Here is a 54,145-nt window from a genome sequence, read left to right as displayed (position 1 = left end):
CTGCGGGCCGCCGCGTGTCGAGCGAGGCCATCAGGACCTTCTTGTTCTGCCGCTCGGTCAGGCGCTTGGCGATCTTGGCCGAGGTGGTCGTCTTGCCGGAGCCCTGCAGGCCGACCATCATGACGACGACGGGCGCCGGCGCGTTGAGGTCGACGGCCACGCCCTCGGCACCGAGCATCTCGACCAGCTCGTCATGGACGATCTTGACGACCATCTGTCCGGGCTTGATCGACTTCAGCACCGCGGCGCCGACCGCCTTCTCGCGCACCTTGTCGGTGAAGGAGCGAACCACTTCCAGCGCGACGTCGGCCTCGAGCAGCGCCCGGCGCACCTCGCGCAAAGCCGCCGAGACATCCGCCTCGGACAGCGCGCCGCGGCCAGTCAGGCCGTTCAGGATGGAGCCAAGACGCTCCTGGAGGGATTCAAACATCTGCGGTCCTTGATCTCGGTGGGTTTCGACCGAGAGGTAGTGCGTTCGCGCCGGGTCGCCAAGCAAAAGCGCAAAGCCAAAAAGCACCCGGGGGCGCATCGCGCTGCCGGGTGTTGGCCTCCAGGATCTCTTTACAGCACCCGCCTCAAAGCGGCTTCGGCGTCCTGGTCGGCTTTCGCGAAAGAAAACTCGTCGCGGAATTCAGCGGCTCTAGACAGGAAATTGGCCGCGGAGTCAAGGCTGATGCATGTCGCGCAAAAGTGCGCAGCGGTTTCGCGGCAACGGCATGCATCAAAAGACAATGCCGAAATCCCAGCCAAAACGCCGCGATTCGGGACGGCTCAGCCCAGGCTTTGCTTGCTCGTCCCGACCCTGAGCGGCGAGCGCCGGTGCAAAAGCAAGAGCATCGTCAAAAGCGTGCTGACGATGCCGATCGCGGCGATGAGAACGGCGTCGAGATTGGTCCAGCCGGGGCCTTCGAGGGGCTTGGCATTAAGCAGCGCGAAGCCATTGTAGCCCTCCTGGTGCGAGATCAGCAGGAAGCCGGTCAGATTGTTGCCGAGATGGGCGCCGAAACCGGCGCCGAGATTGCCGGTGACATAGACCAGGAGCGTGAGCAGCAGGGCAAAGGTGCCGATCGAGACCAGCACGCAGGCATTGATGGCAAGTGTCGAGGCCGAATTCCAGTGCAGCGACGCGAACAGCAGCCCGGGCAGCAGCGCCCAGACCAGCGGGCTGCTGAAGCGATAGGCGAGGCCGCGCAGCAGATAGCCGCGAAACAGCATCTCCTCCGACGAGGTCTGCAGGAAGGCGAGCAGCACGATCGGCACCAGGAAGAGCAGCCAGGACGAAAAGGCGATCGGCCCGCGCGCGATCTCCGGCTGCAGCCAATAGAGCAGGACCTCCGAAAAGAGCGAGGTGATCAGCACCGCGGCCAGGCCCTTGAGGAAATCGCCGCCCGCGACGCGGCGGCTGACGCCAAAAAGGGCCGACAGCGGCTCGCCATGCACGAAGCGCATCGCCACCCACAGGCCGATCCAGATGCCGGCAAAGGAGGTCAGCGCGCTCAGGATGCCGGTGGGCGATGCCAGGAAGTCCTGCATGTAGCGCCCGGTCGAGGGGCCGGGGAGACGCCAGACAATGTAGACATAGGTGCCGGCAAACAGCACAAGAGCCGTCATCGCCATCCAGAAGGCGATGACGATCGCAGTCCCGAAAAACAGGCGCAGCAAATTGGTCTTTTCGTTCGGCGAGCGGCGATAGCGCTCGAAGGCGGCATTTTCGATCGTCACGCGGCTCCCCTGCCGAAGGCTTTAGCCACATGGGTCTAGGAGATCGGCAGTTACCGCGCAATTACCGTCCACACGGAGTTGCCGCGCGCAAGATCAAAAAACGGCCGCCAGCGATGGCGGCCGTTATCTGACAGCGATCAAGCCCGATCAGCGCATCACATAGACGATGCGCCGCGTGCCAGGATCGACTAGCGCCGGCTGGTTGTTCACATAGACGTAGCGATACCGGTAATCGGGGATCTCGCGCAGCTCGACCGTGTCGGGCAGCGTGGCGCCGGTCACCACCTCGCCGTCGAGATAGACCGGATCGACCCGGTGCGTGGCGACATAGGTGCCGACCTCGGCCGGCGGCCTGCCGATCGACTCGATGGCGTCGTCGTTGGAAACGATGGCGCCGGTGTAGGTATCGGTCGTGTAGATGTTGTCGGTCGGCGGGGCGACGACGGCGATCTCGGCATTGGCCGGGCGACGGGTCACGACGACGCGGCTGCCGCCGAAATCGCCCGTCACATAGTCGGAATAGACCCAGCCCTTGCCGTCGGCTTCGGCGATCGTGCACCATTTGCTGCCTTCGATGCAGCCGTTAAGCGTGGCCGACTGCCCTGCCGCCAGCACGCCGATAACCGGATATTGCGGCCCGGGGCCAGCGCGAACGTTCAAGTCGGTCACCGCCTGTACGGGAGTGTCGGCGAAAGCTGCGCCCGAGATTGTGAGCAGCGCACCGGCCAGAGCCGGAAACAACACGCGTGTCATGGTTCTTCTCTCCGTTTTCAACGCTCCCTCGGGATCGGAAACGAAACAAAGGCTTATGCGTTCCGGCTAAAGTGCTTTGCGCCCGCTCACGAATTGTTCCAGGCCTTTTTCGACGCGCCTGTCAAAAGCTCGTGCACGAATGCGAGTTTGCCCGCCGCCACCTCGGAAATCACGAAGGGGTAAAGATCCGGCAGACCCATGCAGCGGTTGATCGAGTTGGAGGCCTCCGACAGCACCAGCCAGCGGGCGAGAATTCTTTCGAATGGTTCCGGCGTTCGATCGGGATCGGCAGGCGCAGGCTGCAAGTGGCCGCCGGTGTCGCCACGCGGGATGGCGTCGGCGTCCACGGTCTCCAGCCGGCCAAGCGGAAAATTCAGCGCGTGAACCATCTCCAGCGTGTCGGCGATGTGGAGATGATGCGCCCAGGTCTCGGCCCAGTCTTCCCAGGGATGGGATGCGGCATAGGCCGAGATGTGGCGCTGCTGCCAGTCCGGCGGAGCGCCATTGGCGTAGTAAGCTTTCAGGGCCTGTTCGTAATCGGCCCGCTCGTCGCCGAAGAGCGAGCGAAAGGCCGAAAGTCGCGCGGGATCGTCACGGATCAGCCGGTCCCAATAATAGTGGCCGATCTCGTGGCGGAAATGGCCGAGCAGGGTGCGGTAATTCTCGCCCATTTCGACGCGTCGTCGTTCGCGCTCGGCGGAATCGGCCTCGGCAACGTTGAGCGTGATCAGGCCGTTGTCATGGCCGGTCAGGATGCGCTCGCCGCCCGGACCGGCGCCGATCGGGTCGGCGAGAAAGTCGAAGGCAAGGCCGATCTCATCCTTCGCGTCGGCCTTGGGAACGACCGGCAGGCCGAAGGCCAGCAACGAATAGATGGCGCGTTTCTTCGCTGCCTCGACCCGGATCCAGCGCCGACGGTTGCCGTCGATGGAAAGGTCGGGAATGGCCTGATTGAGGGCGCAGGCGCGGCAGAAAGTCCGCCCAGCCTCGGCACGCCAGTTGCAGGCGCACTCGTCGGCATTGCCGCATGCGGCAACGCCGCTCGCACCCGCCAGCAGGAAACGTGCTTCGTACGGGTCGTAGAGCACCAGGCTGGAACAGTTCAGACACCGGGCGTTCTCGAAATAAAGGCGGTGGCCGCAGTTTGGACAGTCGAACAGCTTCATCTTGTTTTCAACGTGCGGAAGAGGTGGAAGCCTCTCGAAACGTCCGCCGGGCCTCCGGCGTTCCGAAGCTATCTCGTAGCGAGTTGGGCAATGACCTGCCGAGCACGCTTTCGCCCCGGCAAGTCCCTGCGGAACCGGCGCCGATGATCACGACATCAACGTCTTTCATGAGGCAAGCCCGCCACACCTGATGGCTGATCGTAGGCAAATTGCCCTTCTTTCGCCAGTGTCGCGTGTCACGTCCCCCGCGAGGGCGGTGACAACCAGACGTTTCGCTGGCAAATTCGCAACCGGGACGTGATTCAAGGCAACCAGGAGAAGGACATGGCATTTTTTGCCAAAAGACGGATTTTCGTGGCCGCCGCGGCGGTAGTGGCGATGCTTGGGCTGGCGACAGGCGCTGAAGCCGCGGCCAGCTGCGGCAAGAATGGCGCCGGCTTCGACGCCTGGAAGCAGGACTTTGCCGCCGAGGCCAAGGCCAACGGCGTCGGCCAAAGGGGCCTTTCGGCGCTGGCCGGGGCGACCTACGCGACAAGGACGATTTCGGCCGATCGCGCCATCCACAAGGCGTTCAGCGGCTCGGTTGAGGCGTTCATGCAGCGACGCGGGGCTTCCGCCATCATCTCGAGAGGCCGCGCGCTGAAGAAGGCCAACGCGGCGATGTTCGCCGACATCGAGCGGACCTATGGCGTGCCGCCGGGCGTGCTGCTGGCCATCTGGGGCATGGAAACCGGCTTCGGCGCCTCGATGGGCAACCAGAACACGGTGTCGGCCATCCTGACGCTCGCCTATGACTGCCGCCGTCCGGACTACTTCACCCCGCATGCCATCGCGGCGCTGAAGCTGGTCGATCGCGGCGCGCTGAGCGCGTCGTCGGTCGGCGCCATGCATGGCGAGATCGGCCACACCCAGTTCCTGCCCGGCAACGTGCTGAAATACGGCGTCGGCAGCGGCAACCTGCGCGACCGCAACACGGCGCTCGCCTCGACCGCCAATTTCCTCAAGGGGCATGGCTGGCATGCCGGCGCGAGCTACGAAGCCAATATGGGCGCAATCGCCGGCTGGAATTCGGCCAGCGTCTACCAGCAGGCCATCGCCCGCATCGCCGAGGCGATCGACGCGGATTGATCTTTGAATCTCTGTTGAGCAGAACAGCCCGGCCATGCGCCGGGCTTTTTTGTTGGGCTTGGAGATTGGCGAAAGCCGGGAAGTAGGAATCTCCCTCTCTCGGGTGCCTCGGCGGAGATGTCGCCAGAAGCGACGGAGGGGGTCCTTGCGCGTGAAACGGCGACGTATCCTTCGTCATTCTAGGGCGGAGCAAGGAGCGAAGCGACGCGCGCAGACCCTAGAATCCATGCCGTGACATTAGCCGTAGAATGCTGCCGTCCAGAATAGCCGTTGGCGATGGCGCTAGGTAAGATCGAAGCATGACAGGCTACGTCTACATGACCGCAAGCCAGAAAGGCGGCACGATCTATATCGGTGTGACCAATGATCTTGCTCGCCGTATGCCCGAGCACAAGACCGGCCAGGGCTCCAGTTTCACCAGCCGCTACGGTGTGCAGCGTCTCGTCTGGTACGAGGAATATTTCGACATCGCCGATGCCATCCAGCGTGAGACGTCATTGAAACGTTGGCCGCGCCAATGGAAGGTGGAATTGATCGAGAAGAGCAACCCGGAATGGTTCGAGCTGTTTCGCGGAATTGGCTGGTGAGCGTTCTGGACCGTGGCGGCGCTCAACCGTCACGGCATGGATTCTAGGGTCTGCGCGCGTCGCTTCGCTCCTGCTCCGCCCTAGAATGACGAAGGACGGGTTGGCAGGACAGCGCTCCCCTTGCGGGGAAGATCAGCAAGCTTCAGCGGCGGCTCCTTGCCGCCAGCGTCCGCAGCCGCAGGCCATTAAGCCGAATGAATCCCTCGGCGTCCTTCTGGTCGTAGGCGCCGCGGTCGTCCTCGAAGGTGACCAGCGCATCGGAATAAAGCGTCTTCTTCGACTTGCGGCCGGTGACGATGACATTGCCCTTGTAGAGCTTCAGCCGCACCGTGCCTTCGACGTCTTCCTGGCTCTTGTCGATCATCGCCTGCAGCATCAGGCGCTCGGGCGAAAACCAGAAGCCGTTGTAGATAAGCTCGGCGTAGCGTGGCATGAACTCGTCCTTGAGGTGCGCCGCACCGCGGTCGAGCGTGATCGATTCGATGGCGCGGTGGGCGGCGATCAGGATGGTGCCGCCGGGCGTCTCGTAGACGCCGCGCGACTTCATGCCGACGAAGCGGTTCTCGACCAGATCGAGGCGACCGATGCCGTTGTCGCGGCCGAGGTCGTTGAGCGCCGCCAGCATGGTGGCTGGCGACAGTTTCTTGCCGTTGAGCGCGATCGGGTCGCCCTTGAGGAATTCGATCTCGATCTCGGTGACGGCATCGGGCGCGTCCATCGGCGAAACGGTGCGCTGATGCACGAATTCCGGCGGCTCGCTCCACGGATCCTCCAGCACTTTGCCTTCGGAAGAGGAGTGCAGAAGGTTGGCGTCGACCGAGAAGGGCGCTTCGCCGCGCTTGTCCTTGGCGACCGGGATCTGGTGCTGCTCGGCGAAGTTGATCAGATCGGTGCGCGACTTGAACGTCCAGTCGCGCCAGGGCGCGATGACCTTGACGTCGGGGTTGAGTGCATAGGCCGACAGCTCGAAGCGGACCTGGTCGTTGCCCTTGCCGGTGGCGCCATGGGCGATCGCGTCGGCGCCGGTCTCTTTCGCGATCTCGACCAAGTGCTTGGAGATCAGCGGCCGGGCGATCGAGGTGCCGAGCAGGTAGGTGCCTTCATAGACGGTGTTGGCGCGGAACATCGGGAAGACGAAGTCGGCGACGAATTCCTCGCGCACATCGACGATGCGGATGTCCTTGATGCCCATCATCTCGGCCTTCTTACGGGCCGGCTCCAGCTCGCCGCCCTGGCCGAGATCGGCGGTGAAGGTGACGACTTCGGCGCCGAGCTCGGTCTGCAGCCATTTCAGGATGATGGAGGTGTCGAGGCCGCCGGAATAGGCGAGCACGACTTTCTTGACGTTCTTGATCTTGGACATTTTTGGCGGTTCCGCAGGAAAAGAGCTTCGCGGGGCGAGGTATCACGGCCTTTCCGGGCGGCGCAAGAGACGAACAGAGGCCTGGCTCCAGCACAGGCTGGGCCAGAAGTTTGCCCGGGCAGACGCTGGCGGAGCAAAAATGGTCGCGTTATAGGCTGCGCGATCTCTCCCAAGGCCGCGCGCATGTCCTTCATTCCCGACACTTCGACGCTCATCCAGTTCGCCATCGCCACCGTCATCTTGGCGATCACGCCGGGGCCGGACATGACGCTGTTCGTCTCGCGCACGCTGAGCCAGGGCCGCGCCACCGGCTTTGCCTCGATGGCGGGTGCGCTCACCGGCACGCTGATCCACACCACGCTGGTGGTGGTCGGCATCTCGGCGCTGATCGTCGCCTCGCCGATGGCCTTCTTCGTCCTGAAGATTTTTGGCGCCGGCTATCTGGTGTTCCTGGCCTGGCAGGTGGTGACGAAGGGTTCGGCCTTCTCGCCGGAGAAGAGGGCCGGACCGCAAGTCTCCCTGTTCCGCAGCTGGGTGGCCGGGCTCGGCGTCAACCTGCTCAACCCCAAGATCATCCTGTTCTTCATGACCTTCCTGCCGCAATTCGTCTCCGCGCACGATCCGAACGCGTCCGGAAAGCTGTTCTTCCTCGGCATGATGTTCATCGTGCTGTCGATCCCGGTGACGGTGCCGATGGTGCTGGCGGCGGAAAAGTTCTCGGCGGCGATGAAGGCAAGCCCGCGCGTCACACGCGTGGTCGATTATCTGTTCGCCGGCGTGTTCTCCGCCTTCGCGCTCAAGATACTGACCGCGCAGGCGAAGTAGGGTTCACGGCTCCGCGTCGAGCAAGGGCGCGCGACGCCAACTTCCGGCCCAGCGACCGGCGGAGAGCCAGTAGAAGATGCCGCCGACCATGCCGGCGCCGATCACGGCCAGCCTGGCATTGGTTTCGGTGATGTCGAAATTCGCATCGCCGACATTGTGCACGAAGCCGAGAAAGACGATGGCGATGACGGCACCGCCGAGCGCGTAGAACAGCCAGTCGCGGCGGCCGAGCACCTCGGCGATCAAAATGACGACCGCCGCCGGCATGAAGGCGAAATAACCGACGAACAGCGCCACGAACGGCACGGAGAAATAGAGCGATGCGGTGGCCGTCGGCTCCGGATCGGCCGGGGTGTAGCCCAGATGCGCCAGGACCAGGACGTTGAGGAAGGCGCTGGCCGCCAGCGAGGCGACGAGATAGCCGACCAGGATGGCGGCGAAGCGGATTAGGTAGGCGATGATTCGCCTCACGCCTCGCCGTGTCCCGCGATCATCATGGCTTCGAGCGCCAGACGGTCGACCTTGCGCATGCGCTCGGACTCCGACTTGAGCTGGCCGCAGGCGGCGAGGATGTCGCGGCCACGCGGGGTGCGGATCGGCGAGGCATAGCCGGCATTGTTGATGTAGTCGGCGAACTTCTCGATCGTCTCCCAGTCCGAGCACTGGTAGTTGGTGCCGGGCCAGGGGTTGAACGGGATCAGGTTGATCTTGGCCGGGATGCCCCTGAGCAGCTTGACCAGCGCCTTGGCGTCCTCGAGGGAATCGTTGACGTCCTTCAGCATCACATATTCGAAGGTGATGCGCTTGGCGTTGGAGAGGCCCGGATAGGCCTTGCAGGCGGCGATCAGCTCCTTCAGCGGGAACTTCTTGTTGATCGGCACGAGCAGATCGCGCAGGTCGTCATTGGTGGCGTGCAGCGAGATCGCCAGCATGACGCCGATCTCCTCGCCGGTGCGGAAGATTTCCGGCACCACGCCGGAGGTCGACAGGGTGATGCGTCTTTTTGACAAGGAAAGCCCGTCGCCGTCGGAGGCGATCAGCAGCGCCTTCTTCACCGCCTCGAAATTATAGAGCGGCTCGCCCATGCCCATCATGACGACGTTGGAAACCTTGCGCCCCTCGGCTGGCACGATGGCGCCGTCCGGCGTGTCGCGGTCGGGGAAGTCGCCGAGGCGGTCGCGCGCGGTGAGCAGCTGCGCCAGGATCTCCTCGGCGGTGAGGTTGCGCACCAGCTTCTGCGTGCCGGTGTGGCAGAAGGAGCAGGTGAGCGTGCAGCCGACCTGCGAGGAAATGCAGAGCGTGCCGCGGCCTTCCTCGGGAATGTAGACGGTCTCGATCTCGACGGGACGGCCGGCGCCGCGCGGCGGAAAGCGGAACAGCCATTTGCGCGTGCCGTCGGAAGAGATCTGCTCCTCGACGATTTCCGGCCGCGCGACGGTGAAATGCTTGTCGAGCTCGGCGCGCAGGTCCTTGGAGATGTTGAACATATGCGCGAAGTCGGAAACGCCGCGCACATACATCCAGTGCCAGAGCTGCTGGGCGCGCATCTTGGCCTGACGCTCCGGCACGATGCCGGCATTGATGAGAGCTTCACCGAGCTCGGCGCGGGTCAGGCCGATCAGCGACGGCTTCTCGGTCGGTGTTGCGCGGCGCAAGGCGTCACGAGCGCCTTCGGCGGTAAGATCAAGCGAAACGGTCATGGTGGCGCCAATATAAGCGATTTGCGGCCGATTTCAGCATCGGTCGCAGATGAAGCGCGGCGCATAGCACAGCTCGGCGTCGGAGTCATGCGCCCCGCAGGTTCAGGCGTCGGCTTCTGCCTTGCGGCGATGGCCGCTGACCTGCTGGCCGTCTTCCGGATGCAGGAAGAAGAACCCCGGAATGGAAAGCAGCGGGATCACCGCCGTCAGCAGGAACGCCCAATGGAACTGGTCCGCCGTCGGCGCATGCGCCTGGCCGGAGACGAGGCCGAGCACCATGGCGGCGATCGAGACGCCGAGCGAAACGCTGAGCTGCTGCAGGACGCCGCCCAGGCTGGTGGCGCGGCTGAGCTTCTCGCCTGGCAGGTCGGCATAGGACAGCGTGTTGGACGACATGAACTGCGCCGAACGCACGATGCCGAAGAAAAAGACATAGAGGCCGATCAGCCAATGCGGGGTGTCGGCGTCGAGCAGGGCAAAGCCCGCCACGGCAACGGAGCCGACGATCGCGCTGCCGCTGAGCACGGCCTTGAAGCCGAAGCGCCGCAGAAAGAACGACAGCAGCGGCCGCATCAGCAAGGCGCCGAAACTGCCGACGAAGGTCAGCGAGCCGGACGTGACCGGGCTCATGCCGAAGCCGACCTGCAGCATCAGCGGCAAAAGGAACGGCGCGCCGTTGAGGCCGATGCGGCACAGCCCCCCGGCCAGCGTGCCGACCCAGAAGGAGCGGAAGCGAAACAGCGTGAGATCGACCGCGGGCGCCGCGACGCGGCGCGCATAGCGGCCGAAGGCGAGCAGGAGCAGGACCGACGCGGCCAGCACCAGCATGGTCGCCAGCGAGGAAATGACCGGCCTGCCGATATTCTCCAGGCCGAACTGCAGCAACGCGGCGCCGGCCCCCACCATGAGGAAGCCGGCGAAGTCGAAAGGCTGCGCCTCCTCACCGTGGAAATCGTCGACGAAGCGCAAGGCGGCGAAAATGCCGATGAGGCCGAACGGCACGTTGACGTAGAAGATCCAGCGCCAGGACGCATAGGTGGTCAAGAGGCCGCCGAGCAGCGGCCCGATGACGGGACCGACGATCGCTGGCAAGGTCATGTAGGTCATGGCCGTGATCAGCCCGCTGCGCGGAAAGGAGCGCAACAGGATCAGCCGCCCGACCGGCGTCATCATGGCGCCGCCCAGTCCTTGCAGCGCGCGCATGGCCAGGAGCATGCCGACGCTGTCGGCCACGCCGCACAGGACCGAGCCGAGGGTGAAGGTTAAGAGCGCCAGGGCGAAGATTTTCCGGGCGCCGAACCGGTCAGCGAACCAGCCGCTGACCGGAATGAACACGGCCAGCGTCAGGATGTAGGTGGTGATCGCCAGGTTGAGCCGGACCGGGGTGGTGTCGAGGCTTTGCGCGATGGCCGGGATAGCGGTGGTGAGAATGGTGGAATCGAGCTGCTCCATCAGGAAGGCGATGGCGACGATTGCCGGGATGATCAGCTTGAGACGCGGGTCGCGCTCGGTCGCAAAGAGATGCTGTTCCAATTGTCCGCCAGTTCCGTCGTGCAGGAAGCGGTGGCCCGCCTGTGGGCCATCCACGATCAAGCCGGCGTCGATGTCGTGCGGCACAGCCGGCCTGGCCTTCCCGCCGCACCCGACTGCTTTATGTCCCGATCGATGCGAAGCGATAGCGATTTCGGCTGGCACAGAGGTCAACAAATTTTGAGCCCTGCCGCCTGTGCCAGGGCGGAACGGGGCCGGCTCCCGCCATGGCCGGCTGAAAATCGATCACATATTCGTGTTGGCGTAACCAATCGAAGCGCATCCGCGAACCTGAAAGGGGCGACCATGCCCCTCAACAATGGGAGTTGTTCAGATGCACTCGATCAAGTTCGCACTCGTTGCCGGCCTCGCCGGTCTTTGCGCCTCGCAGGCCTTTGCCGAGGACACGATGGGCGCCATGACCATGATGAAGGGCGGGCAGGTCACCGCGATCATGCCGGACGGTCACATGGGCACCATGATGCCGGACGCCAAGATGAGCGCCGATATGATGAAGATGGCCAAGCCCATCAAGCATTGCATGATGATGATCACCGACGCCAAGGGCAAAGCCTACATGATCGATACGTCGACCAAGAAGGCCCAGGCCGAATGTGAAAAAATGGCGATGTGACCTCGCCGATCCTGCGTGCCGACCTCCCCGCCGGCCGGTACGCCGGCGGGTTATCCGCCATTTGGCAACGTCTCCTTGAGCACCGCTCCTCGACCCGGCTGACATAGCATCGGGTCCGCCCTCGCGGGTTGATCGGCCCGGTGAGTGTGCTAGGGCGGATGACCATCAAGAGGACAGGCATGGCCGGCATATCCCGAAAATACCGCATGCTGCGGCGTTCGCATGCCATGTGGATGTCACGGCGCGTCTGGCAGCCGCGCCTCGTCTTCTGGGCCGGCGCCATTTCGATCGGCCTGATCAGCGTCCTGTTCGCCCTGCTCGCCGACCGGGCGCAGGCCCTGTTCCATCTCATGACGGGCAATGACGGTGGCTGGCGCTTCTATCTGCCGCTCGTCGTGACGCCGCTCGGTTTCGTCCTTTGCGCCTGGCTTGCGCATTCCTTCTTCCCGGGATCGCAAGGCAGCGGCATTCCGCAGGCGATCGCTGCGCGGCATCTGCGCGACGAGGACGACCGCAGCCATATCCTGTCGTTGCGTTTGGCGGCGGGCAAGATCGCGCTCACCATCGTCGGGCTCGCCTGCGGCGCCTCGATCGGCCGCGAAGGCCCGACGGTACAAGTCGGCGCTTCGCTGATGCTGCAGGCGGCGCGCTGGGGCGGCATGGCGCAGGCGCGCGGCCTGATCCTTGCCGGTTCGGCCGCCGGCATCGCGGCGGCCTTCAACACGCCGCTCGCCGGCATCGTCTTCGCCATCGAGGAGATGGGCCGCGCCTATGAATCGCGCACCAACGGCCTTGTGCTGACGGCGGTTATCCTGGCCGGCCTCGCCTCGCTCGGGCTCATCGGCAACTACACCTATTTCGGCGTCGCCAAGGACACGGTCGCCTTCGCCGCCGACTGGCCGCTGGTGCTGGCCTGCGGCATCATCGGCGGCGGTGTCGGCGCGCTGTTCTCGCTCTCGGCGCTGAAGGTCATGCGCCGCATCCGGCGCTGGAACGCGCTGCAGCCGCTGCCGCGCACGCTGGTCGTGGCGGCTGTCTGCGGGCTTGCCGTGGCCGCGATCGGCATCGCCTCCGGAGGATTGACCTTCGGCACCGGCTACACGCAGGCGCGCGGCGCGATCGAAGGTACGCCGCTGCCGGCCTTCTTCTTCGTCGAGAAATTCGCGGCCGGCCTGTTGTCGATGGTGTCGGGTATACCGGGCGGCATCTTCGCGCCGTCGCTGGCGGTGGGCGCCGGGCTGGGCAGCACGCTCGGCCTGGTCTTCGGCGCGGCCACGGGAACCGCGGCGCTGCTCGGCATGGCCGGCTATTTCGCCGGCGTCGTGCAGGCGCCGATGACGGCCTTCGTCATCATCCTCGAAATGACCGGCAACCACGACAATGTGATCGCGCTGATGTCCGCGGCGGTGCTGGGCTACGGTACGGCCAGGCTCGTCTCCAACGAGCCGCTCTATCACGCGCTGTCGCGCGTCTTCATCGCCGAGGCGATCCGGCGGCGCCGCGCGGAGGCGGAGCCGGCGCGAGGCTGATCTATCGTTCTTCCGCTTTTACTTGCGGGAGGCGGACCTCGCTGTTGCGCCAGAGGGTCATATCTCCCTGGCTTTCAATGTCGCCGCGCGCATCGACAGCTTCCGGTCGCGCGGCGATGTCGTCCCAGGAAACCTGCACGCCCGCCTTGCGAAACGCGTCTTCGGTTTCGCGAGGACCATGGCCGTCTACTGCCAGCGGTCCATCGCCATTTGCATGATGTTGCGGTCCGCCGCCAAGGGGGCCTCGGCTTATTTGCACTTGGCGATCGAGGACAGCGCGGCCGAGATGCCCTTGAGCGAGAAGACGTAGGAGGTGGGGTTGCCGCGGCCGGACTTGGCCTGCACCTTCATGTCGGAGCCGGTCTTCATGGCGGCGATCAGCACCGGCTCTTCGGCGGCGTTCTCGACCCAGGCCGACTTGCCGCGGGTGAACATCGAGAACGACTTCTTGTCGATGGTGACGGTGGCTTTGGAGCCTTCCTGGAAATTATAGCCGGCGATGAACTGCGGCTCGTAGGAGACCTGTTGTCCGGGCCGCTGGCTGACGAAGAAGAACATGTCGCCGTGGTCGAGCGACGGGGGCTGCTTGTCGGTAGGCACAGTCAGCACATAGCACACCTTGCCGGCGGCCGACTGATAGCTGTAGGTGCCCCAGGCATTGTGCTGGCCGATCTTGGTCGCCTGCTGCGCCAATACCGGCACCGCCGAGCCCACCAGGACCAGGCTGGAAACTATAGCAATCAATCCGCGCATCGTTCTTCCCGTATTCCAAATTGTGCGGAGGCGGGCCGCGTGGCGTCCTGCCGTCGCTTCATTTTGATTTAATCAGGGTTACCAAACGGTGAATCGTCCTCGAAGAAAAGGAACTCACCCCAGGAAACCGCCACCATTCGCGCCGCCACTGTGGATTGAGGCCGGCGCGACGTCCCGGCGCGGAGTTGGATGCCACGAAAACGGCAAGAGTTTGTCTTTTCGCACGCGCTGATTTGCGGGCGTGAGCGAGCCGCCGTCAGCCCTTGTCGGCCAGCGCGTCCCTGGCGGCCTGCCTGTGGGCAGCCGTGATATGGCCGCTGACGGCGGTGATCGCGGCGGTCAGCACGGCAAGGTCGTCGGTGAAGCCGAGGCCGACGACGAAATCGGGAATGAAGTCGAACGGCAGGACGAAATAGCCCAGCGCGCCGAGCAGGATTGCCTTGGCGCGCAGCGGCGTGTCCTTGTCCATGGCGCAATAATAGGCGGCGACAACCTCGTCCATGAACGGAATCTGCCGCGCGGCCTTCTTGGCGGTGCGCCAGAATTTCTCGCGGACCTCACCCTCGCCGGCAAGCTTGTCGCCGAAGCCGAAGAAATCGAAACCGGTACCTTGCGTCATCAGTCGCTCCTTGGCGGCCGCCCGCATCGTTGCGCCGGCCCGCCGCGGGAAAATGTGGTGAAAGCGGGGGGCTGCTACAAGAGTTTGGGCGGTTGCTTGGCCGGAAAATCGGAAAAGGGATGCTGGTCAGCGGCGACCTGGGTGGCAATCGCCTAGTTTCCGCGATTGGCCGAGGCGTCCATCCGCCCTGGAATGACGAAGAAAGGCGAGTCTTTTCGCCTCAGCCGAAATAGCGATTCATCCGCTTTGCCAACTCGATATCCAGCGCCGTCACGCCGCCGGCGTCATGCGTGTTCAGCGTCACGTCGACGGTCTTGTAGACATTCGACCAATCCGGATGATGGTCCATCTTTTCGGCCGCCAGCGCCGCGCGCGTCATGAAGGCGAAGGCCTCGGAGAAATTCTTGAAGACGAAGCTGCGTTTGATGGAAGCGCCGTCGGCGGCGAGCGACCAGCCCTCGAGCTCGGCCAGAGCCGTGGCGATCGCGTCCTTGGTCAGTTTTTCCCTGTTCATGTGTGGTCCCTGTGCTATTCGGAAATGGCCTGCACCATAATGCATGTCGCCCAAAAGTGCGCGGCGGTTTTGGGTTGACGACATGCATGAAAACAAAGATTTAAACCTGCCGGATCGATGCGCGAAAAGCCGATAAAATCCATTCTGTTCGTCTGCCTCGGCAATATCTGCCGGTCACCGCTTGCCGAGGGCGTTTTCCATAGCGTGCTGGCCGAGCGCGGGCTGGCCAGCCGCATCGTGCTCGATTCGGCCGCGACCAGCGGCTGGGAGGTCGGCTCCGCGCCCGATCCACGCTCGATCGCGGTGGCCGCAAAGCATGGCGTCGACATTTCAGGGCAGAGGGCGCGCAAGGTGCTGCCGGAGGATTTTTCGCGTTTCGACCTGATCCTCGGCATGGACCACGCGAATGCGCGCGACCTCAAGGCGCTGGCGCCAGCGACCGCGCGCGACCGGGTCCATCTCTATCTGGATTTCGCGACGGGAAAGACCGCGGACGTGCCGGATCCCTATTACGACGGCGCCGAGGCCTTCGCTTCGGTCTATCGCATGATCCGCGAGGCATCCGAGGCGCTGGCGAAGCGGCTCGAGGCCAGCGCTTCACCGACCAGCGGCCAAGCTTCCTCGACGATGTAGGGGCCGCCGCCGACCGAATCGCGCGACGACATCAGGACGAAGCGGCCGACGCGGAAGGGCAGCGCGGCGAAATTGCCGCGCGCCGAAAGATATTGCGCGACATCGAGCGGGCTCCCGTTGCGCAGGCGCGCCAGCGTCACATGCGGCGAGAATTTGCGCGGGTCGGCCGGCAGGCCGAGCCGCTGGCAGATGCGGTCGATCTCGCCCTGCAGCGCCGTCAGGTCGGGCGAGGCCGACACGCCGGCCCATACCGCATGCGGCTTCTTGCCGCCGAAGGCGCCGACGCCGGAGAGCGTCATCTGGAAAGAGGGGCGGTCGACCCGGTCCAGCGCGTTGGCGATCTCGTCGGCGACATGGCCTTCGACATCGCCGATGAAGCGCAGCGTCAGATGGTAGTTTTCGACGTCGATCCAGCGCGCTCCGGGCAACCCGCCCCGGAGCAAGGACAAGGAGAGAGCAGCATCACGCGGAATTTCGAGGGCGGTGAAAAGACGTGGCATGTGAAGCCTCCTGTCCTCGAATCGAAACTCTCGTCCCTAGCGAATCATCGATATAAGCGCGGGGCAAGAGCTTTGTTGTCCACAAAGTTTCCCCAGCGGAAACCGTGGCGTTTTGGACTCACGACGGGCCGCCATTGTCGGCGATCGCCTTCTCGACGGTGGGCAGGATGCGCTCGACGATCACGTCGACGCCCTTCGGATTGGGGTGCAGGCCGTCCTCCAGCTGCAGGTCGGGGTGGCCGGCGACGCCGTCGAGAAAGAACGGATAGAGCGGGACGGCATATTTAGCGGCAAGCTTCGGGTAGATGGCGTCGAAGGCCTGCTGGTAGTCGGCGCCGAGATTGGGCGCGGCGCGCATGCCGGCGAGCAGCACCGGGATGTCGCGCTGCTTCAACTTTGCCAGCATGGCGTCGAGGTTCTTCTCGGCGATGCCGGGAGCGACGCCGCGCAGCATGTCGTTGGCGCCGAGTTCGAGGATGACGAGCCTCGTGCCGTCCGGCACCGACCAGTCGAGCCGCGCCAGCCCGCCGCTCGATGTGTCGCCGGAGACGCCGGCATTGGCGACGGTGATGTCGAGGCCCTTAGCCTTCAGCGCCGCCTGCAGTCTGTCGGTGAAGCCCTGGCCTGGGCCAAGGCCGAAGCCTGCCATCAGGCTGTCGCCGAAGCCGACGATGGTGAAGGTGGCGGCGCGCGCCGGCGTAATGGCGCCGCAAACGGCGAGGAAAAGGATGAGGGCTGCGGCAAAACGGTGTTTGAATGCCATGCGGCGAGCCCCATATGACCGAAACAACCCAAGGAAAGAGACACGGGCCGTCTCCTTTTTCCACATATAGGGCACTTTCATTGTGACAGAAGCCGTCATCGCGCTGAGGGACGTATCGCTGACGCTCGGCGAGGGGGCTTCCTCCGTCCACGTGCTGAAAGGCGTCAGCCTCGATGTCGCGGCCGGCGAAGCCACCGGCATCGTTGGACCGTCGGGCTCGGGCAAATCAACCCTGCTGATGGTTCTTGCCGGCCTGGAACGGGTCGATTCGGGTACGGTCCGGATCGCCGGTGAGCTGCTCAACGGCAAAAGCGAGGACCAGATCGCATCGTTTCGTGGGCGAAACATTGGCATCGTCTTTCAGTCCTTCCATCTCATTCCCAACATGACGGCGCTCGAAAACGTCGCGGTGCCGCTCGAGCTTGCCGGCCATGCCGACCCGTTCGGCGTCGCCGCGCGCGAGCTCGCCGCCGTCGGCCTGAGCGACCGTGTGACGCACTATCCGGGCGAGCTCTCCGGCGGCGAGCAGCAGCGCGTGGCGATCGCCCGGGCGCTGGCGCCGTCGCCGCGCATCCTCATCGCCGACGAGCCGACCGGCAATCTCGACCAGGCGACGGGAAAGCAGATCGCCGATCTTCTGTTCGCCAAGGCGGCGGAACGCGGCATGACGCTGGTGCTGGTGACGCACGACCCGACGCTTGCCGCGCGTTGCGCGCGGCAGGTCTCGATGCGCTCAGGGCGGATCGAGGACGCGCCGAAAGCCGTGAAGGTTCCCGCCTGATGCGGACATTGAAGCTCGCCATCCGCTTCTCGCTGCGCGAGATGCGCGGCGGCCTGTCCGGCTTCATGATCTTCCTTGCCTGCATCGCGCTGGGCGTCGCGGCGATCGGCGGCGTCAATTCGGTGGCGCAGGCGATTTCCGCCGGCGTCGCCAATCAAGGCCAGACGCTGCTTGGCGGCGATCTGCGCTTCCAGGTCAACCAGCGCAGCGCTTCGGACGCCGAGCTCGGCTTCATCAAAAGCCTCGGCACGGTCTCACTGACTTCCGGCATGCGCTCGATGGCGCGGCTGGAAGACGGCTCCGACCAGGCGCTGGTCGAGGCAAAGGCCGTCGACGACGCCTATCCGCTCTACGGCACGCTGGAGACGGATCCGGCGCTGCCGAAGGATCAATTGTTCGGCGAAAGGTCCGGCGTGTTCGGTGCCGTCGCGCCCGACCTGTTGTTCGACCGGCTCAATGTTCGCATCGGCGACAGGCTGAAGCTAGGCAGCGCCATTTTCGAGTTGCGAACCAGGCTGGTCAGCGAGCCGGATGCGGTGTCGGACGGTTTCGGCTTCGCGCCGCGGCTGATGATTTCGCGCGAGGGCCTTGCCGCATCCGGCCTGGTGCAGCCCGGCAGCCTGGTCGAGAACGCCTATAAGGTGAGGCTGCCCGACGGCGCGTCCGAGGCGCGGATCAAGGACATCCAGGCCGAGGCCGCGAAGGATTTCCCGCAGGCCGGCTGGTCGATCCGAACGCGCAGCAACGCGGCACCCGCGCTCTCCGCCAATATCGAGCGCTTCTCGCAGTTCCTGACCCTGGTCGGGCTGACGGCGCTGGTGGTCGGCGGCGTCGGCGTCGCCAACGCGGTGCGCGCCTATCTCGACGGCAAGCGCGGCGTCATCGCCACCTTCAAGAGCTTCGGCGCCTCGGGCGGCTTCGTCTTCACCGTCTATCTGGTGCAGATCCTGTTGATCGCGGGCCTCGGCATCGTGCTCGGGCTGATCCTGGGCGCCGCGATGCCGTTCGTGGCGAGCGCGCTCCTGCAGTCGGTCATCCCGGTGCCCGCGCAAGGCGGCTTCTATCCTGGCGCGCTCGCCATGGCCGCACTCTTCGGCTTGCTGGTGACGCTGGCCTTCGCGCTGCTGCCGCTCGGCCGCGCCCGCGACGTGCCGGCAACCGCGCTGTTCCGCGAAATGGGATTCGAGAGCCGCGGCCTGCCGCGCCTGCCCTATACGGGCGCTGCTCTGGCGATCGTGCTGGCGCTGGCGGCGCTGGCGATCCTCTCGGCCAATGATTACCGCATCGCCTCGATCTTCGTCGGCGCCACGGTCTTCGCCTTCCTGGTGCTGCGGCTGGTGGCGTTGCTGGTGCAGTGGGCGGCAAAAAAGAGCCCGCGCGTGCGTTTCGTTTCGCTGCGGCTGGCGCTCGGCAACATCCATCGTCCGGGCGCGCTGACGCCCTCGGTGGTGCTGTCGCTTGGCCTCGGGCTGACGCTGTTGGTGACGCTGGCGCTGATCGACGGGAATCTCAGGCGGCAGATCTCCGGCAGCCTGCCGGAGCGGGCGCCGAACTTCTTCTTCGTCGATATCCAGAGCAGCGACGTCGACGCCTTCGCCAGCCTCGTCGGCAAGGAGTCGCCTCGGGGAACGCTGGTCAAGGTGCCGATGCTGCGCGGCCGCATCATGGCGCTCAACGGCGTCGACGTCGACAAGGTGAAGATCCCGGCCGACGGCGCCTGGGTGCTGCGCGGCGACCGCGGCCTGACCTATGACGCGAAACAGCCGGAAAATACGACGCTGACCGAAGGCGCGTGGTGGCCGCAGGACTATTCCGGCGAGCCGCTGGTGTCGTTCTCGGCGGAGGAGGGCAAGGCGATCGGGCTGAAGCTCGGTGACACCGTCACCGTCAATGTGCTGGGACGCAACGTCACGGCGAAAATAGCCAATTTCCGTCAGGTGCAATGGGAGACGATGGGCATCAACTTCGTCATGGATTTCTCGCCCAACACCTTCGCCGGGGCGCCGCATGGCTGGCTGGCGACGCTGACCGACAAACAAGCCAGCACGGCCGACGACGCAAGGCTGCTCAATGCCGTCACCCGCGCCTTTCCGGCGGTGACGACGGTGCGGGTCAAGGACGCGCTCGACATCGTCAACCGGCTGGTCGCGCAATTGGGCATGGCGATCCGTGCCGCCGCCGGCGTGGCGCTGATCGCCTCGGTGCTGGTGCTCTCCGGCGCGCTTGCCGCCGGCAACCGGGCGCGCATCCACGACGCGGTGGTGCTGAAGACGCTCGGCGCGACGCGGCGGACGCTGATTACGGCCTTCTCGCTGGAATATGTGCTGATCGGCCTCGCGACGGCGCTGTTCGCGCTTGCCGCCGGCGGCATCGCCGCCTGGTTCGTGGTCGCGCATATCATGACGCTGCCGTCGCATTTCATGCCGGAGGTCGCGGTGGCGACGATCCTGGTTTCGCTGGCGGTCACCGTCGGCATCGGCCTTGCCGGCACCTGGCGGGTGCTCGGTCACAAGGCGGCACCGGTGCTGCGCAACCTTTGACGGAGGGCCGAGAGCCGCCCGCCCGGTTAAATCTTTGTAAGAATGCCGCCCGGAAGACCCAAAAACCGGCCTTTTGCCTTCTCACAAAGCGTTACGGCCCGTTACCGTCTTGTTCTTGACGTCAAGAACCATCATATTTCGCGCTAGGCATGCTGGAGCTCCGCCAGCGGCGCCTGGTCCCGGGGACCGCTCCGAGCGGACCTGTCACCGGACGGGGCAGAAGCAACAGAGGATTTCCAATGGCTGATCCCATTCGCAACTACCAGACGTCCGCCGCCCCCGGCGCGCGCGTCGATATCGATCAGGGCCTGCGCGCCTATATGATCAAGGTCTACAACCTCATGGGGCTTGGCCTTTTGATCACCGGCCTTGCCGCCTGGGGCGCCTTCCAGCTCGCCGTGACGGGCGACGGCCAGCTGACCGCCTTCGGGCAGCTCATCTATGCAAGCGCGTTCCGCTGGGTCGTCATCCTGGCGCCGCTCGCCGCCGTGATGTTCCTGTCGTTCCGTATCCAGTCGATGAGCGTGGGCGCGGCGCAAGCCACATTCTGGGTCTATGCCGGCCTTGTCGGCCTGTCGCTGTCGACGATCTTCCTCGTCTACACCGGCACCAGCATCACCCAGACCTTCTTCGCCACGGCCGCGGCCTTCGGCGGCCTGTCGCTCTACGGCTACACGACCAGGCGGGACCTGTCGGCGTTCGGCTCATTCCTGATCATGGGCGTGATCGGCCTGCTGATCGCGATGCTGATCAACATCTTCCTGCAGTCGTCGGCGCTCGCTTTCGCGATCTCGGCGATCGGTGTGCTGGTCTTTGCGGGTCTCACCGCCTACGACACGCAGAAGATCAAGGAGATGTATTTCGAAGGTGACGTCGCCGATGTCGCCGGCCGCAAGGCGATCATGGGCGCGCTGCGCCTCTATCTCGACTTCATCAACCTGTTCATGTTCCTGCTGCAGTTCATGGGCGACCGCCGCTAAGGGCGGTTCCCAGTCTCAGTGGACCATAGACTTTGCGAAGGGCGGCCCAACGGCCGCCCTTTCTTTTTGCGCGGTCCTCTGCTGTTATCGAGGCAGGAAAGAGAACTGCACAAATTATGAGCAATACTGCGATCAGGGCCGCCACCGCGGCCGACCTCGACCGAATCACCGAAATCTATGCCGATGCGGTCGCGCATGGCACGGCGAGCTACGAGCTGGAGCCGCCCAGCCGCGCCGAAATGGGCGACCGATTCGACAGCCTGGCGGCCGGCGGCTTTCCTTATCTCGTGGCGGAGAATGACGGCATCGTGCTTGGCTACGCCTATGCCGGGCCGTTCCGGCCGCGCCCCGCCTACCGATTCGTCGTCGAGGATTCGGTCTATGTCGCGCCGGAGGCCAAGGGGCAAGGCGCCGGCTTCCTGCTGATGCAGGCCCTGATCGAGACGGCGCGCGCAGCAGGCTTCCGCCAGATCATCGCGGTGATCGGCGACGGCCACGCGGACAGCGCCTCGGTGCGGCTACACGAGAAGCTCGGCTTCCGCCATTCCGGTCGTCTGGAAGCATCGGGCTACAAGCACGGGCGCTGGCTGGACACGGTGTTCATGCAGCTATCGCTGAATGGCGGCGCGGAACTGCCGCCCGATCCGAATTCGCTGCCGGAATGGAAGTTTCGCGAAAGGCTGAAGGGGAATTGAAGAACTGGGGAATTGGGCAATTGAAGAAAGGTATTCAGAGTCCTTTCTCCAGTTCCTCAATTCCTCTTTCCAGACTACGCCTCGACAACCTTCAGCTTGGCATCGAACACGCCAAGCACGCGGCCGAGTTCCTGGCTGCGCTTCAGGATGCGGCCGCCTGCGGCGATCACGGCAAAAGCGCCTTGCCGGCGCGCCAGCCTGGGGTCCTTGACGATCTGGAAAAGCGGCACTTCGCTGGCCCGGCGGAAGACGGAAAAGACAGCGCGATCAGTGAGATGGTCGATCGCGTAGTCGCGCCATTCATTGGCCGCCACCATGCGTCCGTAAAGCCTCAGGATCTGGTCGAGCTCGCGCCGGTCGAATCGCACCGGCTGATCGAGGCGGGCGTTGCGCGCCTCGTGCAACGGGATCAATATTCCGGATGCTTCCCCATCCTCCGTCCCGCTGCTGTGATCGGTCATGCCTCGATCCTTCGATTGAATCATGCGCCGGGCAAGGTTCGCGCTTTCATGATGGAATTGCAAGGGCGCGGTCTAATTGCAAGGGCCGGCTAAGCACGCGCGCGGTCGCGCGGTTTCCCAAACGTCCAGTCACATTTGCGAAACACATGTTGGAATTGGTGATGCTCCGCCACATTCTCGCCACAAATAATCCGCGCTCATGCCCCAATGTCCGACGAATTTACCGGCGTTGCCTGAGACGGTTCGGTCCGGCACCGGCTCGTAAACCCCAAGCCCCCCGCCCACGGGTCAGCGTCGGATCGAACCAACCTCGGTTTTTCCTTGGAAAAATCAGGTGCGACGATCCCAAAACCTGAATGACCGGCGTCAGAAGCAAGCTGACGCCGGTTTTTTATTTCCCTTCTCCCCTTGTGGGAGAAGGTGAAGCTAAAGCTGGTCGGGCTTGCGGATGAAGGCGGCGCCGAGGATCGGGCCGGGCATGCCGTCCCGACCGACCGACTGCAGCAGCACCGCGCAGCCGCCCTTCTTGGCGATCTCGGTCATCGGCAATTCGTAACGCTGCGCCTTGCCGTGCCACATGCCGGCGGTCTGGATGTCGGAAACGGCGTTCCAGTAGGTCAGGCTGCGGCCGCTGTTCTCGCCCTGGCCTATCTTCACCATCTGCGGCGGATCGAAATAGACGATCACCACATGGGCGTCGGTCGGGCCGTTGCCGGCATCGCCCGCGTCGATCATGACACGGTCGCTGGTGCGGCTGACTTTGATGGCGACCCGCATGCCCTCACCGATCCTGTCCATCCGCGCCAAGGCGCCGTCGACATCCTTGCGGCTGGCGCCGTTGACGTGGCTGCGGCCATTGATGACGGCTTGCGGCGTGTAGACCGAGCGGCTGCCGAAGGCGCGCATATAGTCATACTGACGGTCGGTGTTCTCCTTGGTGCTCAGCGTGTCCTGCCAGCCGAGATAGTCCCAGTAATTGACGTGGTAGGCGAGCGCGACGATGTCGTCCTTGCCGGCGAGCTCGGCAAACAACTCGTCGGCCGGTGGGCAGGAACTGCAGCCCTGACTGGTGAACAATTCGACCACGCCCAAAGGCTTGTCGGCTTGAGGCTTGCCGGTCGCGGCCTTCTCAGGCTCGGCTGCCAGGGCCGCGCCGCCCAACGCCGTAAGGGCCAGCGCTACTGCCGCAAGCCGCAATCGTCCTCGAAATGCCATGACTTTTCCAATTCCCGCCGGTGACGCCGGCTTTGTTCTGATTGCTAAAATATGTGGCAGAAGCGCCAGTCAACGGGAAGTCACGTTGCGGTGAAATTTTTGCTGTTGCTGCCGCAGGTAAGGGCGCAATAGGAGAGGCGGTTGCATTTCAAGGCTTGGTTCGATTCGGGGGCAGCATCCTCACCATGTGGCAAACTCTCCTGACCCCTGTCGATCTCTATTGCGAACGGACGGGGCCTGGACTTTGGGCCGAGCCGGCTAATGCTTTGACCAACCTGGCTTTCATTGCCGCGGGACTATGGGGCGTCCAGCAGGTGCGGCGATACAAGACCGGCGCCTTCGCCGAAGTGCTGGCCTGGTGGGTGGTGGCGATCGGCATCGGCTCGACCCTTTTCCACACCTTCGCCAGCAAAGGCACGATCTGGGCCGACATCCTGCCGATCGCCGGCTTCACGCTGGCCTACACGCTGTTCAACCTGCGGCGTTTCCTCGGCATGGAATGGGGCAAGGCGATCCTCGTCTTCGTCGCCTTCTATGTCGTCGCCGGGTTGATCGCCTTCGCCGTGCCTGACTGGCTGCGCCAAGCGTCGAACGGCACCACGGGCTACCTGCCGCCCTTCCTGGCGCTCGCCTTCTTCGGAGCGTGGGTGGCGGCCACCGGCAACCGGGCCGGCTGGTACAATCTGACCGGGTCGGCGATCTTCGTCGTCTCGGTCCTCTGCCGCATGATCGACCCGCTGGTCTGCGCCAGCTTCCCGCTCGGCACGCATTTCCTCTGGCATGTCTTCAACGGGCTGATGCTCGCCGTGTTGCTGGCGGCGACGGCGCGGTTCGGGAAGCCGAAGGTAAGGCAGTAGGCAGTAGGCAGTAGGTGTCCTTTCCCTACTGCCTAATGCCTAAGCCCTATTCCCTGGCCGCTACGCGGCCAGGTCGCGCAGCACGTATTGCAGGATGCCGCCGTTCTTGAAGTAGTCGAGCTCATCCAGCGTATCGATGCGGCAGATGATCGGCACGTTCTTCACCGTGCCGTCGCCATAGGTGACCTTGGCGACCATCTTCTGGCGCGGCTTGATCGCGTCCAGGCCATCGATCTCGACCAGCTCGTCGCCCTTCAGATTGAGCGAGGCCCATGAGGTGCCGTCCTCGAAGACGAAGGGGATGACGCCCATGCCGACCAGGTTGGAGCGGTGGATGCGCTCGAAGGACTGGGCGATGACCGCGCGGACGCCGAGCAGATTGGTGCCCTTGGCCGCCCAGTCGCGCGACGAGCCGTTGCCGTATTCGACGCCGGCGAAGATCACCAGCGGCACGCCTTGCTGCTTGTACTCCATCGCCGCGTCGTAGATCGACATCTCCTCCTTCGAGGGATAGTGGATCGTGTAGCCGCCCTCGCGGCCGTTCTCGCCCAGCATGTGGTTGCGGATGCGGATGTTGGCGAAGGTGCCGCGCATCATCACCTCATGGTTGCCGCGCCGCGTGCCGTACTGGTTGAAGTCGGCGACGCCGACGCCATGCTCGGTCAGATACTTGCCGGCCGGCGATGCGGCCTTGATCGAGCCAGCCGGCGAGATGTGATCGGTGGTGATCTTGTCGCCGAAGAGGCCGAGCACGCGCGCGCCCTTGATGTCGCCGACCTTGCCGAAGGAGCGGCCCATGCCGGCGAAATAGGGCGGGTTCTGCACATAGGTCGAGTGGTCGTCCCAGGCATAGGTCTGGCCTTCCGGCGCCTTGACCTTCTGCCAGTAGGCGTCGCCCTTGAAGACGTCGGCATATTTGCGGGCGAACAGCTCGCGGGTGACGTTCTTCTCGATGAACTCCTGGATCTCGGCCGAGGTCGGCCAGATGTCCTTGAGATAGACCGGCTTGCCGTCGCTGCCCTCGCCGAGCGGCTCGGTGGTCAGGTCCCTGGTCACCGTGCCGGCCAGCGCATGCGCCACCACCAGCGGCGGCGAGGCGAGGTAGTTCGCCTGGACGTCCGGCGATACGCGGCCTTCGAAGTTGCGGTTGCCGGAAAGCACCGCGGCGGCGATCAGGCCCTTGTCGTTGATGGTCTTGGAGATCGGCGCCGGCAGCGGGCCGGAATTGCCGATGCAGGTGGTGCAGCCGAAACCGACCAGGTTGAAGCCGATCTGGTCGAGCTCCTTCTGCAGGCCGGACTTTTCGAGATATTCGGCCACCACCTGGCTGCCGGGGGCGAGCGAGGTTTTCACCCATGGCTTCTGCTTCAGGCCGCGGCGGTTGGCGTTGCGGGCAAGCAGGCCGGCGCCGATCAGCACGCTCGGGTTCGAGGTGTTGGTGCAGGAGGTGATGGCGGCGATGACGACGTCGCCATGGCCGAGATCGTAATCGGTGCCTTCGACGGCGTAGCGCTTGGAAATTTCGGCGGCCTTCTTGTATTCGGTCTCCATCGCCTTGGCGAAGCCGGCGGGGATGTCCTGCAGGGCGACGCGGCCCTCTGGGCGCTTCGGGCCGGCCATCGACGGCACGACGTCGCCGAGGTCGAGCTCGAGCAGGTCGGTGAAGACCGGATCGGCCGAGCCTGTGTCGCGCCACATGCCTTGCGCCTTGGAATAGGCCTCGACCAGCGCGATGCGGTTCTCCTCGCGGCCGGACATTGTCAGGTAGCGGATGGTTTCCGAGTCGACCGGGAAGAAGCCGCAGGTCGCGCCATATTCCGGCGCCATGTTGCCGATAGTGGCGCGGTCGGCCAGCGTCATGTTGGAGAGGCCGGGGCCGAAGAACTCGACGAATTTGCCGACGACGCCCTTCTTGCGCAGCATCTGGGTGACGGTGAGCACCAGGTCGGTGGCGGTGACGCCTTCCTTGAGCTTGCCGGTGAGGCGGAAGCCGATGACTTCCGGCAAGAGCATGGAGACCGGCTGGCCGAGCATCGCGGCCTCGGCCTCGATGCCGCCGACGCCCCAGCCCAAAACACCGAGGCCGTTGATCATGGTGGTGTGCGAATCGGTGCCGACGCAGGTATCGGGATAGGCGGTGTTCTCGCCGTCTTCAGCGTTGGTCCACACGACCTGTCCCAGATATTCGAGGTTGACCTGGTGGCAGATGCCGGTGCCGGGCGGCACGACGCGGAAGTTGCGGAAGGCCTGCTGGCCCCATTTCAGGAATTTGTAGCGCTCCTCGTTGCGCTCATATTCCAGCTCGACATTGCGGGCGAAGGCCATCGGCGTGCCGAACTCGTCGACGATGACGGAGTGGTCGATGACGAGGTCGACCGGCACCAGCGGATTGATCTTCTCGGGGTCGCCGCCGAGCGCCTTGATGCCGTCGCGCATCGCCGCCAGGTCGACCACCGCCGGAACGCCGGTGAAATCCTGCATCAGCACGCGGGCCGGGCGGTAGGCGATCTCGACGCCGGCGGTGCCCTTGTCGGTCAGCCAGGCGGCGACCGCCTGGATCGATTCCCTGGTGACCGAACGGCCATCCTCGTTGCGCAACAGGTTCTCCAGCAGCACCTTCATCGAATAAGGCAGCTGGGCGATGCCGGTGAGGCCGTTCTTCTCGGCCTCGACGAGGTTGAAATAAACATAGTCAGCGCCACCCACGGTCAGGGTGCGGCGGCAATTGAAACTGTCGAGGGATTTGGTCACGGCGATCCGTCCTTGTCTGTTCAGCCTGAAAGGGAACGGACGCCGTTGGCATGCAATCACGCGCAAAGGTGCGGGTACGGCCATTTCCGCTGTCCGCTCCCAAGCAACCCGAGCCGTTCAAGGCGGCGCGTGCGCTGGTTCGGCGCTAATTCTGATCCCGCGCCGACCGCTGGCACGGATGAACCGCATATAGAGAATTTCCTGGAATAGTTCTAGACAGTCGAAGGACGAATTTGCGTGAGCCGGAAACGGCCACGAAACGGTGCTTTCGGGACGGGCAAGAATGCGGCTGATCGCCGAAAATCTAGGCGGCGAGCGCGGCGGCGAGACGGTTTTTTCCAACATCGGCTTTGCGCTGGACAAGGGCGAGGCGCTCATTGTCACCGGTCCGAACGGCTCGGGCAAATCGACGCTGCTCAGAATCGTCGCCGGCCTGCTGCCGGCCGCGCAAGGAAAGGTGCGGTTCGAGGATGGGGGCGAGGCCTTCCCGACGGTCGCCTCAGCTTCCCATTATCTCGGCCATCTCAACGCGATGAAGACGGCGCTCAGCGTCGAGGAGAATCTCGGCTTCTGGCGCGCGTTCCAGGGTGAACCGGGGTTGAGCGTCGAGGAAGCGCTGGAGACGGTGGCGCTCGGCGGTCTCGGACATCTGCCCTTCGGCTATCTGTCGACCGGGCAGAGACGGCGGGCCTCGATCGCCAAGCTCCTGGTGAGCCGCCGGCCGGTCTGGCTGCTCGACGAGCCGACCGCGGGGCTGGACAAGGCATCGGAGGATCGGTTCGCGGGGCTGATGCGGGGGCATCTGCGTGACGGAGGGATTGTCGTGGCGGCCACGCATCTGCCGCTGGGGCTGGAGGGGGCGAAGGTGTTGAGGATGGGCGACTGATGTCGGCGCGAGGCACCCCCCTCTGTCCTGCCGGACATCTCCCCCGCAAGGGGGGAGATTGGCGGCTTCGGCGCCGGCATCTCCTTCGCGGCGTCGGTGATTGGCGAAAGTCCGCGCGACATTCGATCTCCCCCCTTGTGGGGGAGATGGCCGGCAGGCCAGAGGGGGGTGTGCCGGAGCGCCAGCCTCGCCAAGGGATCCCTTTGTAATGTGGCCCCTCTTCCTGCGCGATATCCGCCTTTCCATCCGCGCCGGCGGCGGGGCGCTGATCGGGGTCATCTTCTTCCTCGCCGTCATCGTCACCATTCCGTTCGGCGTCGGTCCCGACCTCAACCTCTTGTCGCGCATCGGCCCGGCGATCCTGTGGATCGCCGCCCTGCTTGCCTGCCTGCTCGGCCTCGACCGCCTGTTCCAGGCTGATCGCGAAGACGGCTCGCTCGATCTGCTGGTGCTGAACAACGACCGCCACATGCTGGCGCTGACGGTGCTGACGAAGTGCCTGGCGCACTGGACCGGCAGCGTGCTGCCGCTGGTGATCGCCGCGCCTCTGCTTGGCCTGTTCATGAACATGGAGCCGCTCGGCATCGGCGCCACGGCGCTCACGCTTCTCGTCGGCACGCCGGCCATCACTTTCATCGGCGCCGCGGGTGCCGCGGTAGCGGTGGCGCTGCCGCGCGGCGGATTGCTGATTTCGGTGCTGGTGCTGCCTTTGACCATTCCGGTGCTGATCTTCGGCGTTTCGGCAAGCTATGGCGCGGTGGCCGATCCGGCGCCATTCCTCCAGCCCTTCCTCATTCTTGCCGCGCTGACGCTGTTTCTTGCGGTGCTCGGTCCCTTGGCGGCGGCGCTGGCGCTGCGGCATGGGACGGATTGAGACGACGAGGACGTTCCTTCACTGCGGCACCGCGACAAATTGCGGAACTGCCAGTGCGAGGTTAAGGGAAGACATGATCGCAACGATTGGCACGGCGGAGAGCGGGGAGCGGCTGACATGAGCGCGCACGCCCTCTTCGTCACCGCCGCCTATGCCATCACCGCCGTCGTGCTCGCCGGGCTGATCGGCTGGATCCTGCTCGACCAGCGGGCGCGCAAGCGCGAGCTCGCGGCGCTGGAAGCGGCCGGAGTGCGCCGGCGCTCCGACAAGGCTGTCAAATCATGAGCATCGAAACCGAAACGCCGGCGCCGCGGCGTCGCCTGTTCGTGCTTCTGCCGCTTCTGGTGTTCCTGGGCCTGGCGGGGCTGTTCCTGTCGCAGCTGCTTTCGGGCCGCGATGCCTCTGAAATCCCCTCGGCATTGATCGGGCTGCCGGCGCCGCAGACCAGCCTGCCGCCGCTCGAAGGGATCAGCCTGCCGGGGCTGGATACAAAGTCCTTTACCGGCAAGGTGACACTGGTCAACGTGTTCGCGTCCTGGTGCGCGCCGTGCCGGGAGGAGCATCCGGTGCTGCTCGGCCTGTCGCAGGACAAGCGCTTCACGCTTGCCGCGCTGAACTACAAGGACCAGCCGGAAAACGCCCGCCGCTTCCTTGGCGATCTCGGCAATCCGTATCAGGCGATCGGCGTCGATCCGGCCGGACGCGCGGCGATCGACTGGGGCGTCTACGGCGTGCCCGAGACCTTCGTCATCGGCAAGGATGGCAGGATCGCCTACAAGCATGTCGGGCCGCTGACGCCCGAGTCGGTCAGGGCGTTGCTGTTGCCGCAGATCGAGAAAGCGCTGGCGGCGCCGGGCTGACGTGGCGCCGGGCTGAGGCGCCTGTCACGTTCGTCATTCTAGGGCGAAGCAAGGAGCGAAGCGACGCGCGCAGACCCTAGAATCCATTCCGTGACGCCTGACCGAGGAGCGCGGCGGCCCAGAATTGGCGCTTGCGCGCGCACGTGTCTTCGCCGCCGCGGCGCTCGAAAGTCACGGCATGGATCCCTGGGTCTTCGCGCCGCTACGCGTCACTGCGCCCAAGGATGACGAACGTGACCGGCGCGCTCAACGGTCGAAAAAAGGATCAGCCGTAGATCTGCTTGTGGACCTGATAGAGCATTTCCGAGCGGTCGGCGCGCAGATCGGCGAGATCGCGGCTGGACAGGTTCTCGATTTCGGCGACAAGTCGGTTGTAGTGGCGGCGCTTGGCCATGCTGGCGCGGGCGCGGGAGACAAGATTGTCGAACATGACAGGGTTCCTTCTTAGTTGTTCCTCCCTGACGATTACGAGGATGACATAGGAATGGTGCGATGCAAAAGAAAGATGTTGCAATGCACCATTGCATTCAGCGCATAGCCGGTTAACCCAGCCTTAACAGGCAATGCGCCGCACGCGGCCCGCGCCGGCCGGGCTTCACGCAGTTCTCATCTGTTTTGTCATACAAATTACGGCCTGCCGTCTTGCCAGATCGCCTTCGGGCTGGCTTGATCCGCCCGTCACGTGAATGCCGGGAGGAACATGCATGGCGGCCGCAGACTATTACGAAGTTCTCGATCCGCGCTTCGCGCGCCTGTTCAACGGCAGCGCGCAGGTGGAAAAGCTGTTCACCGGCTGCCGCTGGGCGGAAGGGCCGGCCTGGTTCGCCGCCGGCCGCTATGTCGTCTGGTCGGACATCCCGAACAACCGCATGCTGCGCTATGACGAGACCGACGGCAGCGTCAGCGTGTTCCGCCAGCCGTCCGGCAATTCCAACGGCAATACCGTCGACCGGCAGGGGCGGCTGGTGACCTGCGAGCATTCCGGCCGCCGCGTCAGCCGCACCGAGTTTGACGGCTCGGTCACCACCATCGCCGACAAATGGAAGGGCAAGCGGCTGAACTCGCCCAACGACGTGGTGGTACGCTCCGACAGCTCGATCTGGTTCACCGATCCGAGCTACGGCATCGACACCGATTATGAGGGCGACAAGGCCGAAAGCGAGATCGGTGCCTGCAATGTCTATCGCGTCGATCCCGAGACGGGCGATGTCGAGGCCGTCATCACCGACATGGTGCGGCCGAACGGGCTTGCCTTCTCGCTCGACGAAAGCCTGCTCTACGTCGTCGACACCGGCCGCACGCATGGCGAGAAGAACCCGGCGCATGTGCGCGTCTTCAACGTCGGCAAGCATGGCAGGAAGGTTTCCGGCGGCAAGGTCTTCGCAGACTGCACCGCCGGCCTGTTCGACGGGTTCCGGCTCGATTCCGCCGGGCGCATCTGGACGAGTGCCGCCGACGGCATCCATTGCTATGATCCGGACGGCACGCTGATCGGCAAGGTCAAGGTGCCGGAAGTGACCGCCAACTGCGTGTTCGGCGGCAACAAGCTCAACTGTCTCTACATCGCCGGCACCACCTCGCTCTATATGGTGCGGCTGATGGTGAATGGGGCGAAAACCTATTGAAGGTTCTGCAGGCGCTTCTTCGGCCATTCCTGGCCTTTCTGCGCATCCCAGCAGCGCCCGCGGCGCTGCGGCTCCCGCAACCACCGCCATCCGCTTTGCCGGAGCGAATTGCCAAACCGTCGCCTGACGCCAAACGCAAGAACCCACGGGGAGAACATCATGCCATTCGTCAACATCCGCATCGTCAAGGAAGTGATCGCCGCCGATCCGGCCGGCAAGAAGGCTGACATCGCCAAGAAAGTGACCGCGGCCATCATGGACGCCACCGGGCTCGGCAATGACGATGTCTGGGTGGTGTTCGAGGAGGTCAACGCCCGCGACTGGTATGTCGGCAAGACCGATGTCGAGACGCTGCGGAAGGGATAGGGCGCAGCAGGTTGGGGTGCCTGCGAGGTTCTTTCGGCGACGGCGAGATATGGGCGCTTCCCTTCGCGTTCGTCATCCTCGGGCTTGACCCGAGGATCCATTCCGTGACCTTCGACGTCGAGCGCAACGGTGCAGAATTCTGTAAGCGTTGCAACGCCTTAGCGTCAGGGTCTGCGCCGCGTCGCTTCGCTCCTTGCTCCGCCCTAGAATGACGACCTTATGTTTGTCCGCGAATAAAACCCGCAAAACCCCGCACCGCCTCACGCATCGCCCGCCGGTTCGCATCCTCCGCCAGGATCGCCTCCATCTCCGCCGGCTTCTTGCCCAGCAGCGCGATCTCGAGCGCCCTCTCCTCATGCATCGCGAACGACATCGTCCGCATGATCTCGGCCAGCGCCGCACGGGCGTAGAGCGAGCGGGGCGAAGCGTGCACCAGCATGGCCGGCTTGCCGACGGCGGCGTCGCGCGATACCAGCCAGTCGAGCGCGTTCTTCATGCCGCCGGGCACGCCATGCGCATATTCGGGACAGGAGACGATAATGCCGTGGCTCCGAGTGACGGCGTCGATCAGCCGAGCGGCTTCCGCAGGCGTCCGCTCGCCTTCGTCGTCGGGGTTGAAGATCGGCAGCCGGCCGAGCCCGTCATAAACGGCCACCCGGCAATCCGGAGGCGCGTTGGCGGCAAGGGCTGCGACCAGCGCCGAATTGGTCGAGGCGGCGCGCAAGCTGCCGGAGATGGCGAGGATATCGATCAAAGGGGTGGCCAAGAGAACGGATGGGTCGTTCCGGATGCTACCACAGGGTCTTCCGGTAATCCTCGTCCAGATCGCGGTCGATGTCGCCGGCGGTCTCGGCCAGCGCCAGCTGGTCGCGGATGATCTGGCGGCCGAGCGTCGGCAGGGTCGCGCGGTCGTACCAGGTCTCCGGCTTCCACAGATCCGAGCGCATGAAGGCCTTGGCGCAGTGCATATAGGCGGCCTTGACCGTCACCACGATGACGCTTTGCGGCTCCTTGCCGTCGACCGCGAGGCGTTCGCGTAAGACAGGATCGACGGTGATGCGGGCATCGCCGTTGACGCGCAGCGTCTCGTTCATGCCGGGGATGAGGAAGAGCAGCCCGACCGACGGATTGCGGATGATGTTTTCCAGCGTGTCCAGCCGATTGTTGCCGGGGCGATCGGGAATGGCGATGGTGGAGTTGTCGAGGATGGCGGTGAAGCCGGGCTTGTCGCCCTTACAGCGCCGCGCGTCCTTTGGACGCGCAAAGGACGCTGTAACACTTTTGATTTGGCGCATGATCCTTTCCGAAAATCGATTTCGATTTTCGGGGTCATGCGCTAGGCGTCACGTCGGCGTTGCCGGCGCCGTCGGAGGAGCCGATCAGCACGAAGGGGCTCTTGCCGATGAAGGAGCGGCAGTGGCCGTCGAGGCTTTTGAGCTCCTTGCGGATCGAGCCGTCGGTCGGTCGGGGCGTCTTGTAGATCGTCCTCAGCTCGTCGTGCGTGGTGAGGAATTCCATGCCGTCCCCCTCTTATTCTGGCGCAATTCCGCACGGATGTTACGGCGAAGTCGCCGAACACAACCGGCAGCCACTTTTCCTGGAACTGCTCTAATTCCCGGCCTTCTCTTCCTTGGCTTTTTCCTCCAGCGAGTGGCGCATGATCAGCGGCATCTGGCTGAAGGTGAACAGCAAGGTGATCGGGATCGTGCCCCAGACCTTGAAATAAAGCCAGGTCGCCTCGGAAAAGTTGCGCCAGACGACCTCGTTGAGCACGGCCAGAAAGAGGAAGAACAGGCCCCAGCGGAAGGTCAGCTTGCGCCAGCCCTCGGCATCGAGCTGGAAGGCGGAATCGAAAACGTAACCAAGGAGCGACCGGCCGAACAGCAGCCCGCCGAGCAGCGTGACGCCGAACAGCGAGTTGATGATCGTCGGCTTCATGAAGGCAAAGGTCTTGTCCTGCAGGTAAAGCGCCAGCGCGCCGAAGACGAAGACGACGATCGCCGAGACCAGCGGCATCAGCGGCAGGCTGCGCGTCAGCAGCCAGGAGACGCTCAGCGAAAGCGCCGTCGCGACCATGAAGAAGGCGGTGGCGATCAGGATCGGCTCGCCGAGGTGGCTGAGTACCGGGAATTTCTCGGCCAGCCATTCGCCGCGGATGGTGGTGAAGAAGAACACGAGCCCTGGCCCAAGCTCGAGCAGGAACTTCAAGCCGGGGTTGATCGGCTTGCGGCGAGGATCGGACGGGTCGCGTTCGAGGATATTCATAAAAGTCCTTCTTGCGCATGATCTGGCCGAAAAGCAGGCGGCCTTTCCAGATCGCGCCTTTGTTCAAGCCACGCCGGCGATCGCCCTGGCGAATTCGCTGGCGGAAAACGGTTCGAGGTCGTCGACCTGCTCGCCGACGCCGATGAAATAGACCGGCAGCCGATGCTTGGCGGCGATCGCCACCAGAATACCGCCGCGAGCCGTGCCGTCCAGCTTGGTCATCACCAGCCCGTTGACGCCAGCGACGTTGCGGAAGATCTCGACCTGGTTCAGCGCGTTCTGGCCGGTGGTGGCGTCGACCGTCTGCAGCACCGTGTGCGGCGCTTCCGGATCGAGTTTGCCCAGCACACGCACGATCTTTTCCAGCTCCGCCATCAGCTCGGTCTTGTTCTGCAGCCGGCCGGCGGTGTCGATGATCAGCACGTCGGAGCCGGCCTCCTTGGCCTTCTCGAAGGCGTCATAGGCGAGGCCCGCCGCATCGGCGCCGAGTTTCGAGGCGACGACCGGCGATTTCGTCCGCTCGCCCCAGATCTTCAACTGCTCGATCGCGGCGGCGCGGAACGTGTCGCCGGCTGCCAGCATCACCTTGAGGCCGCCATCGGTGAGCTTGGCGGCAAGCTTGCCGATGGTGGTGGTCTTGCCGGTGCCGTTGACGCCGACGACCAGGACGACATGCGGCTTGTGGCTGAGGTCGAGCTCGAGCGGTTTTGCCACCGGCGTCAGCACCTTCTCCACCTCCGCCGCCATCACGGCGCGGACTTCCGAGTCCGAGACATCCTTGCCGTAGCGGCTCGAGGCGAGAGAATCGGTGACGCGCAGCGCCGTTTCCACGCCGAGATCGGCGCGGATCAGCACGTCCTCCAGGTCCTGCAGCGTCTCCTCGTCCAGCTTTCGCTTGGTGAAGACGCCGGCAATGTTGCCGGTAAGCTCGCGCGAGGAGCGGGCGAGCCCTTCGCGCATGCGCTGAAACCAGGAGCGCCGTGGCGCCGGCTCCGGCGCCTTTACCGGCTCGGCCTTTTGCTCGACCTTTTTTGAGACCGTCACCTTGCCGGCAGAGGGTGTGGGCTTTGGCGGCGGCGGCACAGCCTCCGGTTCCGGCGCGATCTCGGCCAGGATCGGCTGCGGCTCGACAGGCGCCGGCTGTCGAATAGGAGGCGAGATTTCCGCGGCAGCTCCGGCGGATGGTTCTGCAGAAGGCGCCTCCGCTGGCGGCACCTCGATCGGCACCGGCGTATCGGCGGGAATCTCGCTGGGCGGCGTCGGTACTTCGGCCGGTGCCGGCTCAGGCAGCGGTTCCGGACGCGAGGGCTCGATTTCCGGCTGAGCCGGCGCGGGTGCGGGCACTTCCTGCGGAGCAGGTTCAGGCGCCGGCGTCGGCGCGGGTAAAGGCTCAGGTCGCGCGGGCGGCACTTCTTCGGGCGCCGGCGGCTCGGGCTTCTCAGGCGCCGGTTGCGGCTCTTCTTCCGGTTCAGATTGCGGCAGCGGTTCCGGCTCGTCGGGAACGATCGGCTCGGGCGTCGGTGGGACAGTCGGAGCGGGCTCGGGCTTCGGCTCTTCAGGCAGAGCGGGAGCAAGCTCAACAGCGGGTTCGCTCGCCGGCGCGGCCTCCGCCACGGACTGCTGCTCGTCGCGCGCCAAAAGTTCCGGCGCAGCCTGCTCGGCCTCGGGCTTCAGCGCTTCGAGCGCGTCCCATTTGATCGGCGGCAGCGGGGCCGTCTCGTCGGCGCGCTCCTCGACGACCTCTTTCCTGCCGAACGAAAATATCTTCTTGAAAAAACCAGCCATGCGTCTCGCGTTCTCAGGCCGCTTGCGCGGCAAAGGGCGCCGCAATCAGTCGGGCGCCGTCATGGCCGGCGATCACGGCATCGACGATCTCCCCGGGCACGCCGGTGTCGATCGCGGCCAGCGTGAAACCCTCGGTGCGGCCAAGTCCGTCGCGCTCGACCAGGATCGACTGCCGCGTGCCGGCAAGCGACGAAAGGTGACGACGATAGGCGGCATCGCCGGCGGCGCGCAGCCTTGCGGCGCGCGCCTTCACCACCTCGCGCCGGACCTGGGGCATGCGCGCTGCGGGCGTGCCTTCGCGCGGGCTGAACGGAAAGACGTGGAGATGCGTCAGCCCGCATTCCTCGATTATTCTTTCCGAATTCTCGAACATCGCCTCGGTCTCGGTCGGGAAGCCGGCGATGATATCGGCGCCGAAGACGATTGCAGGACGCAGCTTGCGCACGTCCTCGCAGAAGCGGATCGACTGGTCGCGCAGATGCCGGCGCTTCATGCGCTTCAGGATCATGTCGTCGCCCGACTGCAGCGACAGATGCAGATGCGGCATCAGCCTCCGCTCCGTGGCGATGGCGTCGAGCAGGTCGTCATCGGCCTCGATGGAATCGATCGAGGACAGCCGCAGCCGCTTCACGTCCGGCACCTGGCGCAGGACCGTCTTCACCAGCTTTCCAAGCTTTGGGCTACCGGGCAGGTCGGCGCCGAAGCTGGTCATGTCGACACCGGTCAAAACGATCTCGGCATAGCCGTTGCCGGAGAGCCGCTTCACCTGCTCGACCACCGCGCCCATCGGCACGGAGCGCGAATTGCCGCGGCCGTAAGGGATGATGCAGAAGGTGCAGCGATGGTCGCAGCCGTTCTGGACCTGCACGAAAGCGCGCGCCCGGCCCTCGATGGCGTCGACCATGTGGCTTGCCGTCTCGCGCACGGAAAAGATGTCGTTGACGCGCGCCTTCTCGGTGTCGTTGACGCCGAAATCGGGCAGCGCGCGGTAGGAGTTGGCCTTGAGCTTTTCCTCATTGCCAAGCACCAGGTCGACCTCCTCCATGGCGGCGAAATTCTGCGGCTCGGTCTGCGCCGCGCAGCCGGTGACGATGATGCGGGCCGAGGGGTTCTCGCGGCGCGCCTTGCGGATCGCCTGCTTGGCCTGGCGCACGGCTTCCGCCGTGACGGCGCAGGTGTTGAAGATGACGGCGCCGCCCTGAAGCGCGCCGAGGCCGGCGCTTACGGCCTCGCGGCGCATCACTTCCGATTCATAGGTGTTGAGGCGGCAGCCGAAGGTGACGACGTCGATACCCTTGCCGGTGGGGCCTTGGGGCGCGCCCTTTTGAAGGGCGGACATCAGGCTGCGCTTTCGGTGTCGCGGGCCCAGGCGCCGGTCGAGGGATCGAAGCTGCCGGAAAATTCCCATTCGGCCGCGCCGGTCAGGATAACGTGGTCGTCATCGCGCCATTCGACATTGAGCTCGCCGCCGCCCGGCGTCAGCAGCGAAACGCTGCGGCCGGTGCGCCTGGTGCGGGCGGCCGCGACCACGGCAGCGCAGGCGGCCGAGCCGCAGGCCTTGGTCAGGCCGGCGCCGCGCTCCCAGGTGCGGATGATCATGGTTTCAGGCGACGTCACCTGGGCGATGGTGATGTTGGCGCGTTCGGGAAAAATCGGATGATTCTCGAGCAGCGGGCCGAAGCGCTCGAGCTCGTAGGACCAGACATCGTTGTCGACCCAGAAGATGGCATGCGGGTTGCCCATCGAGAGCGCCGAGGGCGAATGCAGCACCGGGGCGTCGATCGGGCCGATCTGCAATTCGATCATGCGGGTGTCGCGGAATTCTTCCGCCAGCGGGATCTCCTGCCAGCCGAAGCGCGGCTTGCCCATGTCGACCGAGATCGAGCCGTCGGCATGCTCCTGCGCATTCAGGATGCCCGCGCGGGTCTCGAAGGCGAAGCTCTTGTTGCCCGTCTCGGCCGCCAAAGCCTGCACTACGCAGCGCATGCCGTTGCCGCAGGCCTGCGCACCGGTGCCGTCGGAATTCAGGATGTCGACATAGTAGGCAGTGCCCGGCGTCTTCGCATCGTGGATCGCCATAATCTGGTCGAACTTGGTCGCCGCGTCGCCGTTGAGGGCGATCGCCGCCGCGGCCGTCACCTTGTCGGCACGGCCGCGCATATCGGCGACGATGATCTCGTTGCCGATGCCGTTCATCTTGGCGAAGGGGGCGGTGCCTGCCATCTAACCGGTCATTCCAATCCGTTTGGGCGCTATATGGCGGAAACGGGCGGGAATTACCAGTCCAGCCAAGTGGCGACGACCAACAGGTCGCGCCTACGACGACCAAGAGGGTCGCGCTTAAGTTACTGCAAAGACGCCGAGCACGATCAGGAGGAAGATGATCAGCACGACGCCGATGAGGATGCGCGCGCCGGTGGCGGCCGCGCCGGCCAAAGCCGGCATGCCGAGCAGGCTCGCGGCGGCGGCAATGATGAGAAGGATGATGATCCACTTGATCATGGGAAGCTCCGGCGAAATTGCGTCGCCGGATCAACGCCTTTGGCCGGTTTGGGTTCCTTGTCAGGCGCGCGGTATATCCCAGACCTCACCGGGACGCATGGCGCGGAAACGCTCCGGCGGCAGGTCCTGCGCCTGCAGCGCTTCGGCCAGTTTTTTTGCAGGCTCCTCGATCGGCTCGTCGGTGAGATGGAATGTGCCCCAATGGCAGCCGGCGGCGTGAGCCGCATTGCACTGCTTCATGCCCTGAACGGCTTCCTCCGGGTTCTGGTGCTGCGGCGCCATGAACCAGCGCGGCTCATAGGCGCCGATCGGCAGGATGGCGAGGCGGAAGCCGCCATGCTTTTCTCCCATCAGCCGGTAATTGATGCCGTCATGAAAACCGGTGTCGCCGGCGAAATAGATATTGCCCGCCGCCGTGTCGATGACGAAGCCCGCCCACAGCGCCATGCGGCGGTCGCGCCCGCCGCGCGCCGACCAGTGGTGTGCCGGCTCGATGTGGATGGCGGCCGCGCCGACGCTCAACCTGTCGCCCCAATCATGCACGCTGAGCCGCATGCCGGGCGCCGCGCGGCCGATGATGGCGTCGTTGCCGAGCGGCGCGAGCACCAGCGGGTCGTGGCTCTCTTTCAGCCGCTTCAGCGTGGCGAGGTCGAGATGGTCGTAGTGATTGTGGCTGATCAGGACCAGGTCGATCGGCGGCAGGTCGGCAAAGGCAATTCCCGGCGCATTGACCCTCCTGGGCCCGGCGAAGGCGAAAGGCGAGGCGCGCTCCGACCAGACCGGATCGGTCAGGATGTTCAAGCCCGCCGTCTGGATGAGCAGCGAGGCATGGCCGACCATGGTGAGCCTCAACGCGCTGCCTTCCACCCGTACGTCCGGCTTGGCCGGGGGATAGGGGCTCGGAAAGGCGGGCGGCCATTTCGCCCGCCCGCCGCCGAATTGCCATTTGAGGAGATCGGTGAAGCGCCCGGGCGGCTTGCCGCCGGGATTGAAGAACAAGGCGCCGTCGAAATGATCGCTGGACGGCCCGCTGTAGTAGCGATTGGCGGCTCCTGTTCTCGCGGCCATCCTGTCTCCCGCCCGTTTGTGTCGTTTCCTGAGATAAGGACGCGCCTGCCTGGCGCAAGCATTTTTGCCGGCGAATGCCAATGGCCGAAGCCCGGCTCGTCTAGGATCGGGAGACAGGGGTGATCGCCATGGCAATGAAGCGAACCAAGACACCGTGGATGAAGGCCGAGGATTTCGGCCGCTCGCTGCCGCATGGGATCGGCGTCAACCTGTTGGTCACCGACATGACGGCGATGGAGGCTTTCTGCCGCGACGTGCTTGGCGCCCGGATCATCTATGCCGACGAGGACTTTGCGGCGATAGGGCTTCTGGGCTCAATCTTCATGCTGCATGCCGACCATTCCTACCTCGACAATCCGATGACCGGTATCACGGCGGGCGCCGAGACACGCGGGGCCGGCATAGAGCTGCGGCTTTACGGCGCCGATCCGGATGCGGTCGAGAAAAAGGCGGCCGCGCTCGGCCACATCGTACTGGCCGGCTCGATCGACAAGCCGCATGGCCTGCGCGAATGCTATATCGTCGGCCCGGACGGTTATGTCTTCGTGCCGAGCGCTCGGATTTAATGCTCCATTTCAACAGCTTAGGAGACTGTTCCGGCATTTTCCCGGCTTTGGCTCCCCGCTGCGATAAATTTGCAACAGCTGGCTCGAAAACCCTATTTTAACCATATCAGGTTGAAATTCTGCCACCTTCGCCATCTTGGTGAAGCAGAGATTACGCGGATGGCTCCCCCCGGCCGGATCCGACGGAGGTTTTGATGAATTTTTCGATGACCCGCCCCTTTTCGCGGCTCCACTTCTTCTCGAAGAGTGGCCTCGTGGCCGTATCGCTGGCCGCGCTGGTTGCGAGCGGCTGCTCGACCTCGCGCTTCTCGTCGATGGACGACCAGCAGCCGGCGCCGCTGACACCGGCGCCCTCCGGCACGGTGACGCAGAATCAGCTGCCGCCGCCGGCTTCCCCCGGCGCCACCGATCCGTCGCAATTCCCGACCGCTCCGAAGAACACCCAGGTCGCCTCGCTGCCGCCGGATGGCACGGCGCCTGCCGGCGCCACCGATCTCACCGCGGCCAGCGTCGCCGGGGTCTGGAACGTCAATGTCTCCGGGCAGAGCTGCAAGGTGGCGACGCCGCAGACCAAGTTCGGCGCCGGCTACCGCGCCGGTCCGCTGCACTGCCCGGCTCCGATCGACGGCATCAAGTCGTGGAACGTCGCCGGCAAGCAGCTGACGCTTTACGACGAAAACGGCGGTACGCTGGCCAGGCTCTATTCGTCGGGCGGCGAAAAGTTCGACGGCCAGACTTCCAGCGGACAGCCGATCTCGCTTACAAGGTGAGCGAAACCGACTATTGCTTCCACGCAATTCCGGGCGGAAAGCCGGAATTGCTCCAGCTGACGTGACCCATGCATCTTCGCGACGGTATCCAGACTCATGCGACCGTCAGGCAGCGCTATGACCATCTTGTCCAGAGTGGCGCGGTCGAGCGCGACCCGGCGCAGGAGCGCGTCGTCGCGGCGCTCGACCGGCTGACCGAAGAGATCTCGGCAAAAAGGCTGGCGCACAAATCGAGCGCGCTGGGCTGGCTGTTCGCCGCCAAGCGGCAGCCGCGCGAGCCGGTCAAGGGCCTCTACATCCATGGCGGGGTCGGTCGCGGCAAGACCATGCTGATGGACATGTTCTTCGAATTGCTGCCGGTCCGGCGCAAGCGCCGCGTGCATTTCAACGACTTCATGGCCGATGTGCAGGACCGGATCCAGAAGCACCGGCAGGCGCGCAAGGAAGGCATGGTCAGAGAAGACGACCCGATCCCGCCTGTGGCCCGGGCGCTGGCCGACGAAGCCTGGGTGCTGTGCTTCGACGAGTTCTCCGTCACCGACATCGCCGACGCGATGATCCTGTCGCGGCTGTTCTCGGCGCTGTTCGCCAGCGGCGTGGTGCTGGTCGCCACCTCCAACGTGGCGCCGGAGAACCTCTATCGCGACGGGCTGAACCGCCAACTCTTCCTGCCGTTCATCTCGCTGCTCCAGCGCAACGCCCATGTGATGACGCTCGATGCCGAGAAGGACTACCGGCAGGAAAAGCTCAACCGCCAACCGGTCTACGTCACGCCGGACGATGCCGCGGCCGAGTTCGCGCTGGACGAAGCCTGGAAGGCGATGACGTATGGCCAGCCGGCCGGCGAAGTCACGTTGACGCTCAAAGGCCGCCACCTCGTCGTGCCGCGCGCCGCCGGCGACGCCGCGCGCTTTTCCTTTGCCGACCTTTGCGAAAAGCCGCTCGGCGCGCGCGATTATCTGGCGATCGCCGGCCGCTTCTCGACCGTGTTCATCGACCACGTGCCGGTGCTTGGCGAAGGCAAGCGCAACGAGGCCAAGCGCTTCATCCTTTTGATCGACACGCTCTACGACCACCATAAGCGGCTGGTGATGAGCGCCGCGGCGCCTCCGCAAGGGCTCTATACGGCCAAGCGCGGCACGGAAGTGTTCGAATTCGAGCGCACCGCCTCGCGCCTGGTCGAGATGCAGAGCCGCGACTGGCTGGACGGGTGGGCGGAGCGGCGGAAGGACGAGTCGGCGACCGCCGAGGCAAGACAGGCGCAGGCGTAGCCAGGACGGCAAGCGCTCTCGGCAGCCTTAAAGCCGATACACATACATCACGAAATCCTCCGCCTTCCCATGCAGCTCCTTCCGCGTTTCATAGAGCGCCCGCGCCGGCTCGTTGTCGGGCTCGGTGCCGACCCAGGCTTCCTCGCAGCCATGCTCGCGGCCGATCTCGAACATAGCGTCGAGCATTTTTCGGGCGATGCCTTGCCGTTGGAACGGCGGCGCCACGCCTACCTCGTCGATGTAAAGCTCGCTTACCTTGTCGGGATGGCGGTGGATGACGGCGGCGCATTGGCCGACCACGGTTTGGTCGACTGTGGCCACGATCATGAAATGGCCGGGCGAGCCGAGATAGGCGGCGAGGCGGTCGGGCCGCACCGGCGCGTCGAACACATCGTCAGCCACCAGCATCACAAGGGCGTCATCGCCGGGATGAAGTCTTCTGATTTCGACGTTCATTGTGTAAGTTCTCCTCAGTCGGCTCACAAACTTTGACGTTTACGTAATTCCCGATGCATCTAACCGATTGAAAATGTTGGGCTCAAAATAATCGTTTGAATTTCTTCCGTGCCGGAGTTATTCGGTGCGGCCAAATCTCGCGGTTTCCCGCATCCTTTCGGCTTCCCTGGCCCGTCACGACTTCGTCACAGACAAAGGAAAACATCCTCACATGGCACGCAACAAGATAGCGCTCATCGGCTCGGGCATGATCGGCGGCACGCTCGCCCATATGATCGGCCTCAAGGACCTCGGCGACGTGGTGCTGTTCGATATCGCCGAGGGCATTCCGCAGGGCAAGGGCCTCGACATCGCGCAGTCTTCTCCTGTCGACGGGTTCGATTCCAGGCTGACCGGCGTCAACGACTATGCCGGCATCGAAGGCGCGGATGTGTGCATCGTCACCGCCGGCGTGCCGCGCAAGCCCGGCATGAGCCGCGACGACCTTCTCGGCATCAATCTGAAGGTCATGGAACAGGTCGGCGCCGGTCTCAAGAAATATGCGCCGAAGGCTTTCGTCATCTGCATCACCAATCCGCTCGACGCGATGGTCTGGGCGCTGCAGAAGTTCTCCGGCCTGCCGACCAGCCATGTCGTCGGCATGGCTGGCGTGCTCGACAGCGCCCGTTTCCGCTACTTCCTGGCCGAGGAATTCAAGGTTTCGGTCGAGGACGTCACCGCCTTCGTGCTCGGCGGCCATGGCGACTCGATGGTGCCGATGATCCGCTATTCGACCGTGTCGGGCATCCCGCTGCCCGACCTCGTCAAGATGGGCTGGACCTCGAAGGAGAAGCTCGACCAGATCGTGCAGCGCACGCGCGACGGCGGCGCCGAGATCGTCGGCCTGCTCAAGACCGGCTCGGCCTATTACGCGCCGGCGGCCTCGGCGATCGCCATGGCCGAATCCTACCTCAAGGACAAGAAGCGCGTGCTGCCCTGCGCGGCGCACCTCTCGGGCCAATACGGTATCAAGGGCACCTATGTCGGCGTGCCGGTGGTGATCGGCGCCGGCGGCGTCGAGCGCGTCATCGAGATCGACCTGTCCAAGGCCGAGCAGAAGATGTTCGATTCCTCGGTGGCGGCCGTGCAGGGCCTGACCGAGGCCTGCACCAAGATCGCCCCGCATCTCGCCGGCAAGTAAAACGTCCTTCCCCGGAGACCAAGCGCATGAACATCCATGAGTATCAGGCCAAGGCGCTGCTGAAGACGTTTGGCGCGCCGGTCGCAAGCGGCGTTCCGGTGTTCAAGGCGAGCGAGGCCGAGGCCGCCGCCAAGGCGCTGCCCGGCCCGCTCTATGTCGTGAAGAGCCAGATCCATGCCGGCGGCCGCGGCAAGGGCAAGTTCAAGGAGCTTGGCCCCGACGCCAAGGGCGGCGTGCGGCTGGCAAAGTCGGCGGCCGAAGTGGTCGCCAACGCCAACGAGATGCTCGGCCACACGCTGGTGACCAAGCAGACCGGTCCGGCCGGCAAGCAGGTCAACCGCCTCTATATCGAGGACGGCGCCGACATCGAGCGCGAGCTCTATCTGTCGATCCTTGTCGACCGTTCCGTCGGCCGCATCGCCTTCGTCGTCTCGACTGAGGGCGGCATGGATATCGAGACGGTCGCGCACGACACGCCCGAAAAAATCGTCACCGTCGCCATCGACCCGGAAAAGGGCGTGAGCGCCGACGACGTGAAGAAGCTCAACGCCGCGTTGAAGCTGGACGGCGACGCGGCCAAGGATGGCGGCACGCTGTTCCCGATCCTCTACAAGGCCTTCGTCGAGAAGGATATGAGCCTGCTCGAGGTCAACCCGCTGATCGTCATGAAGGACGGCCATCTTCGCGTGCTCGACGCGAAAGTCTCGTTCGACAACAACGCGCTGTTCCGCCATCCGGACGTGATGGAACTGCGCGACACCACCGAAGAGGACGAGAAGGAGATCGAGGCGTCGAAATACGATCTCGCCTATGTCGCGCTCGACGGCAATATCGGCTGCATGGTCAACGGCGCCGGCCTCGCCATGGCGACGATGGACATCATCAAGCTTTATGGCGCTGAGCCGGCTAACTTCCTCGACGTCGGCGGCGGCGCTTCGAAGGAAAAGGTCACGGCGGCGTTCAAGATCATCACCAAGGATCCGGCCGTCGAAGGCATCCTGATCAACATCTTCGGCGGCATCATGAAGTGCGACGTCATCGCCGAGGGCGTGATCGCCGCGGTCAAGGAAGTCGGCCTGAAGGTGCCGCTGGTGGTGCGGCTGGAAGGCACCAATGCCGAGCTCGGCAAGAAGATCATCAACGACAGCGGCTTGAACGTCGTCTCGGCCGACGACCTCGACGACGCGGCCAAGAAGATCGTCAAGGCGGTTAAGGGCTGAACGGATGCCCCCGCGCAAGATAAACCTGGTCGAGGCGGCGGATCAGAAGATCACCAAGGTCTTCGATCCGCATATCGCCGGCGACGTGAACGATGCCCAAGCCAAGGTCGCCAAGTTCGGCGAGGTCTTCGACTGGCATGCGCATGAGCATGAAGACGAGGCCTTCCTCGTGCTGCGCGGTAGGATCGCCATCGATTTCCGCGACGGGCCGGTCGAACTCGGCGAGGGCGATTTCATCGTCGTGCCGAAAGGCACCGAACACCGGCCGCGCTCGCTCAGCAAGGAGCCTGTCGTGCTGATGTTCGAGCCGGCGACGACGCTCAACACCGGCAATGCCAAGAGCGACCTCACCGTCGCCGATCTCAAGCGGCTGTGACCATGACCGCGCAGTCTTCCACGACCAACGGTTTTTAGAAAAGGGCCACCATGTCCATTCTCGTCGACAAGAACACAAAGGTGCTGGTGCAGGGCCTGACCGGCAAGACCGGCACGTTCCACACCGAGCAGGCGCTGGCCTATCACGGCACCAAGATGGTGGGCGGCATCCACCCCAAGAAGGGTGGCGAGACCTGGACCGGCGCGAAGGGCGAGAGCCTGCCGATCTTCGCCACGGTGGCCGAGGGCAAGGCAAAGACGGGCGCCAACGCCTCCGTCATCTACGTGCCGCCGGCGGGCGCGGGCGAAGCCATTATCGAGGCGATCGAGGCCGAGATCCCGCTGATCGTCTGCATCACCGAAGGCATCCCGGTGATGGACATGGTCAAGGTCAAGGCGCGGCTCGACCGCTCCACCTCGCGGCTGATCGGCCCGAACTGCCCGGGCGTGCTCACCCCCGACGAATGCAAGATCGGCATCATGCCCGGCAACATCTTCCGCAAGGGCTCGGTCGGCGTTGTTTCGCGCTCGGGAACGCTTACCTATGAGGCAGTCTTCCAGACCACCAATGTCGGCCTCGGCCAGACCACGGCGGTGGGCATCGGCGGCGACCCGGTCAAAGGCACCGAATTCATCGACGTGCTGGAGATGTTCCTCGGCGACGACGAGACCAAGTCGATCATCATGATCGGCGAGATCGGCGGCTCGGCCGAGGAAGACGCCGCGCAGTTCCTCAAGGACGAAGCCAAGCGCGGCCGCAAGAAACCGATGGCGGGCTTCATCGCCGGGCGCACGGCGCCGGCCGGCCGAACCATGGGCCATGCGGGCGCGGTGATCTCGGGCGGCAAGGGCGGCGCGGAAGACAAGATCGCGGCGATGGAATCGGCCGGCATCAAGGTTTCGCCATCACCTGCGCGGCTCGGCACGACGCTGGTCGAGGCGATCAAGGGTTAAGGCAGTAGTGAGTAGTCAGTAGTGAACAGGGAAGAACGGGCGAGTAGCAGCTGAGCGGGAATTTCCATCGTTCTACTCACTACTGACTACTCACTATTCCCCTCGAAAGGAGACGGAGCCAGGCTCCGCAGACGAAAATGGCAAGACAAGATCAGGCCAACGACCAATTCTCGCTCACCTCATTCCTCTATGGCGGCAATGCCGACTATATCGACGCGCTCTACGCCGCCTATGAAGACAACCCCGCCTCCGTCGATCCGGAGTGGCAGGACTTCTTCGCGGCGCTGAAGGACGACGCGGGCGATGTCCGCAAGAACGCCAAGGGCGCCTCCTGGGCGAAGCCCTCCTGGCCTCTGACGGCCAATGGCGAGCTGGTCTCGGCGCTCGACGGCAATTGGGGGCTGGTCGAGAAGGCGATCGAAAAGAAGGTGAAGGGAAAGGCGGTCATCAACGGCGCCGTGCTTTCCGACGCCGACGTGCACCAGGCGACGCGCGATTCCGTGCGCGCCATCATGATGATCCGCGCCTACCGCATGCGCGGCCATCTGCACGCCAATCTCGACCCGCTCGGCATCGCCAAGCCGCTCGAGGATTACAACGAGCTGTCGCCGGAGAATTACGGCTTCACCGAAGCCGACTACGACCGGCCGATCTTCCTCGACAATGTGCTGGGGCTCGAATTCGGCACCGTGCGGCAGATGCTGGACATCCTGGCCCGTACCTATTGCTCGACGCTCGGCGTCGAGTTCATGCACATCTCCGACCCGGAAGAGAAGGCCTGGATCCAGGCGCGCATCGAAGGCGCCGACAAGGAGATCACCTTCACCGCCACCGGCAAGAAGGCGATTCTGTCGAAGCTGGTCGAGGCAGAGGGCTTCGAGCAGTATATCGACGTCAAGTACAAGGGCACCAAGCGTTTCGGCCTCGACGGCAGCGAGTCGCTGATCCCGGCGCTGGAGCAGATCGTCAAGCGCGGCGGCCAGCTCGGCCTGAAGGAAATCGTCCTCGGCATGGCGCATCGCGGCCGCCTCAACGTGCTTTCCCAGGTGATGGCGAAGCCCCACCGCGCCATCTTCCACGAGTTCAAGGGCGGCTCGGCCGCGCCCGACGAGGTCGAAGGCTCGGGCGACGTGAAGTACCATCTCGGCGCCTCGTCGGACCGCGAGTTCGACGGCAACAAGGTGCATCTGTCGCTGACGGCCAATCCCTCGCATCTGGAAATCGTCGACCCCGTCGTGATGGGCAAGGCGCGCGCCAAGCAGGACCAGCTCGCCGGCCGCGAACGTGGCGAGGTCGTGCCGCTGTCGGAGCGCGCCAAGGTGATGCCGCTGCTTTTGCATGGCGACGCCGCCTTTGCCGGCCAGGGTGTGATCGCCGAAATTCTCGGCCTGTCCGGCCTGCGCGGCCATCGCGTCGCAGGCACGCTGCATTTCATCATCAACAACCAGATCGGCTTCACCACCAATCCGCGCTTCTCGCGGTCTTCGCCCTATCCGTCGGATGTGGCCAAGATGATCGAGGCGCCGATCTTCCACGTCAACGGCGACGATCCGGAAGCCGTGGTGCATGCCGCCAAGGTCGCGACCGAGTTCCGCATGAAGTTCCACAAGCCGGTGGTGGTGGACATGTTCTGCTACCGTCGCTTCGGCCACAATGAGGGCGACGAGCCGGCCTTCACCCAGCCGATCATGTACCGCAACATCCGCACCCATAAGACCGTGGTGCAGGTCTATGCCGACAGGCTGATCGCCGAGGGCCACGTCACCCAGGCCGAGGTCGACAAGATGCGGGCCGACTGGCGCGCGCATCTGGAAGCCGAATGGGAAGTCGGGCAGCACTACAAGCCCAACAAGGCCGACTGGCTGGACGGCGCCTGGTCGGGCCTGCGCACCGCCGACAACCAGGACGAACAGCGGCGCGGCAAGACCGCCGTGCCGGTGCGCACGCTGAAGGAGATCGGCAAGAAGCTGACCGAGGTGCCGAAGGATTTCGAGGCGCACAAGACCATCCTGCGCTTCCTCGAGAACCGCCGCCAGGCGATCGAGTCCGGCGAAGGCATCGACTGGTCGACAGCCGAGGCGCTGGCCTTCGGCGCCATCCTGCTCGATGGCAATCCGATCCGGCTTTCCGGCCAGGATTCGGAGCGCGGCACCTTCTCGCAGCGCCATTCGGTGCTTTACGACCAGCGCGACGAGAACCGCTACATCCCGCTCAACAATCTGTCGGCGGCGCAGGCCGGCTACGAAGTCATCAACTCGATGCTGTCGGAAGAGGCGGTGCTCGGCTTCGAATACGGCTACAGCCTGGCCGAGCCCAAGGCGCTGACGCTCTGGGAAGCGCAGTTCGGCGACTTCGCCAACGGGGCCCAGGTCGTGTTCGACCAGTTCATCTCGTCGGGCGAGCGCAAGTGGCTGAGAATGTCGGGTCTGGTCTGCCTCTTGCCGCATGGCTATGAAGGCCAGGGGCCGGAGCATTCGTCGGCGCGCCTGGAGCGCTTCCTGCAGCTCTGCGCGGAAGACAACATGCAGGTCGCCAACGTCACCACGCCGGCCAACTATTTCCATATCCTGCGCCGGCAGTTGAAGCGCGACTTCCGCAAGCCGCTGATCCTGATGACGCCGAAGTCGCTGCTGCGCCACAAGCGGGCGGTGTCGACGCTTCCGGAAATGTCGGGCGAAAGCTCGTTCCACCGCCTGTTGTGGGACGATGCGCAACTGCTCCCCAACCAGCCAATCAAGCTGGTGAAGGACTCCAAGATCCGCCGTGTCGTGCTGTGCTCGGGCAAGGTCTATTACGACCTCTACGAAGAGCGCGAGAAGCGCGGCATCAACGACATCTACCTTTTGCGCGTCGAGCAGCTCTATCCGTTCCCTGCCAAGGCGCTGATCACAGAGCTGTCGCGTTTCCGCAACGCCGAGATGGTGTGGTGCCAGGAAGAGCCCAAGAACATGGGCGCCTGGTCGTTCATCGATCCCTATCTCGAATGGGTGCTGGCGCATATCGACGCCAAGCATCAGCGGGTGCGCTACACCGGCCGGCCGGCCTCGGCCTCGCCGGCGACAGGGTTGATGTCGAAGCATCTCAGTCAGCTGGCCGCGTTGCTCGACGATGCTCTCGGTGAATAGGGCGCTTGGTGAATAAGCAGACCTGACGAAACAGACCTCAAGAAGACAACGGACAGGCACAATGGCTACCGAAATCCGCGTCCCCACTCTCGGCGAATCCGTCACCGAGGCGACTGTCGGCAAGTGGTTCAAGAAGGTCGGCGACGCGATCGCCGCGGACGAGCCCCTGGTCGAGCTCGAAACCGACAAGGTGACGGTGGAAGTGCCCGCCGCGGGCGCCGGAACGCTGGCCGAGATCGCCGTCAAGGAAGGCGAGACAGTCAATGTCGGGGCGCTGCTCGGCTCGATTTCGGCGGGCGGCGCGGCCCCTGCGACCAAGCCGCAGGCAGTCGCCCAGGCCTCCAGCCCGGATGCCGCATCCACCGGCAAGCAGGCTGCGGCCGAAACCGCCAGGATCGCTGGCGATGCCGGCCAGATCGAGCCGCGCACCATGCCGCCGGCGCCTGCCGCCGCCAAGCTGATCGCGGAGGCCAATCTCTCGGTCGACCAGTTGTCCGGCTCCGGCAAACGCGGCCAGGTGCTGAAGGGCGACGTGCTCGACGCCATCGCCAAGGGCGCGCCGTCGCAGCCGGCCGAGACGCCGAAGGCTGCTCCGGCGCCGGTCGTTGCCCGGGCGCCGTCCTCGACCGAGGATGCGCCGCGCGAGGAACGCGTGCGCATGACCAAGCTGCGCCAGACCATCGCACGCCGCCTGAAGGAGGCGCAGTCGACCGCCGCCATGCTCACCACCTTCAATGAGGTGGATATGAGCGCGGTGATGGCGCTGCGGTCCAAGTACAAGGACGTGTTCGAGAAGAAGCATGGCGTGAAGCTCGGCTTCATGGGTTTCTTCACCAAGGCGGTGACGCATGCGCTGAAGGAGATCCCGGCGGTCAATGCCGAGATCGACGGCACCGACATCATCTACAAGAATTTCGCCCATGTCGGCGTTGCTGTCGGCACCGAAAAGGGCCTCGTCGTGCCGGTGGTGCGCGATGCCGACCAGATGTCCATCGCCGAGATCGAGAAGGAGATCGGCCGGCTTGGGCTGGCGGCGCGAGACGGCAAGCTGTCGGTCGCCGACATGCAGGGCGGCACGTTCACCATCTCCAACGGCGGCGTTTACGGCTCGCTGATGTCGACGCCGATCCTGAACGCGCCGCAGTCCGGCATTCTTGGCATGCACAAGATCCAGGACCGGCCTGTGGTGGTCGGCGGCCAGATTGTCATTCGTCCGATGATGTATCTGGCGCTCAGCTACGATCACCGCATCGTCGACGGCAAGGAAGCGGTGACCTTCCTGGTGCGCGTCAAGGAAAGCCTGGAAGATCCCGAGCGGCTGGTGCTCGATCTGTGATCGGATCGGTCGTGCCGTGAGCAGCCGGCTGGAAAGGTTCGGGTTCGGGCTCAGCCGGACGGTGCGCGGCATGCGGCGGAGTTTCCGGCGCGGCATCGTGATGCTTGGCCTCTCCGCGGCCATCCCATCGCCGGCAATCGCCGCCGACTGGGATCCGGCGACGGCGAGCAGCAATTTCGGCATCTTTGCGCTCTCCGATGCGCAATTGGCGGAGCGCAAGATCACCGTCGCGCCGATCGGCGAGCTGGAACTGCCGACAGGCGAGATCATCGCCTGCGATCCCCTGATCACGACCGACGACTGGCCGGCGCTGGCCCGCAAGGTGAAGCCGGGGCGCTATCCGGTCATGATGTTCGAGGCGCAGGGCCGCGTCGCCGCCGCATTCCTTCGCTTCCGTTCCGGCGTGCCCGTGCGCTGGGAGCTTGCCCTTCTGCCGGGACAGGACGTTTCGACGCTGAACGGCGACGAGATCTTCGGCTATCCAGTCGATGCCGGCCTCGGCTCGTTCATGGACAAGGCCGCGATGGCCTTGATGTCGGGGGCGCAGGACAAGCTCAAGCCGGATCAGAACTATTATGACGATGTGCTGGCGGCGGAGTTCGCGCCCAACCAGGACCGGTTCGTCATGCACCATCCGGACGCCGGCAATCCGGTCAACGTCGCGATGTTCTGGAGCGGCTGGGGCGATGGCTTCTATCCGTCTTTCTGGGGGCTGGACGCGGGCGGCGAGCCGGTGGTCCTGATGACCGATTTCGGCGTGTTGGAAAATGCCGACGGCCGAGAAGGCGACCAGGCCAAGTGATGACGAATGCCGCCGCGCCCATGATCGGATTTGTGGCCGGATCGCTGGCCCTGACGGCGGCGAATTCCGGCGCGCAGGCTGCCTGCCCGATCCAGCTCGCCGTCTATGGCGAGGCGCAGAGCGGCGCCGAGATCGACTTCACCGCGGCCGGCACCTCGGCGACGATGACCAACGCCTTTCGCATGATCCTCGACAACAATGTCGTGCTCGACGGCATCGCGATGTGGACCGAAGGCAGCGCCGCGCGGCCGCATGGCTCGCTGATGTACAAATGCCCGACGGGCGACGTCACCGGCGAGGAGCTTGCCGCCTGCACCGTCTGGGAAGGCGTCATCTACAGCGCCGACGACAAGGGCATGATCGGCCTGCTGCCGGCCGAAGGCGCCGATGCGCCGAAAAGCCTGATCTTTCCCGATCTCGGGCCGTCGCTCGAAATGTCGGCCGCTTATGGCCCCGCCGGCTTCTCCAAAGTGCCGTGGGACATCTTCGTGCTGAAAGGCTGCCAGGAATGAGCGTGGACAGGAAGACACTGCTGGTCACGGGCGGCAGCCGCGGCATCGGCGCGGCCATCTGCCGGCAGGCAAGCGAGGCTGGTTATCGCGTGGCGGTGAATTACGTCTCCAGCCGGTCGGCTGCCGATGCTCTTGTCGCCGAACTCAAAGCCGCTGGCGGCGACGCCTTCGCCGTCAAGGGCGATGTCGGCAACGAGGCCGATGTCATCGCAATCTTCGAAGCCGTGGACCAGGCCTTTGGCCGGCTCGACGCTTTCGTCAACAATGCCGGCATCGTCGACGTCAAGGCGCGGGTCGACGAGATGAGCATGGCGCGGCTGGAGCGCATGATGCGCATCAATGTCGTTGGTTCCTTCCTGTGCGCCCGCGAGGCGGTGAAGCGCATGTCGATGAGGCATGGCGGCAAGGGCGGCGCCATCGTCAACATCTCCTCGGCGGCGGCCAGACTGGGCTCGCCCGGCGAATATGTCGACTACGCCGCCTCGAAAGGCGCGATCGACACCATGACCATCGGGCTCGCGCGGGAAGTCGTGCTCGAAGGTATCCGCGTCAACGCGGTCAGCCCCGGCATCACCGAGACCGAAATCCACGCCTCGGGCGGCCAGCCAGACCGCGTGGCGCGGATGCAGGACGCGCTGCCGATGAAACGCGCGGGAACGGCGGATGAAGTCGCGAGCGCGGTTCTCTATCTTCTGTCGGACGCGGCCTCCTATATAACGGGCACGATCCTCAATGTGAGCGGCGGCCGCTGAAGCAATTCCAGAAAAGTGCGTAGCGGTTTCCCGGTTCGAATTGCGTACAAGGAAACAATCTGGAGTGGTTCCTATCCGGACCGCTCCGGCGCCAGGACAAGGAAAAAGACATGGCTTATGACGTCGTTATCATCGGATCGGGGCCCGGCGGCTATGTCTGCGCCATCAAGGCGGCGCAGCTCGGGCTGAAGACGGCGGTGGTCGAGAAGAACGCCACCTTCGGCGGCACCTGCCTCAACATCGGCTGCATCCCGTCGAAGGCGCTGCTCTACGCCTCCGAGATGTTCGCCGAAGCCGGCCACGCCTTCGATACGCTGGGCGTCGAGATACCGGCGCCGAAGCTCAATCTGAAGAAGATGATGGCGCACAAGGACGCGACGGTCGCCTCCAACGTCAACGGCGTCGCCTTCCTGTTCAAGAAGAACAAGATCGATTCCTTCCGCGGCACCGGCAAGGTGGTCGGGGCCAGCAAGGTTTCGGTGACCGGCGAGGACGGCAAGGTCGAGGAGATCGAGACCAAGAACATCGTGATCGCCACCGGTTCGGACGTCGCCGGCATTGCGGGCGTCAAGGTCGATTTCGACGAGAAGGTGATCGTCTCCTCCACCGGCGCGCTGTCGCTGGCCAAGGTGCCGGCCAGCCTCGTGGTGGTCGGCGGCGGCGTCATCGGGCTGGAGCTCGGCTCGGTCTGGGCAAGACTCGGCGCCAAGGTCACGGTCGTCGAGTTCCTCGACACTATCCTCGGCGGCATGGACGGCGAGGTGTCGAAACAGTTCCAGCGGCTGCTCTCCAAGCAAAGCTTCGAGTTCAAGCTCGGCGCCAAGGTCACAGGCGTGGCCAAGGCCAAGAAGGGCGCGACCGTCACCTTCGAGCCGGTCAAGGGCGGCGCGGCGGAAACCATCGAGGCCGATGTCGTGCTGGTCGCCACCGGGCGGCGCCCCTATGCCGACAGTCTCGGATTGAAGGAAGCCGGCGTCGAGCTCGACGAGCGCGGCCGGGTCAAGACCGACGGGCATCTCAGAACCAATGTGCCTGGCATCTATGCCATCGGCGACGTCATCGCCGGACCGATGCTGGCGCACAAGGCCGAGGATGAAGGTGTGGCAGTCGCCGAGACCATCGCCGGGCAGGCCGGCCATGTGAACTACGACGTCATCCCGAGCGTCGTCTACACCAGCCCGGAGATCGCTTCGGTCGGCAAGACCGAGGAAGAGCTGAAGAAGGCCGGCATCGACTATAAGGTCGGCAAATTCCCGTTCAGCGCCAATGGCCGCGCGCGCGCCATGCTGCACACCGACGGCTTCGTCAAGATCCTGGCCGACAAGACCAGCGACCGCGTGCTCGGCGTCCATATCGTCGGCTTCGGCGCCGGCGAGATGATACACGAAGCGGCGGTGCTGATGGAATTCGGCGGTTCGTCCGAAGATCTCGCCCGCACCTGCCACGCGCATCCGACGATGTCGGAAGCGGTGAAGGAAGCGGCGCTGGCTACCTTCTTCAAGCCGATTCATATCTGATCGCGCTAGAGCGGTTCCTGCTTTGACGGAATCGAGGGGGATTCCGTATCCACGGTTTTTGTGATTCAAAATGCTGGCT

56 protein-coding genes and 1 pseudogene (1 of these 57 cut by a window edge) are annotated in these 54,145 nt (G+C 64.6%); 30 read left to right on the top strand and 27 right to left on the bottom strand.

Features of this window, described 5'->3' with window-relative positions; translation table 11 throughout:
• The 4 genes from ffh to FJW10_RS27300 all read right to left on the bottom strand — a co-directional run.
• On the bottom strand, positions 1-430 hold the 5' end (the start) of the coding sequence (gene ffh / locus FJW10_RS27315; RefSeq protein WP_140902375.1) for a signal recognition particle protein. The gene continues 1,151 nt to the left of window position 1, outside the view; 430 of the gene's 1,581 nt are visible here — the first part of the coding sequence; its start codon is at positions 428-430; its stop codon lies off the left edge, out of view.
• A gap of 341 nt (positions 431-771) precedes the next feature.
• Positions 772-1,722 (bottom strand): type II CAAX endopeptidase family protein, encoded by a 951-nt coding sequence (locus FJW10_RS27310; protein WP_140902374.1) that lies wholly within the window; start codon positions 1,720-1,722, stop codon positions 772-774.
• A gap of 147 nt (positions 1,723-1,869) precedes the next feature.
• Positions 1,870-2,475: a DUF1236 domain-containing protein gene (locus FJW10_RS27305; RefSeq protein WP_140647871.1), complete on the bottom strand. Its 606-nt coding sequence runs from the start codon at positions 2,473-2,475 to the stop codon at positions 1,870-1,872.
• Positions 2,476-2,561: 86 nt separating this feature from the next.
• On the bottom strand, positions 2,562-3,641 hold the full coding sequence (locus FJW10_RS27300; protein WP_140902373.1) for a putative zinc-binding metallopeptidase: 1,080 nt from the start codon (positions 3,639-3,641) through the stop codon (positions 2,562-2,564).
• A gap of 324 nt (positions 3,642-3,965) precedes the next feature.
• Here FJW10_RS27300 and FJW10_RS27295 point away from each other — a divergent pair, with 324 nt between their 5' ends.
• Both FJW10_RS27295 and FJW10_RS27290 read left to right on the top strand, forming a co-directional pair.
• Positions 3,966-4,769 carry a lytic transglycosylase domain-containing protein gene (locus FJW10_RS27295; protein WP_140902372.1) on the top strand — a complete coding sequence of 268 codons (804 nt, stop codon included), beginning with the start codon at positions 3,966-3,968 and terminating at the stop codon, positions 4,767-4,769.
• A 299-nt stretch (positions 4,770-5,068) separates the two neighbouring features.
• Entirely contained in the window at positions 5,069-5,356 is a 288-nt protein-coding gene (locus tag FJW10_RS27290; RefSeq protein WP_140902371.1) for a GIY-YIG nuclease family protein, read from the top strand.
• A 142-nt stretch (positions 5,357-5,498) separates the two neighbouring features.
• Here the strand turns inward: FJW10_RS27290 and FJW10_RS27285 are convergent, their stop codons facing one another.
• Complete coding sequence (locus tag FJW10_RS27285; RefSeq protein ID WP_140902370.1) at positions 5,499-6,719, bottom strand: argininosuccinate synthase; 1,221 nt, start codon at positions 6,717-6,719, stop codon at positions 5,499-5,501.
• A gap of 183 nt (positions 6,720-6,902) precedes the next feature.
• On the opposite strand from FJW10_RS27285, the gene FJW10_RS27280 reads away from it, so the two are divergent.
• Complete coding sequence (locus FJW10_RS27280) at positions 6,903-7,544, top strand: LysE family translocator (protein ID WP_140902369.1); 642 nt, start codon at positions 6,903-6,905, stop codon at positions 7,542-7,544.
• A gap of 3 nt (positions 7,545-7,547) precedes the next feature.
• Here the strand turns inward: FJW10_RS27280 and FJW10_RS27275 are convergent, their stop codons facing one another.
• From FJW10_RS27275 to FJW10_RS27265, 3 genes are all read right to left on the bottom strand, one after another.
• Positions 7,548-8,015, bottom strand: coding sequence for a hypothetical protein (locus FJW10_RS27275; RefSeq protein WP_140902368.1), 468 nt, complete (start codon positions 8,013-8,015; stop codon positions 7,548-7,550).
• Positions 8,012-9,244 (bottom strand): 23S rRNA (adenine(2503)-C(2))-methyltransferase RlmN, encoded by a 1,233-nt coding sequence (gene rlmN, locus FJW10_RS27270; RefSeq protein WP_140902367.1) that lies wholly within the window; start codon positions 9,242-9,244, stop codon positions 8,012-8,014. The genes FJW10_RS27275 and rlmN overlap by 4 nt, the downstream gene beginning before the upstream one ends.
• Before the next feature lie 102 nt (positions 9,245-9,346).
• Complete coding sequence (locus tag FJW10_RS27265) at positions 9,347-10,861, bottom strand: DHA2 family efflux MFS transporter permease subunit (RefSeq protein ID WP_246674382.1); 1,515 nt, start codon at positions 10,859-10,861, stop codon at positions 9,347-9,349.
• Positions 10,862-11,108: 247 nt separating this feature from the next.
• Here FJW10_RS27265 and FJW10_RS27260 point away from each other — a divergent pair, with 247 nt between their 5' ends.
• The gene (locus tag FJW10_RS27260) at positions 11,109-11,408 is read left to right on the top strand and encodes a hypothetical protein (RefSeq protein ID WP_140647862.1); all 300 of its coding nucleotides are present in this window, start codon (positions 11,109-11,111) and stop codon (positions 11,406-11,408) included.
• 179 nt (positions 11,409-11,587) lie between these two features.
• Positions 11,588-12,937 (top strand): chloride channel protein, encoded by a 1,350-nt coding sequence (locus FJW10_RS27255; RefSeq protein WP_140902366.1) that lies wholly within the window; start codon positions 11,588-11,590, stop codon positions 12,935-12,937.
• 249 nt (positions 12,938-13,186) lie between these two features.
• Here FJW10_RS27255 and FJW10_RS27250 read toward each other — a convergent pair whose 3' ends face one another.
• From FJW10_RS27250 to FJW10_RS27240, 3 genes are all read right to left on the bottom strand, one after another.
• The gene (locus FJW10_RS27250) at positions 13,187-13,690 is read right to left on the bottom strand and encodes an invasion associated locus B family protein (protein WP_140836016.1); all 504 of its coding nucleotides are present in this window, start codon (positions 13,688-13,690) and stop codon (positions 13,187-13,189) included.
• 256 nt (positions 13,691-13,946) lie between these two features.
• On the bottom strand, positions 13,947-14,309 hold the full coding sequence (locus FJW10_RS27245) for a YkvA family protein (protein WP_140902365.1): 363 nt from the start codon (positions 14,307-14,309) through the stop codon (positions 13,947-13,949).
• Positions 14,310-14,529: 220 nt separating this feature from the next.
• Positions 14,530-14,823, bottom strand: coding sequence for a 4a-hydroxytetrahydrobiopterin dehydratase (locus FJW10_RS27240; protein ID WP_140836014.1), 294 nt, complete (start codon positions 14,821-14,823; stop codon positions 14,530-14,532).
• A gap of 117 nt (positions 14,824-14,940) precedes the next feature.
• Here FJW10_RS27240 and FJW10_RS27235 point away from each other — a divergent pair, with 117 nt between their 5' ends.
• Positions 14,941-15,456: a low molecular weight protein-tyrosine-phosphatase gene (locus FJW10_RS27235; RefSeq protein WP_140902364.1), complete on the top strand. Its 516-nt coding sequence runs from the start codon at positions 14,941-14,943 to the stop codon at positions 15,454-15,456.
• Here the strand turns inward: FJW10_RS27235 and thpR are convergent.
• A complete protein-coding gene (thpR, locus tag FJW10_RS27230) occupies positions 15,363-15,956 on the bottom strand; it encodes an RNA 2',3'-cyclic phosphodiesterase (protein WP_140836012.1) in 594 nt (197 codons plus the stop codon). The two genes, FJW10_RS27235 and thpR, sit on opposite strands and share 94 nt — an antisense overlap.
• Positions 15,957-16,074: 118 nt before the next feature.
• Complete coding sequence (locus FJW10_RS27225; protein WP_140902363.1) at positions 16,075-16,719, bottom strand: arylesterase; 645 nt, start codon at positions 16,717-16,719, stop codon at positions 16,075-16,077.
• Positions 16,720-16,801: 82 nt separating this feature from the next.
• Between FJW10_RS27225 and FJW10_RS27220 the strand changes: the two genes are divergently transcribed.
• The 4 genes from FJW10_RS27220 (at position 16,802) to FJW10_RS27205 (ending at position 21,715) form a co-directional block, all read left to right on the top strand.
• Positions 16,802-17,500 (top strand): ABC transporter ATP-binding protein, encoded by a 699-nt coding sequence (locus FJW10_RS27220; RefSeq protein ID WP_140836010.1) that lies wholly within the window; start codon positions 16,802-16,804, stop codon positions 17,498-17,500.
• Entirely contained in the window at positions 17,500-20,040 is a 2,541-nt protein-coding gene (locus FJW10_RS27215) for an ABC transporter permease (protein WP_140902362.1), read from the top strand. The genes FJW10_RS27220 and FJW10_RS27215 overlap by 1 nt, the downstream gene beginning before the upstream one ends.
• 239 nt (positions 20,041-20,279) lie before the next feature.
• A complete protein-coding gene (locus tag FJW10_RS27210; RefSeq protein ID WP_140836008.1) occupies positions 20,280-21,020 on the top strand; it encodes a Bax inhibitor-1/YccA family protein in 741 nt (246 codons plus the stop codon).
• A gap of 116 nt (positions 21,021-21,136) precedes the next feature.
• Positions 21,137-21,715 (top strand): GNAT family N-acetyltransferase, encoded by a 579-nt coding sequence (locus tag FJW10_RS27205; protein ID WP_140902361.1) that lies wholly within the window; start codon positions 21,137-21,139, stop codon positions 21,713-21,715.
• Positions 21,716-21,789: 74 nt separating this feature from the next.
• Here FJW10_RS27205 and FJW10_RS27200 read toward each other — a convergent pair whose 3' ends face one another.
• Together FJW10_RS27200 and FJW10_RS27195 are read right to left on the bottom strand one after the other, a co-directional pair.
• On the bottom strand, positions 21,790-22,176 hold the full coding sequence (locus tag FJW10_RS27200; protein WP_140658621.1) for a DUF2794 domain-containing protein: 387 nt from the start codon (positions 22,174-22,176) through the stop codon (positions 21,790-21,792).
• Positions 22,177-22,602: 426 nt separating this feature from the next.
• Positions 22,603-23,391, bottom strand: a complete 789-nt coding sequence (locus tag FJW10_RS27195) for a thioredoxin family protein (RefSeq protein WP_140902360.1) — start codon at positions 23,389-23,391, stop codon at positions 22,603-22,605.
• A gap of 185 nt (positions 23,392-23,576) precedes the next feature.
• Here FJW10_RS27195 and FJW10_RS27190 point away from each other — a divergent pair, with 185 nt between their 5' ends.
• The gene (locus FJW10_RS27190) at positions 23,577-24,248 is read left to right on the top strand and encodes a ceramidase domain-containing protein (protein WP_140902359.1); all 672 of its coding nucleotides are present in this window, start codon (positions 23,577-23,579) and stop codon (positions 24,246-24,248) included.
• A 60-nt stretch (positions 24,249-24,308) separates the two neighbouring features.
• On the opposite strand, the gene acnA is transcribed toward FJW10_RS27190, so the two are convergent.
• Positions 24,309-26,999, bottom strand: a complete 2,691-nt coding sequence (gene acnA / locus FJW10_RS27185) for an aconitate hydratase AcnA (protein WP_140902358.1) — start codon at positions 26,997-26,999, stop codon at positions 24,309-24,311.
• 283 nt (positions 27,000-27,282) lie between these two features.
• Between acnA and ccmA the strand changes: the two genes are divergently transcribed.
• The 4 genes from ccmA to FJW10_RS27160 all read left to right on the top strand — a co-directional run bounded on the left by ccmA (position 27,283) and on the right by FJW10_RS27160 (position 29,619).
• Positions 27,283-27,885, top strand: coding sequence for a heme ABC exporter ATP-binding protein CcmA (ccmA, locus tag FJW10_RS27180; RefSeq protein ID WP_140902357.1), 603 nt, complete (start codon positions 27,283-27,285; stop codon positions 27,883-27,885).
• A 208-nt stretch (positions 27,886-28,093) separates the two neighbouring features.
• Positions 28,094-28,759: a heme exporter protein CcmB gene (gene ccmB / locus FJW10_RS27170; protein ID WP_140836001.1), complete on the top strand. Its 666-nt coding sequence runs from the start codon at positions 28,094-28,096 to the stop codon at positions 28,757-28,759.
• Positions 28,760-28,876: 117 nt separating this feature from the next.
• Complete coding sequence (gene ccmD / locus FJW10_RS27165) at positions 28,877-29,044, top strand: heme exporter protein CcmD (protein WP_140658615.1); 168 nt, start codon at positions 28,877-28,879, stop codon at positions 29,042-29,044.
• Positions 29,041-29,619, top strand: a complete 579-nt coding sequence (locus tag FJW10_RS27160) for a DsbE family thiol:disulfide interchange protein (RefSeq protein WP_140902355.1) — start codon at positions 29,041-29,043, stop codon at positions 29,617-29,619. Before ccmD ends, FJW10_RS27160 begins: the two co-directional genes overlap by 4 nt.
• 265 nt (positions 29,620-29,884) lie before the next feature.
• Here the strand turns inward: FJW10_RS27160 and FJW10_RS30590 are convergent, their stop codons facing one another.
• Complete coding sequence (locus FJW10_RS30590; RefSeq protein ID WP_181177681.1) at positions 29,885-30,049, bottom strand: hypothetical protein; 165 nt, start codon at positions 30,047-30,049, stop codon at positions 29,885-29,887.
• Between the two features lie 274 nt (positions 30,050-30,323).
• Between FJW10_RS30590 and FJW10_RS27155 the strand changes: the two genes are divergently transcribed.
• Positions 30,324-31,244 carry an SMP-30/gluconolactonase/LRE family protein gene (locus tag FJW10_RS27155; RefSeq protein ID WP_140902354.1) on the top strand — a complete coding sequence of 307 codons (921 nt, stop codon included), beginning with the start codon at positions 30,324-30,326 and terminating at the stop codon, positions 31,242-31,244.
• Between the two features lie 159 nt (positions 31,245-31,403).
• Positions 31,404-31,610 carry a 4-oxalocrotonate tautomerase family protein gene (locus FJW10_RS27150; protein WP_013892236.1) on the top strand — a complete coding sequence of 69 codons (207 nt, stop codon included), beginning with the start codon at positions 31,404-31,406 and terminating at the stop codon, positions 31,608-31,610.
• 217 nt (positions 31,611-31,827) lie between these two features.
• Here the strand turns inward: FJW10_RS27150 and FJW10_RS27145 are convergent, their stop codons facing one another.
• From FJW10_RS27145 to FJW10_RS27105, 9 genes and pseudogenes are all read right to left on the bottom strand, one after another.
• Positions 31,828-32,364 carry an NADPH-dependent FMN reductase gene (locus FJW10_RS27145; RefSeq protein ID WP_140902353.1) on the bottom strand — a complete coding sequence of 179 codons (537 nt, stop codon included), beginning with the start codon at positions 32,362-32,364 and terminating at the stop codon, positions 31,828-31,830.
• Between the two features lie 37 nt (positions 32,365-32,401).
• Positions 32,402-32,905 carry an MSMEG_1061 family FMN-dependent PPOX-type flavoprotein gene (locus FJW10_RS27140; protein WP_181177680.1) on the bottom strand — a complete coding sequence of 168 codons (504 nt, stop codon included), beginning with the start codon at positions 32,903-32,905 and terminating at the stop codon, positions 32,402-32,404.
• A 43-nt stretch (positions 32,906-32,948) separates the two neighbouring features.
• Positions 32,949-33,128: pseudogene (locus FJW10_RS27135) on the bottom strand (pyridoxamine 5'-phosphate oxidase family protein); the annotation flags it as partial.
• Between the two features lie 90 nt (positions 33,129-33,218).
• On the bottom strand, positions 33,219-33,875 hold the full coding sequence (locus tag FJW10_RS27130) for a septation protein A (RefSeq protein WP_140902352.1): 657 nt from the start codon (positions 33,873-33,875) through the stop codon (positions 33,219-33,221).
• A gap of 63 nt (positions 33,876-33,938) precedes the next feature.
• Positions 33,939-35,660, bottom strand: coding sequence for a signal recognition particle-docking protein FtsY (gene ftsY, locus FJW10_RS27125; protein WP_140902351.1), 1,722 nt, complete (start codon positions 35,658-35,660; stop codon positions 33,939-33,941).
• A gap of 13 nt (positions 35,661-35,673) precedes the next feature.
• Entirely contained in the window at positions 35,674-36,999 is a 1,326-nt protein-coding gene (mtaB, locus tag FJW10_RS27120) for a tRNA (N(6)-L-threonylcarbamoyladenosine(37)-C(2))-methylthiotransferase MtaB (protein WP_140902350.1), read from the bottom strand.
• On the bottom strand, positions 36,999-37,883 hold the full coding sequence (dapF, locus tag FJW10_RS27115; protein ID WP_140902349.1) for a diaminopimelate epimerase: 885 nt from the start codon (positions 37,881-37,883) through the stop codon (positions 36,999-37,001). Before dapF ends, mtaB begins: the two co-directional genes overlap by 1 nt.
• 117 nt (positions 37,884-38,000) lie before the next feature.
• Positions 38,001-38,162 (bottom strand): DUF1328 family protein, encoded by a 162-nt coding sequence (locus tag FJW10_RS27110; RefSeq protein WP_140684323.1) that lies wholly within the window; start codon positions 38,160-38,162, stop codon positions 38,001-38,003.
• 60 nt (positions 38,163-38,222) lie between these two features.
• A complete protein-coding gene (locus FJW10_RS27105) occupies positions 38,223-39,230 on the bottom strand; it encodes an MBL fold metallo-hydrolase (RefSeq protein WP_140902348.1) in 1,008 nt (335 codons plus the stop codon).
• A 128-nt stretch (positions 39,231-39,358) separates the two neighbouring features.
• Here FJW10_RS27105 and FJW10_RS27100 point away from each other — a divergent pair, with 128 nt between their 5' ends.
• The 3 genes from FJW10_RS27100 to zapE all read left to right on the top strand — a co-directional run bounded on the left by FJW10_RS27100 (position 39,359) and on the right by zapE (position 41,837).
• Positions 39,359-39,796, top strand: coding sequence for a VOC family protein (locus FJW10_RS27100; RefSeq protein ID WP_140902347.1), 438 nt, complete (start codon positions 39,359-39,361; stop codon positions 39,794-39,796).
• Between the two features lie 194 nt (positions 39,797-39,990).
• Complete coding sequence (locus FJW10_RS27095) at positions 39,991-40,566, top strand: protease inhibitor Inh/omp19 family protein (RefSeq protein ID WP_246674380.1); 576 nt, start codon at positions 39,991-39,993, stop codon at positions 40,564-40,566.
• A 68-nt stretch (positions 40,567-40,634) separates the two neighbouring features.
• Positions 40,635-41,837 (top strand): cell division protein ZapE, encoded by a 1,203-nt coding sequence (zapE, locus tag FJW10_RS27090; RefSeq protein WP_140902346.1) that lies wholly within the window; start codon positions 40,635-40,637, stop codon positions 41,835-41,837.
• A gap of 27 nt (positions 41,838-41,864) precedes the next feature.
• Here the strand turns inward: zapE and FJW10_RS27085 are convergent, their stop codons facing one another.
• Complete coding sequence (locus FJW10_RS27085; protein ID WP_140902345.1) at positions 41,865-42,293, bottom strand: GNAT family N-acetyltransferase; 429 nt, start codon at positions 42,291-42,293, stop codon at positions 41,865-41,867.
• 211 nt (positions 42,294-42,504) lie between these two features.
• Here FJW10_RS27085 and mdh point away from each other — a divergent pair, with 211 nt between their 5' ends.
• From mdh to lpdA, 10 genes are all read left to right on the top strand, one after another.
• Positions 42,505-43,473 carry a malate dehydrogenase gene (gene mdh, locus FJW10_RS27080; RefSeq protein WP_140902344.1) on the top strand — a complete coding sequence of 323 codons (969 nt, stop codon included), beginning with the start codon at positions 42,505-42,507 and terminating at the stop codon, positions 43,471-43,473.
• Positions 43,474-43,499: 26 nt separating this feature from the next.
• Positions 43,500-44,693, top strand: a complete 1,194-nt coding sequence (gene sucC / locus FJW10_RS27075) for an ADP-forming succinate--CoA ligase subunit beta (protein ID WP_140902343.1) — start codon at positions 43,500-43,502, stop codon at positions 44,691-44,693.
• Positions 44,694-44,697: 4 nt separating this feature from the next.
• On the top strand, positions 44,698-45,069 hold the full coding sequence (locus tag FJW10_RS27070; RefSeq protein WP_140902342.1) for a cupin domain-containing protein: 372 nt from the start codon (positions 44,698-44,700) through the stop codon (positions 45,067-45,069).
• Between the two features lie 50 nt (positions 45,070-45,119).
• Positions 45,120-46,022 carry a succinate--CoA ligase subunit alpha gene (sucD, locus tag FJW10_RS27065; RefSeq protein WP_140835986.1) on the top strand — a complete coding sequence of 301 codons (903 nt, stop codon included), beginning with the start codon at positions 45,120-45,122 and terminating at the stop codon, positions 46,020-46,022.
• Between the two features lie 137 nt (positions 46,023-46,159).
• On the top strand, positions 46,160-49,147 hold the full coding sequence (locus tag FJW10_RS27060) for a 2-oxoglutarate dehydrogenase E1 component (protein WP_140785789.1): 2,988 nt from the start codon (positions 46,160-46,162) through the stop codon (positions 49,145-49,147).
• A 61-nt stretch (positions 49,148-49,208) separates the two neighbouring features.
• Positions 49,209-50,483: a 2-oxoglutarate dehydrogenase complex dihydrolipoyllysine-residue succinyltransferase gene (odhB, locus tag FJW10_RS27055; RefSeq protein WP_140707184.1), complete on the top strand. Its 1,275-nt coding sequence runs from the start codon at positions 49,209-49,211 to the stop codon at positions 50,481-50,483.
• Positions 50,484-50,553: 70 nt separating this feature from the next.
• Positions 50,554-51,285 (top strand): DUF4241 domain-containing protein, encoded by a 732-nt coding sequence (locus FJW10_RS27050; protein WP_140902385.1) that lies wholly within the window; start codon positions 50,554-50,556, stop codon positions 51,283-51,285.
• On the top strand, positions 51,285-51,797 hold the full coding sequence (locus FJW10_RS27045) for a hypothetical protein (protein ID WP_140902341.1): 513 nt from the start codon (positions 51,285-51,287) through the stop codon (positions 51,795-51,797). Before FJW10_RS27050 ends, FJW10_RS27045 begins: the two co-directional genes overlap by 1 nt.
• Positions 51,794-52,549 (top strand): SDR family oxidoreductase, encoded by a 756-nt coding sequence (locus FJW10_RS27040; RefSeq protein WP_140902340.1) that lies wholly within the window; start codon positions 51,794-51,796, stop codon positions 52,547-52,549. Before FJW10_RS27045 ends, FJW10_RS27040 begins: the two co-directional genes overlap by 4 nt.
• 110 nt (positions 52,550-52,659) lie before the next feature.
• Positions 52,660-54,066 (top strand): dihydrolipoyl dehydrogenase, encoded by a 1,407-nt coding sequence (gene lpdA, locus FJW10_RS27035; protein WP_140902339.1) that lies wholly within the window; start codon positions 52,660-52,662, stop codon positions 54,064-54,066.
• Positions 54,067-54,145: the final 79 nt, after the last annotated feature.

The organism is Mesorhizobium sp. B4-1-1 (assembly GCF_006439375.1).
GTDB lineage: Bacteria > Pseudomonadota > Alphaproteobacteria > Rhizobiales > Rhizobiaceae > Mesorhizobium.
This window is presented reverse-complemented; position numbering and strand designations above follow the sequence as displayed.

What these genes read in the sequence shown, in the direction of transcription:
- mdh (WP_140902344.1), top strand. Translation starts at nt 42,505, where the DNA reads ATGGCACGCAACAAGATAGCGCTCATCGGCTCGGGCATGATCGGCGGC.
- sucC (WP_140902343.1), top strand. Translation starts at nt 43,500, where the DNA reads ATGAACATCCATGAGTATCAGGCCAAGGCGCTGCTGAAGACGTTTGGC.
- ccmD (WP_140658615.1), top strand. Translation starts at nt 28,877, where the DNA reads ATGAGCGCGCACGCCCTCTTCGTCACCGCCGCCTATGCCATCACCGCC.
- FJW10_RS27285 (WP_140902370.1), bottom strand. Translation starts at nt 6,719, where the DNA reads ATGTCCAAGATCAAGAACGTCAAGAAAGTCGTGCTCGCCTATTCCGGC.
- FJW10_RS27140 (WP_181177680.1), bottom strand. Translation starts at nt 32,905, where the DNA reads ATGCGCCAAATCAAAAGTGTTACAGCGTCCTTTGCGCGTCCAAAGGAC.
- thpR (WP_140836012.1), bottom strand. Translation starts at nt 15,956, where the DNA reads ATGCCACGTCTTTTCACCGCCCTCGAAATTCCGCGTGATGCTGCTCTC.
- FJW10_RS27195 (WP_140902360.1), bottom strand. Translation starts at nt 23,391, where the DNA reads ATGGCATTTCGAGGACGATTGCGGCTTGCGGCAGTAGCGCTGGCCCTT.
- FJW10_RS27100 (WP_140902347.1), top strand. Translation starts at nt 39,359, where the DNA reads ATGGCAATGAAGCGAACCAAGACACCGTGGATGAAGGCCGAGGATTTC.
- zapE (WP_140902346.1), top strand. Translation starts at nt 40,635, where the DNA reads ATGCATCTTCGCGACGGTATCCAGACTCATGCGACCGTCAGGCAGCGC.
- FJW10_RS27300 (WP_140902373.1), bottom strand. Translation starts at nt 3,641, where the DNA reads ATGAAGCTGTTCGACTGTCCAAACTGCGGCCACCGCCTTTATTTCGAG.
- FJW10_RS27200 (WP_140658621.1), bottom strand. Translation starts at nt 22,176, where the DNA reads ATGACCGATCACAGCAGCGGGACGGAGGATGGGGAAGCATCCGGAATA.
- FJW10_RS27045 (WP_140902341.1), top strand. Translation starts at nt 51,285, where the DNA reads ATGACGAATGCCGCCGCGCCCATGATCGGATTTGTGGCCGGATCGCTG.
- ccmA (WP_140902357.1), top strand. Translation starts at nt 27,283, where the DNA reads ATGCGGCTGATCGCCGAAAATCTAGGCGGCGAGCGCGGCGGCGAGACG.
- FJW10_RS27070 (WP_140902342.1), top strand. Translation starts at nt 44,698, where the DNA reads ATGCCCCCGCGCAAGATAAACCTGGTCGAGGCGGCGGATCAGAAGATC.
- FJW10_RS27155 (WP_140902354.1), top strand. Translation starts at nt 30,324, where the DNA reads ATGGCGGCCGCAGACTATTACGAAGTTCTCGATCCGCGCTTCGCGCGC.
- FJW10_RS27160 (WP_140902355.1), top strand. Translation starts at nt 29,041, where the DNA reads ATGAGCATCGAAACCGAAACGCCGGCGCCGCGGCGTCGCCTGTTCGTG.
- dapF (WP_140902349.1), bottom strand. Translation starts at nt 37,883, where the DNA reads ATGGCAGGCACCGCCCCCTTCGCCAAGATGAACGGCATCGGCAACGAG.
- FJW10_RS27085 (WP_140902345.1), bottom strand. Translation starts at nt 42,293, where the DNA reads ATGAACGTCGAAATCAGAAGACTTCATCCCGGCGATGACGCCCTTGTG.
- ftsY (WP_140902351.1), bottom strand. Translation starts at nt 35,660, where the DNA reads ATGGCTGGTTTTTTCAAGAAGATATTTTCGTTCGGCAGGAAAGAGGTC.
- FJW10_RS27305 (WP_140647871.1), bottom strand. Translation starts at nt 2,475, where the DNA reads ATGACACGCGTGTTGTTTCCGGCTCTGGCCGGTGCGCTGCTCACAATC.
- FJW10_RS30590 (WP_181177681.1), bottom strand. Translation starts at nt 30,049, where the DNA reads ATGTTCGACAATCTTGTCTCCCGCGCCCGCGCCAGCATGGCCAAGCGC.
- mtaB (WP_140902350.1), bottom strand. Translation starts at nt 36,999, where the DNA reads ATGTCCGCCCTTCAAAAGGGCGCGCCCCAAGGCCCCACCGGCAAGGGT.
- rlmN (WP_140902367.1), bottom strand. Translation starts at nt 9,244, where the DNA reads ATGACCGTTTCGCTTGATCTTACCGCCGAAGGCGCTCGTGACGCCTTG.
- FJW10_RS27210 (WP_140836008.1), top strand. Translation starts at nt 20,280, where the DNA reads ATGGCTGATCCCATTCGCAACTACCAGACGTCCGCCGCCCCCGGCGCG.
- FJW10_RS27240 (WP_140836014.1), bottom strand. Translation starts at nt 14,823, where the DNA reads ATGAACAGGGAAAAACTGACCAAGGACGCGATCGCCACGGCTCTGGCC.
- FJW10_RS27250 (WP_140836016.1), bottom strand. Translation starts at nt 13,690, where the DNA reads ATGCGCGGATTGATTGCTATAGTTTCCAGCCTGGTCCTGGTGGGCTCG.
- lpdA (WP_140902339.1), top strand. Translation starts at nt 52,660, where the DNA reads ATGGCTTATGACGTCGTTATCATCGGATCGGGGCCCGGCGGCTATGTC.
- FJW10_RS27255 (WP_140902366.1), top strand. Translation starts at nt 11,588, where the DNA reads ATGGCCGGCATATCCCGAAAATACCGCATGCTGCGGCGTTCGCATGCC.
- FJW10_RS27130 (WP_140902352.1), bottom strand. Translation starts at nt 33,875, where the DNA reads ATGAATATCCTCGAACGCGACCCGTCCGATCCTCGCCGCAAGCCGATC.
- FJW10_RS27110 (WP_140684323.1), bottom strand. Translation starts at nt 38,162, where the DNA reads ATGATCAAGTGGATCATCATCCTTCTCATCATTGCCGCCGCCGCGAGC.
- FJW10_RS27235 (WP_140902364.1), top strand. Translation starts at nt 14,941, where the DNA reads ATGCGCGAAAAGCCGATAAAATCCATTCTGTTCGTCTGCCTCGGCAAT.
- odhB (WP_140707184.1), top strand. Translation starts at nt 49,209, where the DNA reads ATGGCTACCGAAATCCGCGTCCCCACTCTCGGCGAATCCGTCACCGAG.
- FJW10_RS27105 (WP_140902348.1), bottom strand. Translation starts at nt 39,230, where the DNA reads ATGGCCGCGAGAACAGGAGCCGCCAATCGCTACTACAGCGGGCCGTCC.
- FJW10_RS27295 (WP_140902372.1), top strand. Translation starts at nt 3,966, where the DNA reads ATGGCATTTTTTGCCAAAAGACGGATTTTCGTGGCCGCCGCGGCGGTA.
- FJW10_RS27095 (WP_246674380.1), top strand. Translation starts at nt 39,991, where the DNA reads ATGAATTTTTCGATGACCCGCCCCTTTTCGCGGCTCCACTTCTTCTCG.
- FJW10_RS27225 (WP_140902363.1), bottom strand. Translation starts at nt 16,719, where the DNA reads ATGGCATTCAAACACCGTTTTGCCGCAGCCCTCATCCTTTTCCTCGCC.
- FJW10_RS27150 (WP_013892236.1), top strand. Translation starts at nt 31,404, where the DNA reads ATGCCATTCGTCAACATCCGCATCGTCAAGGAAGTGATCGCCGCCGAT.
- FJW10_RS27245 (WP_140902365.1), bottom strand. Translation starts at nt 14,309, where the DNA reads ATGACGCAAGGTACCGGTTTCGATTTCTTCGGCTTCGGCGACAAGCTT.
- FJW10_RS27290 (WP_140902371.1), top strand. Translation starts at nt 5,069, where the DNA reads ATGACAGGCTACGTCTACATGACCGCAAGCCAGAAAGGCGGCACGATC.
- FJW10_RS27260 (WP_140647862.1), top strand. Translation starts at nt 11,109, where the DNA reads ATGCACTCGATCAAGTTCGCACTCGTTGCCGGCCTCGCCGGTCTTTGC.
- FJW10_RS27050 (WP_140902385.1), top strand. Translation starts at nt 50,554, where the DNA reads ATGCGGCGGAGTTTCCGGCGCGGCATCGTGATGCTTGGCCTCTCCGCG.
- FJW10_RS27040 (WP_140902340.1), top strand. Translation starts at nt 51,794, where the DNA reads ATGAGCGTGGACAGGAAGACACTGCTGGTCACGGGCGGCAGCCGCGGC.
- FJW10_RS27215 (WP_140902362.1), top strand. Translation starts at nt 17,500, where the DNA reads ATGCGGACATTGAAGCTCGCCATCCGCTTCTCGCTGCGCGAGATGCGC.
- sucD (WP_140835986.1), top strand. Translation starts at nt 45,120, where the DNA reads ATGTCCATTCTCGTCGACAAGAACACAAAGGTGCTGGTGCAGGGCCTG.
- ccmB (WP_140836001.1), top strand. Translation starts at nt 28,094, where the DNA reads ATGTGGCCCCTCTTCCTGCGCGATATCCGCCTTTCCATCCGCGCCGGC.
- FJW10_RS27205 (WP_140902361.1), top strand. Translation starts at nt 21,137, where the DNA reads ATGAGCAATACTGCGATCAGGGCCGCCACCGCGGCCGACCTCGACCGA.
- FJW10_RS27060 (WP_140785789.1), top strand. Translation starts at nt 46,160, where the DNA reads ATGGCAAGACAAGATCAGGCCAACGACCAATTCTCGCTCACCTCATTC.
- FJW10_RS27280 (WP_140902369.1), top strand. Translation starts at nt 6,903, where the DNA reads ATGTCCTTCATTCCCGACACTTCGACGCTCATCCAGTTCGCCATCGCC.
- FJW10_RS27190 (WP_140902359.1), top strand. Translation starts at nt 23,577, where the DNA reads ATGTGGCAAACTCTCCTGACCCCTGTCGATCTCTATTGCGAACGGACG.